The sequence below is a fragment of the Xenorhabdus sp. PB62.4 genome (genome assembly GCF_014467285.1).
Taxonomy (GTDB): Bacteria; Pseudomonadota; Gammaproteobacteria; order Enterobacterales; family Enterobacteriaceae; genus Xenorhabdus.
Genome location: NZ_NKHR01000021.1, coordinates 1 through 57,671 on the forward strand (window position 1 = coordinate 1; position 57,671 = coordinate 57,671).

Consider the following 57,671-nt stretch of genomic DNA (forward strand, 5'->3'; position numbering starts at 1 on the left):
AAGGAGACAACCGTTTGACATTTTTAGTGCTAGATAATGCGCGTATCCACCATGGGATCGCGGAAAAAACCAGACATCGCTGGTTACGAGAGCACAACCTGCTTTTACTTTATCTTCCCGCCTACAGCCCAGAGCTGAATCTGATTGAAATCGTCTGGAAACAAGCCAAATATCACTGGCGACGTTTTATCACCTGGACTCAAGATACCATGGAGTATGAGCTAAATACGTTATTGGAAGGTTATGGTGATCAATTTGCAATTAATTTTTCTTGAGCACTTAACTCAGATTTTATCTGATGAATCCGCTTAAATACCCTTAAAAGCCCGAAAATCTCCATGGAATTTTAAGTTATTATTTTGCAGGTTGGTAATTTCTCCTGAAAATTGGAGTAATCATAGCTTCTCTGCCTATTATTTATAGTTTTTTATCATACTGAAACTTGAAAACCTTCAGCCCTCAATTTTATATTCCATCAAAAATAAACTATAAAGAAAATATGATAGTTTCACTTTTATTCTTTTCTGTATAATCACGGGAGCTTGTCAAACAGTGGGCTGAAAGTGCGGATTTTCATCAAGGCTCATTGAAGCCGAATACATGTTTGCAACTATGCTGTCAGAAAATTTTATTCCCCAGTTTGAATTGTGCCGGTGTCCATCTTATTGACTTAATTAGATGTATTAAATACAGGATAATGATAATCTTGTAAAAATAGCGGTGAATTTTCACCGCTATTTTTTATAGGTATCTAAATTCTATTAGAAACGAATTTCTGCGCCCATAACGTAAGTTCGGCCGCGGGCGGTTTGGGTAGTTGCATCACTAGCTCCCATATGAGCAGAAGAATTCATACGATTTAGTGCGTCAGCATAGTTTCTATTGGTTAAATTTTGCACGGACAATTTAACCAATATATTTTTATTAATTTGGTAATCTGTGTATAAATCGATAACAGTCGGTATCTTATCATCCTTAATCATCTTTATTTGATTTCCATTCTCTGCATCCAGTTCAATTTCAGGATCTTGGTGATAAGATTTGCCTGTATATGTCACAATAGCCCCAAGACGCATTTTTTCATCTAACAAACGAATACCTGTATCTAATGTAAGATATCGTTCCGGTAACTGAGAAGCAGGACTCGCCCCAAAATCAGATGTTGCTCTAGAAGTTGGCTGCTGTGTTTTTTGCTGACTATAAGCTAATGAACTATAAAATACGCCCGCATTATAGTTTGCTGACAATTCATAACCACTCATATTGACCGGAGCTAAGCTATTGGTATAAATAAAAATATTGAAATTTTTCTTATGATAATCTTTTGGTTCTAGGGATCCATCATCCAAACATATTTTCCCTGTCGCACATAATACATAAGAACCACTTTTGATGTAGTTTTTAATCTTAGTATGAAAATATGCTGCTTTTAGATGGAATGCATCCCCGTCTACAAGCAGATTTGGGCGATAACTATTAAAACCAATTTGATAAGTATCCGATTTCTCTCCTTTCAAGAATGGATTCACAGAAGCTCCTGCTTCATTGGAATAGAAAACTTCCTGAGCATTTGGTGCCCTCATTGAGCGCGTATAACTTACGAATGGCTGAAATGCAGGTGTAATTTCTGCCGATAATAAAATATTTGGGTTAAATCCTCGTGACTTTATATTTAATAATGCTTCCCCCTGAGGAAAACAGTCTAACAATTCATCACAAGCTGGTTTTATTCCTTTTAAACTAGATTCCAAATAGCTTAGTCCTAAATCAGCAGTATAAATCCCCCGTTCAATTTTCAACCTGCTATAAATACTGGTAATATTTTGTTTTCCACTTGGTGAAAAGACATTATTTTTTTCCGTAGATTCCTTTTCATCAGCCAGCCCAATACCTGTTTTTTTAGTATACTCAGTACGCATCAATTTACTACCTAAGGTAAATGCAAAATCAATATCGGCATAATCAAATCTGCTTGTATTTTTAATATTAATAGAGTCAGATTTATTACGTGATTCACTTCTACCTAAGCCACTTAAAGCCTTACCCTGAAAATCTTGAATTCCTTTTCCAGTGCTAAGCAAAATTTCCGTATCAATCAATTCACTAAATGGTGTGTAATGATATTTTAGATAATAATCATAGCTATCAATATGACGCATATTAAATTTATTATGATAAAAACGTCCAGATAGCTCTAGATCATGAAAGTCATTTGGTTTAATATTTAATTTCATCAATTGAGAGTTAGGTTTTTGTTTGAATGTATTTCTTGTACCAAATTCCTCACTACTAATACCATCAGCATTTCTATAATGAGCATCAATATTGTGTCCACTAAAAGCGAATAGAGCCCCCAAAGAACCTTCTGAATTGAATGCCTGTGTTTTTCCTGCAACAGCCATCATACCACTTCGGCCGATGCCATTGTTGCCATATGTCCATTTAGTACGGACTCCCAAATTGTTGCCGTCGAATACGACATCATCAACACCAATAGTACGGAAGTTAGCACTTCCCACTAACGCGTTGATTGAATCCTCATCACCAGCCTGCCCACGATTAATATCCGTACGGATAATAAAATTAGGGTCAATCAAAGCGCCAAACTGGTTATAAGGTTGTTGCCCATGTGCAAACTCGCTCGGTGATGTGCCATAAAAAGTCTGGCTGATACCATCCACCATCATATTAACGCGACCAAAACCACTTAAGCCACGGATATTAACGCTCACTGTTCCCTGACTCACATCCATTTGAGTATAAGTTCCCGGCAGACTGCGCAGTACTCTATCCATAGATTCCAGTTTATTATCTTCTCCTACAGAACTGTAAGCACCCGGCTTTTCCATTGCCTCAATCTGGGGAGCATTATTATTATCCTGAGCACCTGAAACTTTCAGGCTGCTGAACCGCATGACTTTTTCTTTTTTATTGTCATTCGTATTTTCAGCATAAGCGATTCCTTGAAGCCCGATTAATACTGCGCTGGCTCCAGCTATTTTTGCCACAATTTTCATTACCATCATCCTAAATAGAAGAACATTTATTGCTGCTTACATTTATTGTTGCTTACATCGGTTCGTAAGTTTGTGTATAAAACACCTCTGGCACTGGTAAAAAATTATCAGCGCCAGAAGTTATAAATATTTTTATTAATTTTTTAATTCTGGAAAATAAGTTTTAGCATCATCTAACATTAATAGAAAACTATAATCAAAGGCAATGTCATTCAGGCGATTAAAACGCCCTGGTTTTCCACCATGTCCGGTATCCATATTAGTCTCTAACAATACCAGACTGTCGCCTTGTTTCATTTCCCTTAATTTCGCAACCCATTTTGCCGGTTCCCAATATTGCACTTGGGAATCATGCAAACCTGTTGTCACTAATAAGTGAGGATAACGCTGATGTTTAATATTGTCATAAGGGCTATAAGATTTAATACGGAAGTAATCCTCTTTATTATTTGGATTACCCCACTCTTCATATTCACCTGTTGTCAATGGAATAGATGAATCAAGCATTGTTGTCAAAGAATCCACAAAAGGCACTTTCGCAATGACTCCCCGGTATAATTCTGGTGCCTGGTTAATAACCGTGCCCATTAATAAACCACCTGCGCTGCCACCTTCTGCATAAACCCGCTTGCTATTTCCGTAGCCATCAGCAATCAGTTTTCTGGTAGCATCAATAAAATCGTGGAAACTGTTCATCTTGTTTTCGAGTTTACCTTGCAGATACCAGTTCTTGCCCAAATCGCCGCCACCACGAACATGCACCAAAGCATAAACAAAGCCACGATCCAGCAAACTCAACAATGCTGAACTGAAATAAGGATCCATGCTGATGCCATAAGAACCATAACCGTAAATCAAGATCGGGTTTTCACCATTCTTGAACAGGGACTTACGATATACCAGAGATACGGGCACCTCCACTCCGTCGCGGGCTTTTACCCAAATACGCTGGCTTTCATAATTTTCCTTGTTGAAACCTTTAACTTCCTGCTGCTTCAATAATTCACGTTCACCTGTTTCCATGTTCCACTGGAACACTGAACTTGGCGTGGTCATGGATGAATAGCTATAGCGCAATAAATGGGTATCTGGCTCTGGGTTATAACTTATCGATGCCATATAGGCCGGATCATCAAATGAAACGCGTTTTTCCTGCTGCGTTTTCCAATCAATCTGACGAATTGATGACAATCCTTTGGTACGCTCCTGTACTACCAGCCAGTTATTGAACAATTCAAAATTTTCCAGATCCGTGTTTTCTTGTGGTGCAATCACCGTTTCCCACGGCTTATCACTAGCTTCTGTACGATATAAGCCAAACAGTGGATTTTCATGGTTGGAACGAATATAAAATTGCCCGCGGAAATGGTCGAGATCGTACTCACGCCCCGCCTGACGGGCAGAGAAAACCTGTGGTTCCGATTGCGGATTATTGGCATCAATCAAGCGATACTCTGAAGTCGAATAACTGACACTCGAGATCAAAATATAGTCGCGCGAAGTACTGTCTGAAATCGACAGATAGAAACGATCATCGTCTTCCTGATAGACCTTTTTATCCTGCCGGGTATCAGTACCATATTGATGGTGGAATAACTGATAAGGCAGCAACGTTTGGGGATCTCTGCGTACATAAAACAATGTCTCGCCATCATTTGCCCACAAAATATTGCCGGACGTGTTGTCGATGACATTGTTCTGCCAGTCAGCACCATCAAGATTTTTAAATGAAACCTGATAGTTACGACGACCTTGGATATCTTCTGCCACAGCAATGCGCTTGTTATCCAGCGTCACCGCAAGTCCACCAATTTGATAAAATTTATGGCCCTTTGCCCGCTCATTGCCATCAACCATGACCTGCCAATCAGTTGAATCATCAACGGGCTTGCGCTGGTAGATTGGGAAATCTTTTCCTGCCTCATAAACGGTACGATAAACATACCCGTTATAGGTATAAGGAACTGACTGATCTTCTTTATTCATTCGATCAGTCATTTCTTTATACAGAGTTTCACGCAGTTCCTGACCTGATTTCAGCATCTGCCCGGTATACTGATTTTCAGCCGTTAAATAATCAATAACATTTTTGTCCTGACGGTTATCATCACGCAGCCAATAATAATTATCGACACGGGCATCCCCGTGATTTTCCATTTTATGCGGCTGTTTTGTGGCCATAGGTGGCAACATACTTTTCTCCATTGCGATAGCGGTAAAACTATGACTCAATAAACTACCACCTAGCAAAAAACCGAGCATTATTCTTTTACTGTGTGCTGTTCTTTTGGTTGGCCTTTTCGTATTCGATGAAAGTACCGTCTTATACTGTGACATGCCATCAATCCTGCGTTTTTATTGAGATAAAGAAAACTCCACTGGCAGTTCAACCGTAACCCTGCCATTGATTAAAATAACATCAGGTGGTGCAGGTAAAGGCTGCGCCCTTTCCAATACCATCCTTGCTTCTCTGTCCAGAGAGTTAGTCCCTGAACGTCGTGTTAACTCACTGTCAATCAGGGCGCCCAACTGATTGACGGTAAATTTCACCATTGGGCGCCCTGTTCGCTTTCTTCTCTGGGCATCTTCTGGATATTTTTTGTAGCGGTTCAAATGCCCGGTCACTTCTGCCTGCCAAACCGCTCTGGCATCGGCAATGGCATTAGAATTACTTTCATAGGATGCTGCTGTACGAACGGTTACATTATTCGCCGTTGCACTACTGGTTGTTGGTGCTACGGTGCTGCGCGACTTTTCACTCTCCTGTTCTTTGGCTTTCACTCGTTTGACAGGCTGTGTTTTTTTCGGTGCATCTTGTTCTTTCTGTTTTTTCTTTTGCTTGTTGACTAAAAGCAAAGCATTTTCGTTTACATCCAGCTTGGGCATGTTTATTTCATCAACCTTGCTTTCCTGCTGCTTACTGGTAACAGATAGCTGCTGTTCAATGCCAATCGGCTGGTTTTGTATTTTATGTATTGCTTCTGTCTGTGTTGATAGTTCCACCATCACCGCAGGCGGAGGCAACAGCTCTTCTATATCAACGTCCTTTGGTTTGTAGACGAGCCAGCCTACCAACAAAGCATGGAGTGTGATCGCGGCGAGAAAGGATTTTGTCACGTGACCAGTGTGAGCATTTTGATAAGCGGTATACGTCAACATTTCTTATAGCACATTATGTCAATAATAAATGGAGATGAATGATAATCAATTCAATATATAAATGAAAACTATTTTTATTTATTAGTTATTCACATCCTTGTGATACTTAACATTATTTGGTTACTTTTTCGCTCACTTTTGGGGTAAACCAGACAAAATCAGCATAATCGTTGTTCAAAGAAACGCCTTGTTCTGCAATCACAAACACAGCCACTTTTTCATTTGGCACTATTTTTTTCATATGCTGAGGAGCACCCATTGCTTTTACTGCGTGATATCCGCCCGCAAATAACAACGCTGGTGATGGTGCCTTGGCCAATTGTTCTGCCATTCGCTGATCACGCATTTGTTGAATTTTGCTCATCGCAGAGAGATGTTGTTCATCGATATTTCCACCATGGGAATTTTTGATGGTTTCTTCAATGCGTTTTTTAACATCATCAGAAACCAGTGAAGTTCTATCTCCGGCCCTGTGATCTTTGTACGCCTGATCGATTTCACTACGAGTCAGATTTGCCGCAAGTAATGGGTAAGGTGCTCTCATTAACTCCATCACCAAATCACCATACCATTTCCATGGCCAGCCTTGATGCCATGCCAATAATGTCTGGACCCGCTCACCCCTGACAATCGGGTTCCCTTGCAACCAACTTTTAACTTTATTGACCTTTTCTTGCTGGCTTGGATCAATCATTTCCAGTAAGACGGAACCGTGAGGACGTTTTTTTCCAAGTTGTTGCACCAGCCATAACTCGATCTGGTGATGGTAGGGATTGTCATGTTTTTCACCAACAACAACACGAGGATAGCTCGCCAATTGTTCAAGCAGGTCATCGGGGGTTATGGCCTTCCCTGTTTTCATATCAAGTACTGCCCCGGAGTACATTAATTCATCAGGAAGAATTTGAAGTGTCGCTTGAGGGGTATTTTGAGCATCATTTGGCGCAATAGCACAACCACCAAGTAATAACGAACAGGCCAGAAAAGTCGATTTTATGCAGGCAGATGTTTTCATATTTATTCATTATCAAAAGAAAAATTGCCCGCATATTATAGATAATGAGAATTATTTACAAATAAAAATACCCTGTTAAGCATAGACTTAACAGGGTCGCTCTCTCTTTTGTTCCGGCCTCATGAATAGGCCGGAACAATAAATGGTTATTTTTTAGAGAGGATTGGTTTGCGCTTCAACCGCCGCCAATGCCACCATATTCACGATACGACGCACGGAAGCAATGGGTGTCAAGATATGGATAGGTTTTGCTACTCCCATCAGGACCGGGCCTACAGTTACCCCATCCGAGCTAGTAACACGCAGTAAGTTATAGCTGATACGGGCAGCTTCCATATTTGGCATGATCAACAAATTCGCAGAACCTTTCAGTGGGCTGTCCGGCATGATATCGCGGCGAATGCTTTCCATCAGTGCAGCATCGCCGTGCATTTCACCATCAATTTCAAGGGATGGCGCCATTTGCTGAACCAATTCCAGTGTCTTACGCATTTTTCGCGCAGAATCACAATCAGCAGAACCAAAACTTGAACGTGACAATAGCGCTACTTTAGGTTCAATACCGAAACGACGAATGGTTTCAGCCGCCATCAATGTAATTTCTGCCAGTTCTTCCGGGCTTGGATCTTCATTGACATAAGTATCAGCAATAAATGTATTCCCTGTTGGCAACATTAGGGCATTCATGGCGCCTGCGGTATGTACTCCCTGACGGAAGCCAAAAACATCTTTCACTACTCGATAATGTTCGCTGTAGCTGCCCACAGTACCGCAAATCAGGCCTTCAGCTTCGCCACGATGCACCATAATTGCACCGATCAAGGTTGGATCACCAATCACTGCACGACGGGCCTGCTCCTGAGACACACCACGACGTTTCATCATCTGGTAATATTCTTGCCAGTATTCTTTGAAACGCGGGTCATTCTCGTTGTTCACGACTTCAAAATCCTTACCGGCTTCGATATGCAGACCTTGTTTTTTAATCCGCATTTCAATAACACTTGGGCGGCCAATCAGGATAGGGAACGCCAACCCAAGAGAAACCAGTTCTTGTGTGGCATGCAATACGCGGATATCTTCCCCTTCTGCCAATACAATGCGTTTTTTCTCTTTTTTAGCTTGAGAGAAGATTGGCTTCATGAATAAGTTGGTTTTATAGACAAACTCATTAAGTTTCTCAATATATGCCCCGAAATCGGTAATAGGCCGTGTTGCAACACCAGATTCCATCGCCGCTTTCGCCACTGCCGGAGCAATTTTTACAATCAGGCGAGGATCAAAGGGTTTTGGAATAATGTAATCAGGGCCAAAGAACAGATCTTGATCACCATAGGCAGAAGCCACTTCCTGGCTTTGTTCCGCCAGTGCCAAATCTGCGATAGCGCGGACACAGGCGAGTTTCATTTCTTCATTGATGGTTGTCGCCCCAACATCCAATGCGCCACGGAAAATAAACGGGAAGCAAAGAACGTTGTTCACCTGATTAGGGAAATCAGAACGACCAGTACAGATAATGGCATCAGGGCGAACAGCTTTTGCCAGTGGTGGCAGAATTTCCGGCTCCGGGTTGGCTAATGCCATAATAAGCGGATCTTTCGCCATGGTTTTTACCATGTCTTGTGTCAATACACCCGGCCCAGAGCAACCGAGGAAAATATCAGCATTAGGGATCACATCTGCCAATGTACGGCTGCCATTATCCTCAATAGCATAATCTGCTTTGGTTTTTTCCATATTCTCTTCGCGACCACGATAGATAACCCCTTTCGAGTCACAAACGACAATATTTTCACGTTTCAATCCCAAAGCCACCAGCAAGTTCATGCAGGCAATCGAGGCAGCGCCAGCACCCGATACCACCATGCGCACATTGCTAATATCTTTGCTAACCACCCGCAATCCATTTAATACCGCTGCGGTACAGATAATTGCAGTTCCGTGTTGATCATCATGGAATACAGGAATGTTCATTCGCTCACGGAGTTTTTGCTCAATATAGAAGCACTCCGGCGCTTTAATATCTTCAAGGTTAATGCCACCGAAGGTCGGTTCCAGAGCCGCAATGATATCAATCAATTTATCAGGGTTGGACTCATCAACTTCGATGTCAAAAACATCAATGCCAGAGAATTTCTTGAACAGAACGCCCTTACCTTCCATAACCGGTTTACCGGCTAATGCACCGATATTACCTAACCCTAAGACAGCACTACCATTGGAGATAACCGCAACAAGATTACCACGAGCAGTATATTTGTAAGCCGCCAAAGGATCTTCTGCTATTTCAAGGCAAGGAGCCGCAACACCCGGCGAGTATGCCAGCGCCAAATCACGTTGAGTTGTCAGTGGCTTAGTCGGAGTAACCGTGATTTTTCCCGGCTGTGGAAACTCGTGAAAATCAAGCGCACTTTGTTTTAGTTTTTCGTCCATCATCAGATCCTTTACGCGTCATGTCGAAGTGAAAATCTGCTCAGTATAATAGTTACGGAAAGTTAAATCATGATGTCAGCAGCATTATTTTATTCTTGTCCCAAAAACCAAAGATCAAAAAGCAGGCTAATAATGATCTTATGTTAACCAGCATTATATAGACATTATCCTAGAGATACCTATAGAGAGGTATTTTATCTTCAATTAACGAACTGATAAATTAATTAAAGAAGTATTTTAAAGTCAGCATTTAAAATAAGTTTACAAAAACAAAAAATAATCTATAAAATATTAGCCCAAATTTATTTGGAAAATTATCAGCAATTAAGGAAACGCATTTCTTATGAAAGTGAATCTTATTTCACCTGAATGGTTAAACCTGTTTGCGATATTTCTATTTTTATATCAGGATATATTTTCAGAATCTCATTAAAGATGATTCAATATACTCCATAAAAATCACACAGCAATTTAACATAAAGCAGGACTCTGTCTTTTATGTTTTATTAAACATAATAATCTGCATTTCTATATGGGAGAAAGAACATGCACAATCATTCGGTCATGATAGTTGATGATCATCCTATCATCCGTCACGGCTTAAAAGGGTTGATTGAATTAGAGCGGGAACTCATCGTAACCGCCGAAACTGACAATGGTGAAGATGCGATTAATATCGCTTGTCAGATAAAACCAGACATTATTTTGATGGATCTGAAAATTCACGGCCTTTCAGGGGTTGATACGATTAAATCCCTTCGCCGCAAAGGCCTTGATTCGTATATTTTGGTACTTTCCGATTCTGATCATCGTGGTGATATTTATGATGCAGTTGATGCCGGTGCAAATGGCTATTTATTAAAAGGCACTGAGCTTGTTCCTCTGTTGAACAACATAAAAAAAGCCGCTGATGGTCATGCTGTGTTCAGTGAAAAAGTTTATCAATATTTATCTACCCGCCATCTTTATATCGACCCATTATCAAAATTAACCAAGCGTGAGTTAGATGTCTTAAAAGAAATTTCAGAAGGAATGACAAATAAAGAAATTGCTGACTTCCTTTTTATTTCAGAAGAGACAGTGAAAGTACATACCCGTAACCTATTGAAAAAACTTAAATCCCGCTCCCGTCTCGAAGCCACTATCATTTATCTAAAACATAGGAAAACAGAGTTCATCTAACATTGGATTCTTTCTCCACTTCTCCATTATAAAACACAATTTCCCTAAGTTTTATCAGCAGGGAAATTGTGAGTTATCAAGAAAAGCAAATTAATTTAAAAGTGAATTAATTTCCAATATAATAAATATGGGTACTATTTATCTGATTTACTATTTCAGCTAAGCCTTATCTCTGTCTGGATAAAATCCCAAATTTCCCGCATTATGTCGGCTACGTTAAACAAAACCAAGGATCTCATCATGTCGGATACCACTTCTCATAAGGCATTCACTCTCTACGGTATCAAAAACTGCGATACCATAAAAAAAGCGCGTCGCTGGCTAGAAGACCAAGAGATCCCCTATCAATTTCATGACTATCGCGTTGAGGGTTTATCTCCTGAGCTACTCCAGGCATTTATTGAACAAGTCGGCTGGGAGCCTTTGCTGAATACTCGTGGTACAACTTGGCGAAAGTTGTCTGATGAGCAAAAAGCTGCCATTAATAATACAGAGGCTGCTCAAGCACTCATGCTGGAACAACCCGCAATCATAAAACGGCCTCTCTTGATCTCAAAAACGGCAGCTTCAGCAATAGAAAAGTGTTTAATCGGTTTCAAGGCCGAACAGTATCAACAATTTTTCTCGCATGACTAGATAAGGATCTCATCATGAGTTGTCCAGTAATTGATCTTGCTCAGCAATTAATTCAGCGCCCTTCCGTCAGTCCTGATGATCAAGGCTGTCAGGAGCTTCTCATTCAGCGTCTGCAAAATATCGGCTTTACGATAGAGCGAATGCCTTTTGGTGATACTTTGAATTTCTGGGCTTATCGTGGAACGGGAGAAACTTTTGCCTTTGCTGGACATACCGATGTTGTTCCTGCTGGCGATACATCACAATGGCAAACACCTCCTTTCGAACCTGCTATCCGCGATGGGATGCTTTATGGCCGTGGTGCCGCAGATATGAAGGGTTCTCTGGCTGCCATGGTTGTGGCTGCTGAACGTTTCGTCGAGGAATATCCTGCCCATAAAGGCCGCCTTGCTTTTTTAATCACCTCTGATGAAGAAGCCAAAGCAATAAATGGTACCGTCAAAGTAGTTGAAACATTAATCTCCCGCCATGAGCGCCTGGATTACTGCCTTATAGGAGAACCTTCCAGCCAGCAACGTCTGGGAGATATGATCAAGAATGGACGGAGAGGCTCGTTAACTGCCAACCTGACTATTTTGGGTACTCAAGGCCATGTCGCCTATCCTCAATTGGCTGATAACCCTATTCATCGTTCACAACCCTTTTTACAAGAACTGGTTAATACAAAGTGGGATAACGGAAATGCGTTTTTCCCTGCCACAAGCATGCAAGTCGCTAATATTCAGGCAGGAACCGGTAGCAATAACGTTATTCCGGGTAAACTGTGGGTTCAATTCAATTTCCGTTTCAGTACCGAATTAACAGATGTTGCAATCCGCCAACAAGTTGAAGATATGCTGAAAAAGCATAATCTGAAATACGAACTTGAATGGTGGTTATCGGGCCAGCCTTTCCTGACCAGTAAAGGTGTCCTCGTTGATGCGGCGGTTGAATCGGTTGCTCATTACTGCGGATATAAACCGGAGCTATCAACAAGTGGCGGTACATCCGATGGGCGTTTTATTGCCAAAATGGGTGCTCAGGTTGTGGAGCTAGGGCCCATTAATGCTACTATTCATAAAACGAATGAATGCGTCAAGGTGACGGATTTACAGGAGTTGAGCCTGATTTATCAACGTATCATGGAGAAATTAATCAAATGATGACACCTGAAATGTTGACTGGATTGTCCACGGATCATTTGGTAACACTTGCTGGCAATCACCGTTTGCAGTTCAATGCCACCAAAGCATTTCTTGCCATGCAGAAAGATGCAGCTAAAGCAGGATTTAAGCTACAACCTGCCAGTTCATTCCGTGATTTTACACGTCAGCAAACTATCTGGAATGAAAAATTCCGCGGTCAACGCCCGGTATTAGATGATCATAGCCAACCTCTTAACATTTCAGAGATGAGCGAAGGTGAGCTTTGTGAAGCCATTCTCCGTTGGTCGGCTTTGCCGGGAGCGAGCCGTCATCATTGGGGCACCGAACTGGATGTGTATGATCCGTTCCTGCTGCCGCAAGGTAAAAAATTACTGCTGGAACCATGGGAATATGAAGATGGGGGCTACTTTGAGCCATTGACTCATTGGCTGACAGAAAACATGTCGCATTATGATTTCTATCGCCCGTACATTCGCCATGATGCTGGCGTAGCTTATGAACCATGGCATATCAGTTATTGGCCTATATCCCATGAGGCTGAACATTTGTTCGATGGGAACGTGCTACTGAACGCTTGGCAAGGTCGTGATATTGCCGGCATCGGCTGGTTAAGAACCAATCTGTCTTATTTATTTGAAAAATATATCAAGATAGCGGATTAGAAAAGGCTCCAAGAGCCTTATGGAGGAGGCTCTTAATATCTTGGGAGGAAATACAATGCATTGGCTGATAGATTATTGGTGGGTTGTTCTGTTAGTGCTCGTTGGCATTATCATTAATGCGGTAAAAGCGCTGAGTCGTGTCGACCAAAAATATTTTTTAGATAACAAGCCAGAATTACCGCCCCATCGGGATTTTAACGATCAATGGGATGACGAGGACGATTGGCCTCAACAGAATCGCAAGAAATAACCCAATCTCGCCACTGATTGGCAAGCATTTCATCTATGCTTGCCAAAGCGTGAGCCGTCTCTTCTCGCCAAAGTTTTAATAACGCCTTGCGCCCACTTAACGATAAATCGTGTGCACACTGTTCAATATCTATCTGCTGCTGAAGATGTTTTCTCAATCCGGGCAAAGCCAAATCACTCGCCAATAATAATCTCTGTAATGCAAAATAAGAAGCGGACAAGGAACGATGAGCAAATGCAAAACCAGCCAACTCCTGCCAGTCACTGGCATTGAGCCGTTCATCGTTATCGTGCTCAATCGGCAGGGCAAAGCCAAGTAACAACTCCAGTCCACTGGCATCACGGGATAATTGTTGCTGTGCCAATTGAGCAAAACGTTTACCTTGCCTGCTCAACGGTAAGATAGCCATTGCAGTATAACAACCACTGCTCGCTTCCCGATGAGTTCCCATCCTGACTAACCGAAAACCACATTTTTGCCAAAGTGCCCAAAGCTCGACGGTATAGCCAAAACTGACAGAAAGAAAATCCAATTTGTGTTTTCTCGCTTCCTGACATTGATGAGTTATCAAATGTTGAGCAATGCCACGGCGACGATATCGTGCTTGCACGGCAATACGGCTAATTCTCTGTGATCGCATAACCGCAGCTTGTGGAAATCCGCTGTGAGCCGCCAAGGATTGAGCGACCAGATTTCCCCTCGGACGACGCCTTCCTGCCCATATCTCATGTGCCAGTATTTGTGATAAACCACCTTCATTCACCAACCACATTGCTCCAACCAATCGGGATTCATTCACTGGTAAACCAGACATGGCAGACAAAAATGTCATCCCATTGCCATCCAACAATCGGCGTAAATCAAGGGGCGATGTGCGATAATGTGCGCTGGTCAATAATCCATAGAATTGACGCAATAATGCGGGTTGTTGTAACCACATGGGTTGTTCAATAGGGTAAAGGCGCAGATCTTTCTCAATATTAAAGTGAGCTGATTGCTCATTAAGCTGTAATTTATCATCAAATAATAGCGCGCTATCCAACCAGGATTCCAAAGGATCATTTTCAGCCCAGCGCATTGGTGTTTTCAATTCACGAACATGGCAGTCAGGTAAGGCAGCGCAGAGTTTCAATAAAAAACCACGCCCGGTTCCCTCATATCCCTGAACCGTTGAAGTTAACAACACTCGAGGAAAGTGGCGGATCAATTCGGCCAATTGTGGTGTTGGGATCGCCGCTGCTTCATCAATCAATAACCAATCAGCGTCATCTTTATTTCCCGGTCCATCCTTTTTCAATCGGCAATACTTCAATAAATTATCTACCGCCCAGAATGGCATCTCTTGCTCTGATATACCGGAGTAACATCGAATAACTTCTGTTGTGATTTTTGCTGGTGCACACAGCCAACACGTACCTTGCCAATGCCGTACCAACATTCCGGCCAGAGCAGACTTTCCTCGTCCGCGTGGAGCAGTGATTACCCAGACTCCGCCTGATGACGGTAACAATTCTTCAAGAAGCATTTGCTGACTAACCGTTGGGTTTCCATCAGGCATCTGCCACAGGCCAGTCTGACACAATGGTTGTAATTGAAGTGGAGTATCTTGTCGCCAGAGTAATACGTCAGGATAGGAGAGGATCTGCTGCTGGATATGCCGGATAAAATTAGGTGTCGGGATGACTCCCGCCGATTCGTTCCAGCGAATACTGTCTGCATCAGGCCATTCTGCCCATTGTGACCAAACGGGTACGCGCATCACCAACCAACTGCCTGCTTTTAACGTGCCAGCCAATATTGCCAATGCTTCAGCGTTAAAACCATTCGTTGCATCAAAAACACCATGCAAAAATTCACGCCCAAGTAAACTAACAGCTTTCGTTGGCTCGATGGCATCAGGCCCACAAGATGAAACCGTTAACCAATCTCCTTGAAATTGTTCTTTTAATTGGCTAACAATCCATTCACTCCATTGAGGGTTACCACTCAATACCACTAAGCGGCGCTGCCCTTGTTGTTGCATCTGTGTCTGCAACATATCCCATGCACTATCCAACATAATTATCATCCAACATAATTATCCTAGCGTAGTCGCTAAGTGATCAGGATTTGCCAATCATGATTGACAGAATACCAGCAGCAATCAACGGCCCGACAGGGACGCCTCTAAACAGAGCAACTCCCAATACGGTACCAACCAATAGCCCTGCGACTGTTGAAGGTTGGCTGGACATTAAAGCAACACCCCGGCTTCCTAACCATGAAACCAAGATACCAACAGCAATCGCCAGCAGTGATTTCCAATTCAAGAAAGAGCTGAAGATTTCCTGTGCAGAGATTTTTCCACTTGCGATAGGCGCCATGACTCCAATAGTCAGAATCAAGACACCTATCGTCAAACCGTGTTTTTCCACCCAAGGAAAAAATTGACTCAATGGTGTAATGCGAACGACTAGCAGAAATAACATGGCAAGTGTCACTGTCATGTTATGACTGATAATACCAAGCCCTGCCAACACGAGCAAAATCAGCAAAGTAGGATCAATATGGCCCATAAATATTTATTTCCCAGAAAACAACATTTGATTGTTTTTAAATCAGAAGATAATGAGTTGATTATATTAAAACCAGAAAATATGTATTCTGGTACCGGCAGGATAATAACTTAAAATTTCTGCGCTTACTTAAAATTATTCATATTCAGTAAAAGGATGTTTATTCATAAGTATATTCACATATATCTGCCTGCTTTCAAGTTGCAGCTAGGTAAACCCCCTTTGTACTGTAACAACTGTACCTAAATTGGGTAAATGGTGTATCGACACGTAGTTTGTTAACATTCTTGCTTAAATAATAACATTAATAAATAATTACCCATCCAAATCAAGGTGAAACTTTGTTTCTTGGTAGCGGAAAAGATTACAACGTGGGCAATTTATTCATAACGTCAGTAACAAGCCGGTCTTATTGTGCTTTACTGATAAACACCAACACTTTTATCAAGGTGAATGCAGAAAGGTTGTAAGGAATGCCTTGCAAACAGGAAGCGTTCGTATAAACGATATGAGAAGACTGACATTCTTCATTTTAATCTGTATTTCCTTAGCGGGTTGTACAACACAATGGGTGCCTGCAACAAGTAGCCCTACTCCTTTTAATGAAGCAACTACAGAATGCAATCAATTGGCATTTAGGCTGTTTCCTGTAAAAAATGAAGTTGCCCAAAGGTCAGAACTCAGGACAGTACGACAGCCCTGTGCGAATGGAAGCCAATGCGGGAAAGACGGTTATTACACTCAGAGTATTCCCATGACTGAAAGCTATGTGATCGATGTTAATCAGAGTTCAAGAAACAACACCTATAATAATTGCATGCAGCAAAAAGGCTGGAAGCAGAAAATCAAATACCTGCTTTAACGTTTACTAAAGGCACAAGAGGATGACAGGATGCCCTTATTAATTTCCAGGGCATCCTTTTATTTTAAGCAATACTCTTTAAGTAATCGTTTGCGTCATTAATCCAAAATAACGCCAATACGGTGTGCAACCTCTTCATACGCTTCAATCAAACCACCAAGACTCTGACGGAAACGGTCTTTGTCCATTTTATCCATTGTTTGTTGATCCCACAGACGGCTGCCATCTGGTGAAAATTCATCACCCAATACGACCTTACCTTTGAACAGACCAAACTCCAATTTGAAATCCACCAGAATCAAGCCGGCATCATCAAACAGCTTACTCAATACTTCATTGGCCTTGTAACTCAGGCGTTTCATCTCAGACAAGTGTTCTTTGCTAACCCACCCAAATGTTTCACAGTAGGATTCATTGACCATCGGATCATGTTTAGCGTCATCTTTCAAGAACAGGTCAAACAGTGGCGGATTAAGTACCATCCCCTCTTCCACCCCAAGACGTTTCACCAGAGAACCCGCAGCCCGGTTACGAATAACACACTCAACAGGCACCATATCCAGCTTTTTCACTAAGGATTCATTATCTGACAGAAGTTGTTCCATTTGCGTCGGAATGCCCGCTGCTTCGAGTTTATTCATAATGAAATGATTGAACTTATTATTCACCATTCCCTTACGATCAAACTGTTCAATGCGTTCACCATCCAATGCTGATGTATCATTACGGAATTCCAGTACAAGCAGATCAGGATTATCAGTGGCGTACACTGTTTTTGCTTTTCCACGATACAACTCAGCTTTTTTCTGCATCTTATACTCCAGAAATGTGACTTCTTTAAACGTAAAAAATTAAACGAAAAATTTTACCCAAAAATTTAAAGGGACCCAAGGCCCCTTTAAATATTACTTAGTTGTGGATTTGCTGAATGCGGCTTCCAGCACAGCCACCAATTGATCATTTTCAGATTGAGTCAGCGGCTTACCTTTTTCGCTGATAAATTGCAGGCTGCTTCGGTTATCCAAATCACCTACCTGTAGCTTGTAATTTCCTTCGCTGATAGAAGGCGCTTCTACACCCAATGCTTTCCAGTTAGAAGAACTGAGGCCGTTGTAAGTTACGGCTATTGCTCCTGTAGAACGAGTACGATCCGTCACTTGCATACCTACACTTTCTAATGTGTACGGCAATCTGTTCCAAACAACATTGTATGGCGCACGAACAATAATTCTTGGCAATCCGGTATTATCGCTACCGCTCTGTACGGATAATGCACCCGAATCTTTGGCATTATTTTGGCTTGATTCTTCCTGCTGCTGACTTAAATCACTCGCCAATTCATTAAGCATCAATACTGTGTAACGTTGAATTTCTACCGGATCGGTGACTTCCTTTTCGCCCAGTTTCAATCCCTCATTGGAAACAGACAGGGCTGTTTGATAATTCTGCTGGGTAACCGAGATACGGTAACGCCCCTGATAAGGAATATTTTCATCTGCCCGAGTCCATGTCACCCAATCAGTTGTCAACGTTTGTGCAGCATCATCTTTCTGACTGATCTGATAACCTTTCTTCGTCAACAGATCGTTTACCTGTGACCACAATTTGCTGTATTCCGGGCTATTTTCAAGCAACAATTTACTGCTTTTTGCGCTATTTTCAATGCGGGACCCCGTCAATAACGCAAGGGCCTGCAATGGCGGGCGAATATCCAAGTTTTTACCCACTGCACTTGTTGAAACCACCTCCGGAACATTATATTCACTGTTTTGCAACGGTAATATCATTCCCGCAGGGATATTCAGTGCTTTCAGCGGGGGAGTTTCAAGATAAGATTCATCCCCGCTTACCTGACGTTTATAGCGCTGATCGCTGGAGCAGGCTGCCAAAAAAACTACCAATGACAGTCCAGCAACCTTCATGACCTTCGATTTTTGCAATAATGTTGCCATTAAAATTCCCTAAAATTTACAGTAATCCAGCCATTTTCAAGGCGTTACCAACTGAAATTTGCCCTTCCTGCGTTAGCGGAATCATTGGCAAACGCAGAGTATCATCAGTAATCAACCCCAATTGACGGCAGGCCCACTTGGCTGGCGTCGGGCTGGGTTCAACAAATAATTGATGATGCAATTCCATTAACTGACTGTTCAAGCCACGAGCCGTCAAAAATTCGCCCTGCTCAGCCAATTCACATATCCGTGCCATTTCTGCCGCTGCAACGTTCGCTGTCACAGAAATAACCCCTCTTCCACCAAGCTGCATGAAATCGACAAAGCTTACATCATCACCACTCAGCAAAATGAAATTTTCATCATTAACCAATTCTTGGATTTGACTGACACGACTTAAGTTCCCCGTCGCTTCCTTAATTGCAACAATATTTTCCAATTTCGCCAAACGGGCAACAGTCGATGGCAGTAAATCACATCCGGTACGAGATGGCACATTATACAGAATTTGTGGTAAGTCGGTATTCTCAGCTATCGCCTTATAATGCAGATATAAGCCTTCCTGTGACGGCCTATTATAATAAGGTGTCACAGACAGGCAACCCGCAACACCTGTGTTTTCGAAACAGTTAGTCAGTGAAATGGCTTCTGCCGTAGCATTTGCGCCTGTTCCGGCAATCACAGGTATACGCCCATCAGCCACTTCTAACGTTGTCAGTACGACTTCAACGTGCTCATCATGGCTAAGTGTTGCACACTCACCCGTTGTTCCAACTGACACAATCGCAGATGTACCACTGGCGATATGATAATCAATTAATTTTTTCAAACTGGCCTTATCAATCTGACCGGTTGAATTCATCGGAGTTATCAATGCAACTATACTGCCTGTAAAATCAGAGTGATTGCTTACCATTGCCATTTCCCCTTAATTAAAACCTTAAACTGCAAAGTGAGAAGTTCATGGTACTTTCTTGTTATACAGAAGAAAACTCCTTACACACCCGATTTCAATGAATTTTGTTAATACCAAGTGTAGCCAATTAAACAGAAATTATAATCGCGTTTCCTCAATAAATACGATTGACCTTCTCTTGATCATTTTTTATGTTTAGACAACAACACAGCAGACACCTATTACAATTAAAAGGAAAATCGCTTTGCCAACATCAGAACAACATTTTTTAGTGATCACAGCTTTGGGTTCGGATCGTCCCGGCATTGTCAATACTATCACCCGTCTTGTCAGTACATGCGGTTGTAATATTGAAGATAGCCGTCTGGCAATGTTTGGCGAAGAATTTACTTTTATCATGTTGCTGTCTGGTAGCTGGAACGCCATTGCCTTGATCGAGTCAACTTTGCCACAGAAAGGCGCAGAGCTTGAATTATTGATTGTGATGAAACGTACCCGATGTGGTGTCCAGACCAAATTTCCTTCCACTATTACTGTCAAAGTGGATATTGATGATTCACCAGGCATTGTTGAACGTTTTACCAGTCTGTTTACCGCTCAAAATCTTAATATCGCTGAACTGGTATCAAAAACCCATCCCGCTGAAGGAAATAACTCTGCCCGCTTGGAAATTCAAATTACAGGTCATCATCCATTGAGTGACAATGGTACGATATTTAAAGAAACTTTTTATCAACTATGTAAAGAATTAAATGCACGAGGCACTGTTAACGTGCAAAATCATTTGAAAGATTAAATAATTGAGGGATCCCCCGTTAAATACATATAGCTTGCGAAAAAAACCTGATTAACTTCCCTTGTATCCTCGCCCACATTGGGCGTAGGTTTACGGGGCACTTGCTAATATGCCAGTCACCGACTTAGCGATTAGCAACACCTCCAATTGAAATGTTCTGCTCACAAAAAACCTGCACATACCCATTATTCACTCTGACCGAAAATAAACGCACAGAATAAGCCGCATCTTCCTGACAAAAGCCATCACTTAACATTCTTTAGCTATCCCTCCCACCGCTATCAGGCTATCCGGCGTGATCTCTTCAACGATCACTCCCCTCAGCGCAGCCCCTTTACGGATACGCTTAACTATCTTAGGATGGCGAAAACTATCCTTATCGGATTTGATCAGCATTTTCTTGGCATTTTTCGTTACTGTGTAGAATATCATTAGGCAAGGAGAAAAACCTTTAAATTCATATAATTAATTAAAACATAACGACAATTAATGTATATACATATTGACACAAGAAGATATAGCAGTATTAGTGTATAAACTTATTTAAATCAAAACGATTAAACGGAGAATGCGTAATGAGTCCATTGAAAGCCGGTGATAAGGCCCCTCAATTCAGCCTTCCTGACCAAGATGGCGAAACCATTAATTTATCTGACTTCAAAGGTCAGCGTGTTTTAGTTTATTTTTATCCCAAAGCAATGACTCCGGGTTGCACCGTTCAAGCATGTGGTTTGCGTGACACGATGGATGAACTGAAAAATATCCATGTTGAAGTGCTAGGGATCAGCACAGATGCACCTGAAAAATTATCTCGCTTTGCAGAAAAAGAGATGCTGAATTTCACGCTACTTTCTGATGTTGATCATCAGGTTGCTGAGCAATTTGGTGTTTGGGGTGAAAAGCAGTTCATGGGAAAAATCTATGATGGCATTCACCGCATCAGTTTCTTGATTGATCCACAAGGCAGTATTGAACACGTTTTTGATAAATTCAAGACCAGTGATCATCATCAAATTGTACTCGATCACCTGAAACAGCATTCATCGTGAATCAGTTATACCCAATGGTATAGATAGTATCATTTCCTCCCGTTGCCAGATTAGGTAACGGGAGGAAATAAATATTAACTCCGACACCGACATTAGTAGATCTATCGGATAATAAGTGCACCAATACTGCCACAACCAATGAAGTCAACATGTAAGGGCAGGAACATAAATACGCTCTAACAAGCGTCCAAGCCAGTACCCTCCTACCGCAATTATCGATAACCAACCCATGACACTAAATATATGGAAATTAATCGCATAAAAATATGACACGCTTTCTGTGACAGATCGGTTAGCAACCCGGAATCGGTACGCAATGATCACAGCAGCAATTGCCCCACCCTTTTCTCCCATTTTCAATATTGGCTATTGATTTTTCTTATCGTTACTCTTGTTCTTCAATTTTTTCTTCCGGCCAGACATTAATGACAGCCTTAATTAGCGTAGCCAGTGGAATAGCAAAGAAAACGCCCCAGAATCCCCATAACCCACCAAAAATAATGACAGAAAGAATAATGACAAGAGGATGTAGATTGACTGCTTCCGAAAATAAAATTGGCACAAGGAGATTTCCATCTAACCCCTGTACAACCAAATAGGCAATAAACAGAGTCCAGAAATCAGTTCCAAGCCCCCATTGAAACAGAGCCACGACAATAACCGGAATAGTCACAATTACCGTACCAATATAAGGAATGAGTACAGACAAACCAACCAGGACTGCAAGCAACAAAGAATAATTCAATCCAAAGAAGGCAAATACTGCGTATGTACAGATGGTTAATATAACCATTTCCGTGACTTTACCACGGATATAGTTAGTAATCTGTTGGTTCATTTCATGCCATACTTTTCCTGCTAAACCGCGATCACGCGGCAGTACTCGCTGTAATGCTACCACCATTTGATTTTTGTCTTTCAACAGGAAAAACACCATTAAGGGGACGAGGATCAGATAAATCGCGAGTGTCAACAAACCAATCAAAGATGCCACTGAAAACTTAAAAACAGATTCACCCGCCAGAGAAAGTTTGCTACGTAAATTATCAGCAATCATTTCAATAATACCTGCATCGACTAATGCCGGATAACGGGAAGGCAAAGTATGGGCATACTCATTGAAACGATTTAACATATTGGGCAAATCAGAAAACAAATTTAATCCCTGTTGCCAGACAGCAGGCGCAATAATCAAGATAACCAATGCGCTGATTCCCATAAAAACAGTTAATACAATGGAAACGGAAAGCGCTCGACCACATCCCAGCTTTTCTAATTTCACCGTTGGCCATTCCAGTAAATAAGCCAAAACAATGGCGGCAAGGACAGGTGCCAGAATTCCATTAAAGAAATAAATAATCCCAAACCCGGCCAGCAAAATAATTGATAACGCCACCACCTGTGGATCAGTGAAGCGGCGGTGATACCATTGCATAATCATTTCCAGCATAAATACGACTCCTTGATAACGACACTCAATAACTATTTTTCATTAAAAATTATTACGATTAACGGATTTTCAGGTACCTTTTGCTATCATACACATATCCATGAAATTGGTAGCTAGTTAGAACGCATGTTTTATGGGAATTGCTTTATGGGAATTGCTTTATGGGAATTGTTTTATAGGAGTTATCTTATGGGAACTGTCTTATGAGAATCGCTTTATGAAAAAAATACCGAAAAAATCCCTGATAGCCATCGTTGCAAGCCTGTTATTATTGGGCAATACCTCTGTATTCTCCGCACCGGCTGAAGATTCACTACCTGACATCGGTACTACCGCAGGAGCAACCCTCAGCATCAATCAAGAATTGGCAATGGGTGATTTATACATACGTTCAATACGAGCTCAGGTTCCTTTGATTTATGATCCGTTGCTGACACAGTACATAAATAGACTAGGCCAAAGATTAGTTCACCACGCAGACTCCGTAAAAACACCTTTCCATTTCTATCTGGTCGAAAATTCCAATATTAATGCTTACGCATTTTTCGGTGGTCATGTTGTTCTTCACTCAGCGTTGTTCCGCCATAGCCGAAATGAGAGTGAGCTGGCCTCTGTCATGGCTCATGAAATCTCCCATATTACACAACGACATCTGGCGCGTCTGATGGAAGATCAACAGCGCAAAGGTCCCCTGGCCTGGGCTGGTATCCTTGGTTCTATTCTGCTGATGATGGCTAATCCAAATGCAGGCATAGCTGCACTCAGCGGTACATTTGCAGGTTTTCAGCAAAATATGATCAGTTTTACCCAGTCAAATGAGCAAGAAGCTGATCGCATTGGAATACGCATTCTCAGCCGTGCAGGATTTGATCAACATGGAATGCCTAACTTTATGCAGATTCTGGTAGATCAATCCCGCTACAGCTCCAAACTGCCTGAAATACTCTATACTCACCCATTACCTGACAGTCGGTTGGCTGACGCTCGTAATAGGGCAAATCAATACCCGACTAAAACCGTTCCTGAATCTCAAGACTTTCTGTTCGCCCGTGTTCGTCTTTTGACAATGTATTCAAACGAAAAGCCTTCTAACATTAATCAATTGTTGAACAAATATAGCCAAGGGGCAGCTAAAGAGCAGCTCGCTGCTGCCTATGGGCGTGCTATTTTGCTTTCTGAAGATAAAAAGTATGCTGCTGCTAAAGCGATCCTGTCTCCACTTCTGGATAAACATCCGGACAATGTTTGGTTCATTGATACAATGACTGACATCGATATCAATCAAAAACACTACGCCAGCGCTATTACCCGATTGCAGGATGCGCTCAAGAAACAGAAAAACAATCCTATACTGCAAATCAATCTCGCAAACACCTACTTTAACGCAGAGCAATACTCACAGGCATCACAACTTCTGTTTCGTTATACCTTCAATAACCCTGACGATCTCAACGGTTGGGATTTATTGAGAAAAACCGCAGGAAAGCAGGGAAAAAATGATGAAGAACTCGCCGCTTATGCGGAATTTATGGCATTACAGGGGAAATTTGACTTGGCTATCGATTATCTGAGCAAAGCCAGTAAGCTAGCAAAATTGGGCAGTTATGCTCAGGCACGGTATGATGCCCGTATTGATCAATTGCGCCAACTGCAACAAAGTTATAGCCAATATACAAAATGAGGGATTTTTCTATGCAACAAGTGACTTTTTATCACAATCCCCGCTGCTCAAAGAGCCGTGAGACACTTAAGCTGGTTGAAGAACTCGGTATTACACCGGCAATCATCCACTATCTCGATACACCACCAACAGCGGAGCAATTGACCGTACTATTGAAGCAACTTGGCTTCAAAGATGCCCGCCAGTTAATGAGAACTAAAGAAGAACGCTATAAGGAACTTAACCTCGGTGATGATTCACTATCGCAAAAAGCGTTGATCCAAGCGATGGCTGAAAACCCAAAACTGATAGAGCGCCCGATTGTTGTTGTCGGCGATAAAGCGCGCTTAGGGCGGCCACCAGAGCAAGTTAAAGAGATTCTGTCCTGATTAATTCTCAGAAACTCCGAACAAAAAAGTGATAGGAACATGTTCACTATCACTTTTAAATTCGGATCACTTTTACATTCTGAACTCGTTTACTTGCCGCTCTGTCAACTCAAAACATCAACTCAAAGCTCAAGAATATCTTTTACAAACGGGATCGTCAGCTTACGTTGTGCCACGATAGAAGCGCGATCAAGCTCATCCAAGGTCTTAAACAGTGTTTGCATTTCCCTGTCGAGCCGTTTCAACACAAAGCGCCCGACATCCTCCGGTAATTCAAAACCCCGTAATTTAGCCCGTAACTGCAATGCCTGAATTTTCTCATCATCAGACAGAGGCTGTAATTTGTAAATTTGGCCCCAATCCAGACGAGATGCCAGATCCGGTAACGTCAGGTTAATCTGCCTTGGAGGACGATCGCCTGTGATCAAAAGGCAAGTCCGGCCAATCTCCACAATTCGATTGTAAAGATTGAAAATAGCCATCTCCCATTCCTGATCACCGGCAATGCACTCAATATTGTCGATGCACACCAATGATAAATGTTCCATACCATCAAGGACTTCAGGAACAAAATAGGCGCGTTTATCCAGTGGTACATATCCTACAGCTTCTTCCTGTTGGGACAATTCGGCACAGGCAGCATGAAGCAAATGACTCTTGCCCCCGCCATCGCGGGACCAAAAATAGATATAGCTGCCATGTGACTGACTAATGGCCAATTTTATTGCAGCTAATAAGGAAGTATTCTCACCTGCAAAGAAACTGGCAAACGTTTCATCATCTGGCAAATATAATGGCAATGAAAGCTGCGACGGTGTATTCAGAAGCACCTCAAACAGAATGGATAACGAACAGCGCTAAGTCTACCACAAAAAGTCCCTATAAATGAAACGAATGCTTTGTTTAAAACAGGGGGTTATTGTCGAGGTTAGTCGAGCGATGAAATGGATAGTTTACAACCAACAGGATGGCAAAAATTTATTTTTTAATATTGGTATTCCGGTAACCAGAAGATTAGTATCAGAACATGCTCCAGAACAAAATCCTTATAACAGGACGCCTATAATAAATCCATTTTTCCGGTTGACCAGAGATACTCTTTACTAACATAAATTTTATTTCATATCTGACAAACAGATATTCTAATGTAAAAATACAATACGGCGAATTTTAACGCACTTATCTTAAATTTTTATTATCCGAGGTTCATATGTTAATGGAAAATATATTACGTGATGTGATACTAAGAACAAAAAATACTTTTATGGGAGGATCTGCCAATAAATTTAATTTTGAAACGAGAAACCTTGATAAGGTAGATAATCAAGGAGATCCTATATCACTTAAACTGCAACATCTTATTTCCAGTCAATTAAATAAACTTAGTAAAACACGTTTTAACGATATCAGAGATTCACGACTTCCTCATCTATATCAATATATTAATGAAAGCAAATTCAAAATGAACTTGGTTGGAAATTGTAGTGAACATTGTACTTATGCCTTTCATTATTTAATGAAATGGCATTCATTTGCAATTTTCAATCTTTACAAGGCCATCGATCCCGATCCAGAAAAGAATATATATATCGTCATATATGAAACTACACTTCCTAAGGATCACTCTTTTATCACGATAAGTCATTTAAAAAGTGATGTTTTTTTAGCTATCAGAAAAGGGCTATTTTCACACATCCTGCCGGATTCATGGATATGTGATCCTTGGGCAGAAATTGTCTGTAAAGGAAAAGATTATCCTCTTCAATGGAAGCGTAAAATGAAACAATGGAAAAATGAAAGTGTTTTCGTAGCAACAGAAAGTTCTAAAAATTACGCCAATGCCGCAACAAATAAATATGATGGATTTTTTTCCCCTACGAGACCAGAAGTTTACAATATGATTTTGCCATATGATAAATTTAAACCAGCATATATAGCTTTTATTGATGGAAAAGGGAATATTAATACACTAAATAAATTAAGGAATGATTTATGTAAGGTCCCATATGACATCAGTGAAATAGAAAAAAAAGAACTTCTTGATATGGGTTTTCCTGATATAGATAAGACACGATAAATATTAATAATGGTAATGGAAATGTAACAGAAAGAGATTACCAAAATAACATTAGAAAAAGATTAAAAAGGGCTTTTTACAAAGCCCTCATTTTATTAATTTATATTATATTATTTATTCTACTGCATCACATTTTCTATCATTTTTAATCGATTTTACAGAAGAATTAATATATTGCTCTTCTGGACGAATAATGCTGATCAGTTTGAAAAGCAGGCTCAGGCCAATACCGACGACAGTTGCAAGCGCCATCCCTTTCAATTCCGCTGTACCTATCTGAATCTTCGCCCCGCTGACACCAATAATCAAAATAATGGAAGTCAGGATCAAATTCTGTGCTTTACTGTAATCAACTTTAGAATCAATCAAAACTCGAATACCTGATGCACCAATGACACCGTATAGCAACAAAGAAACACCGCCCATAACGGGAACAGGGATCATTTGGATCGCCGCGGCTAATTTACCGACGCAAGAAAGCAATATCGCCAACACCGCAGCCCCCCCAATCACCCATGTACTATAAACACGAGTCAATGCCATAACACCGATATTCTCACCATAAGTCGTGTTAGGCGTTGAACCGAAGAAACCCGAAATCATCGTTGAAAAACCATTCGCAAACATTGAGCGATGCAAACCCGGATTTTTCAGCAAATCTTTTTGTACGATATTAGCCGTCACCACCAAATGCCCGACATGTTCCGCGATCACCACCAACGCCGCCGGTAAAATCGTCATGATGGCAAACCATTCAAAACGAGGTGTATAGAAAGTTGGCAATGCAAACCATGGGGCTTCACGTACTGGCGTTAAATCTACAACGCCCATAAAGAATGACAGCCCATAACCCACCAGCACACCAATCAGAATCGGAATAATCGCCATAAAACCACGGAATACGACAGATCCTAAAATGGTTACAGCCAGCGTTACCATAGATATGGTCAAATTGGTCATATTAACTTCCGAACCTGGCGCTGGACGCAAACCCGCCATATCCGCAGCAACACCAGCCAATTCCAGGCCGATTACCGCAACAATAGCGCCCATCGCGGCAGGTGGAAACATCACGTTGATCCAACCTCTTCCTGCTACCTTAACAATCAGGGCAACCAGACAGAACAACAAGCCGCAGACAATAAATCCCCCCAATGCCAATTCATATCCTAAAGGCAGCAGCAACAACACAGGCGAAATAAAGGCAAAACTTGAACCTAAATAAGCGGGAATTCTCCCTTTACAAATCACCAAATAGAGTAATGTTCCAATACCATTGAACAATAAAATCGTGGCGGGATTAACTTTAAACAAAATGGGAACCAAAACGGTTGCCCCAAACATAGCAAACAGATGTTGTAAACTTAATGGGATAGTCTGTGCCAAAGGCGGTCTTTCGTCTACCCCAATAGTCCGACGGGTCATGTTTAATATCCTCTTATCTCACCTTGCTAGAAACCAAAAAAAGCCGACTTTTCAGTCGGCTAAAAATGTTATTTAGTACCAAATATTTTATCGCCTGCATCCCCCAGGCCAGGAACAATGTACCCATGTTCATTGAGGCGTTCATCAATTGAAGCAGTGTAAAGTTCAACATCCGGGTGAGCTTTTTCCAGTGCAGCGACACCTTCTGGAGCAGCTACCAGAACCAATACCTTAATGACAGGGCATCCTGCTTTTTTCAACAGATCAATCGTGGCGATCATGGAACCGCCGGTTGCCAACATTGGATCAACAACCAATGCCATGCGCTCATTAATGTCAGAAACCAATTTCTGGAAGTAAGGCACAGGTTCGAGTGTTTTTTCGTCACGATACACCCCGACAACGCTGATTCGCGCGCTCGGAATATTTTCCAGTACACCATCCATCATGCCCAATCCCGCACGCAGGATAGGTACTACCGTAATCTTCTTCCCTTTAATCTGGTCTATTTCTACCGGACCGCACCATCCATCAATGGTTACTTTCTCAACTTCTAAATCAGCAGTTGCTTCATATGTCAGAAGACTACCCACCTCTGAGGCCAGTTCACGAAAGCGTTTAGTGCTTATATCATGATCTCGCATCAGGCCAAGTTTATGTCTAACCAGTGGGTGTTTAACCTCAACGATCTTCATGGGTTTCTCCTAATATAGCCGGCAGATAAAAAATCGCGGGATTATACCGCCTTTTCAGCAGCACGCCACTATCAATCTATTGATTTTTATCAACCACAACTATTTTTCTTTAATTTTCATTTAGCAGGAATCTTGTATAAAGCTATCGCAAACGTTTGCTTAGGCTGTTAGAATTGCTGCCGTTATGTTTTATTCATAAAAATGCAACCATCTGGGAGCTACGCAGTGACCAACAAAACCTCTCTTAGCTATAAAGATGCCGGTGTCGATATTGATGCTGGCAATGCCTTAGTCAATCGTATCAAAGGTGTCGTAAAACAGACCCGTCGCCCTGAAGTAATGGGGGGATTGGGCGGTTTCGGTGCATTATGTGCCCTGCCTCAGAAATATCGTGAGCCGGTGTTGGTTTCCGGTACAGATGGTGTTGGTACCAAGCTGCGCCTTGCCATGGATCTGAAACGCCATGATACCATCGGGATTGATCTGGTCGCCATGTGTGTCAATGATCTGGTTGTTCAGGGAGCAGAGCCTCTTTTCTTCCTTGATTACTATGCTACAGGTAAATTGGATGTGGATACCGCAGCCAGTGTTATTACAGGCATAGCCGAAGGCTGCAAACAGGCAGGCTGTGCGCTGGTTGGTGGTGAAACAGCAGAAATGCCTGGTATGTATCACGGTGAAGATTATGACGTCGCTGGTTTTTGCGTCGGCGTCGTTGAAAAAGCAGAGATTATTGATGGCAGTCAGGTTCAGGTTGGTGATGCACTGATTGCGCTGGCATCCAGTGGCCCACATTCTAACGGCTATTCTTTAATCCGTAAAATACTCGAAGTCAGTCAGGCAAACCCTGAAATAACTGAGCTTGACGGAAAATCACTCGCAGATCATCTGCTTGCCCCAACGCAAATTTATGTTAAATCAATCCTTGAATTGATTGAAAAAGTTGACGTTCATGCAATTGCACACCTGACAGGGGGTGGTTTTTGGGAGAATATTCCTCGCGTCCTGCCAGAAAATATGCAAGCCAAAATCAATGCCGGCAGTTGGCAGTGGCCATCAATTTTCACGTGGCTACAGCAAGCCGGCAATGTCAGCGAACATGAAATGTACCGCACGTTTAACTGCGGGGTAGGTATGATAATTGCGTTGCCTCAATCTCAGGCAGAACAGGCCATTTCATATCTGAAAGCATCCGGTGAAAATGCCTGGCAAATTGGTACAATTTCCGAACTCAACGCTGATGATCAACCAGTTGTTATCAATAAATAAATTATAAAGAAACAAATATTGTTCCCAATAAATTGCAAGTTGCAGTCAATAAAACTGCAACTTGCAAGATAAAGGGTATATCAGTCAATGAAATCTTCAGCTAAGAGAAACCATGAAAAAAATTGTCGTTTTAGTATCCGGCAATGGTAGCAATCTTCAATCCATCATAGATTCCTGCCAACAAAACCGGATTAATGGGAGTATTTCTGCCGTCTTCAGTAATAATGCTGATGCCTATGGTTTGAAACGGGCTGAACAGGCCAATATTCCAGCCCATTTTATTGACCCAAAAGGATATACTGATCGCACCAGTTATGATGTTGCTCTGCTCAAGGCTATCGATCAATATCAGCCGGATTTAGTTGTTTTGGCAGGTTATATGAGAATTTTATCGCCCGATTTCGTCCGGCATTATTATGGACGCCTGCTCAATATTCACCCTTCCCTATTACCAAAATATCCCGGCCTGCATACTCACCAGAAAGCCATTGCAAATGGTGATAAAGAACATGGCACTTCCATCCATTTTGTTACAGAAGAGCTGGATGGCGGACCAATCATTCTACAAGCTAAAGTACCTATTTTTGATGGAGATAAGGAAGAAGACGTTATCGGACGCGTCCAGACCCAAGAACATAATATTTATCCTCTGGTCATTGGTTGGTTCCTGAATGGTCGTTTAGCTATGGAAAGAAATACAGCGGTAATGGATGGCAAAGTTTTACCGCCACAAGGTTATGCCTCAGAATAATTAGCCCGTGACTTACAGCTCAGTGTTAATACTCACTTTGGTTAATATACTGTAATTAAGATAATACTTTGCTGTAAGTTGCTGTTTCGGATTGGTTTCTATTTCTATGCCTCTATCCCTTTATACTTCTATTATACTTCCATGCCTAAAGAATCTGGTTGTCTATCCAACTAAAAATATTAACCCGACAATAATTATTTATCTTGTAATAATTATTTATTCGAACATTATTAGCTATATTTGTACCCGATAGATTTCACCTTGCAATGCGACGACCGTTTGAAGAAAGTTGAGGGGTATAGAATGAATTTATACAATTCGCAAGGCATACAATCCGCAAGAAGCACTGAGGTATCCAATGTCCAGTGATCCAGAAAGACCATCCGTAAATTTGCGCCCCCTTGAGCGGGAAGACCTCCCTTTTGTTCATCAAATTGATAATAATGCCAGTGTCATGCGCTATTGGTTTGAAGAGCCTTATGAAGCCTTTGTTGAATTATGCGATCTTTATGACAAGCACATTCATGACCAAAGTGAACGCCGTTTTATTATCGAAAGCATGAACTCCAAAGTCGGGTTAGTCGAATTAGTCGAAATTGATTATGTCCACCGTCGCTCAGAATTCCAGATTATCATTGCCCCGGCCTACCAAGGGCAAGGCTATGCTGCCGTTGCTGCCAAACTTGCGATGGAGTACGCTTTTGCTGTCTTGAATCTTTACAAGCTGTACTTAATTGTTGATAAAGAAAATTCGAAGGCAATTCACATATACAATAAATTGGGATTCTACACCGAAGGCGAATTAATCGATGAATTTTTTGTGAATGGCTCTTATCATACAGCCATTAGGATGTGTACATTCCAACACCACTATTTTGCCAATAAAACCTGTGAAGCCCAGACCGATATTTTAGTCGGTTAAACACTTAGCCGGTTGAACGCTGACCATTAGATTAAATGGAAAACCAAATGGAGTAGTAATGTCCCACGATCGTCTCTATACCGAAAAAGAACTGAGCTGGCTCTCTTTCAACGAACGTGTACTTCAGGAAGCGGCAGATAAAAGTAACCCGCTGATCGAAAGAATGAGGTTCTTAGGGATCTACTCCAATAACCTGGATGAGTTTTATAAAGTTCGTTTTGCTGACGTAAAACGGCGAATTCTTATCAGTGAGGAACGGGGTTCAGCCACCAGCGCCCGCCAATTGTTGAAAAAAATTGAGGCCAAAGTCGCCAAAATCGATCAAGAGTTCGATGAACTCTATAACGAGCTGCTACTGGAAATGGCTCGCAACCAGATTTTTTTGATCAATGAACGGCAAATATCGCCGAATCAACAAATCTGGCTACGGCAATATTTTCGGCAACATTTGCGCCCACACATTACGCCCATTGTCATCAATCCCGAAACTAATCTGGTTGAGTTTCTCAAAGATGACTATACCTATTTGGCCGTTGAAATTATCCGTGGTCAAGAAACGCAATATGCCCTGCTGGAAATTCCATCGGATAAAGTCCCTCGTTTCGTTAACCTCCCTCCCGAAATGCCACGCAGACGCAAGTCAATGATATTACTTGATAATATTCTGCGTTACACGCTGGATGAAATTTTCAAAGGGTTCTTCGATTATGATACTTTGAATGTCTATTCCATGAAAATGACTCGTGATTCCGAATATGATTTGGCAACAGAAATGGAATCCAGCCTTCTGGAATTGATGTCCTCCACGCTTAAACAGAGGTTGACGGCAGAGCCGGTACGATTTGTTTATCAACGTGATATGCCAGATGAAATGGTGGACTTGCTGCGCAGTAAACTAGGGCTTTCCAATGATGATTCCGTCATTGCAGGCGGACGCTATCATAATTTTAAAGATTTCATTAAATTTCCCAATGAAGGAAACCGCAGTTTACTAAACAAACCCATGCCACGGCTGCGCCATACCTGGTTCGACCATTTCCGCAACGGATTCGATGCTATTCGCGAAAAAGATGTTCTGCTCTATTATCCTTACCACACGTTTGAACATGTACTGGAATTACTGCGGCAGGCTTCTTTCGATCCCAGCGTGATCTCTATCAAGATTAATATCTACCGTGTTGCAAAAGACTCACGCATTATCGACTCCATGATCCACGCGGCACATAACGGCAAGAAAGTCACTGTCGTAGTGGAGCTACAGGCACGTTTTGATGAAGAAGCCAACATTCATTGGGCAAAACGCCTGACCGAAGCTGGCGTCCATGTTATTTTTTCCGCCCCTGGCCTGAAAATTCACGCCAAGCTATTCATCATTTCGCGCCTTGAGGGAAATGAAATTATCCGTTATGCCCATATTGGTACAGGGAATTTCAATGAAAAAACAGCGCGGTTATATACCGATTACTCTCTATTGACCGCAAAACCCGAAGTCACCAATGAAGTTCGTCGGGTATTTAACTTTATTGAAAACCCTTATCGTCCGGTTACATTTGATAATTTGATGGTATCGCCCCAAAACTCACGGGCAACGCTCAACCGATTAATTACTCAAGAAATCGAAAATGCCAAAGCGGGTGAAGTGGCCGGCATTACCCTGAAAATCAATAACTTAGTTGACAGGGAACTGGTGGATCGCCTGTATGATGCCTCAGAAGCCGGTGTTAAAGTTCGCATTCTGGTACGTGGCATGTGTTCTTTAGTTCCCAACCAGCCGGGTTTCAGTGAAAATATTCAGGTCACCAGTATTGTCGATCGCTTTCTGGAACACGATCGCGTTTATGTTTTTGCCAATAAAGGTGATGAGAAAATATTTCTCTCCTCTGCTGACTGGATGACACGAAATATCGATTATCGCATTGAAGTGGCAGTTTGCCTGCTGGAACCCATGTTAAAACAACAGGTTCTGGATATCCTCGAATTACAGTTCAGTGATACCGTCAAGGCACGTTATATTGATAAAGAGTTGAGCAACCGCTATGTTCCACGAGGAAATAAGCGTAAAATCCGTGCGCAACTTGCTGTTTATGATTATCTGAAACACCTTGAACAACCGGAACCCAGAGCCTGATTTATGCCGTTGAAACACGACACTCCCACACCCAAACCCCAAGAAATTGCGACTATTGATTTAGGCTCCAACAGCTTTCATATGGTAATTGCCCGTATTGTAAACGGTGCATTACAGGTTATTGGACGTTTAAAGAAGCGGGTTTACCTTGCCGATGGTTTAAACAGCAAAAATGAATTAAGCGAAGAAGCTATCCAGCGTGGTTTGAGCTGCCTTTCTCTGTTTGCCGAACGATTGCAGGGTTTTTCCGCAGATAATGTCTGTTTGGTGGGAACGCATAGTTTACGCGAAGCAACTAACGCACAAGAGTTTTTAAAACGGGCAAAAGAAATTATTCCCTACCCGATTGAAATTATTTCTGGTCATGAAGAAGCCCGCCTGATTTTTATGGGCGTTGAACATACTCAGCCAGAAAAAGGCCGAAAATTAGTGATTGATATTGGTGGTGGCTCCACGGAATTGGTTATCGGTGAAGATTTCGAACCACTTCTGATTGAAAGCCGTCGCATGGGCTGCGTCAGTTTTGCCCGTCAATTCTTTCCTGAGGGTGTAATCAACGAGCATAATTTCCGCAAGGCGCGGCTTCAGGCCGCACAAAAACTGGAAAACCTTGTTTGGCAATTCCGCACAAAAGACTGGGATTTTGCCTTGGGAGCATCGGGAACCATTAAAGCTATCCACGAATTATTGGTGGAACTGGGTGAAAAAGATGGTTTGATTACACCAGAACGCCTTAATATGCTGGTAAAACGGGTTCTGAAACACAAAAATTTCGATTCGCTGGATCTGCCGGGGCTTTCTGATGACCGCAAACAAACTTTTGTTCCCGGCCTTTCAATCTTGTGTGGTATTTTCGACGCCCTGCATATTCAGGAATTGCGTCTATCCCAAGGAGCGCTCAGGGAAGGTGTACTTTACGAAATGGAAGATCGTTTCCGCCATCAAGATATTCGTCAAAGAACCGCCAAAAGTCTTGCTGAACACTACAATATTGACCGGGAACAAGCCGATCGGGTCTGGAACACCGCCAAAAACCTTTATGATCAATGGGTAGAGCAAAATCCTAAGCGGGAGCACCCACAACTGGAGTCTATTCTGCTGTGGGCTGCCATGTTGCACGAAGTCGGTTTAAGTATCAATTTGAGTGGGCTGCAACGGCATTCCGCTTATATCCTGCAAAATACCGATCTACCGGGGTTTAACCAAGAACAGCAATCGTTACTGGCAACACTGGTACGTTATCATCGCAAGGCGATTAAAGTACATGAGCATCCCCGTTTCTATCTGTTCAAGAAAAAACAGTATCTTCCTATGTTGAAGATATTGCGGTTAGCAACCCTGTTGAATAATCAGCGCCAATCGACCACGACACCGGAAACCCTGAGGCTGGAAACTGATCATGGTCATTGGACACTCTATCTGCCAGCCAATTATTTAACGCAAAATGCCCTCATGCAGCTTGATTTAGAGAAAGAGCAAGAGTATTGGAGTGATGTGACAGGCTGGAATTTACACATTAAAGAGGAATCGACTTAACGATACACGTTATGAAGAAGAAAAAGAAAACTGTTCAAATTACAAAATTGATACTGCTTATCAGCTTTCTGATTTTATTTGGGCGTTTTATCTATTCATTCGTTGCAGCTCTGGAGCATTACCAGCAAAAGCAAACAAAACAGCAATCGGTGGAATATCTTAGTAGACCAGAAATAAAGTAGTTACTATGCTAACTTAAAGTCAATGCTCCTGATTATGTTATGGTTATGTTATTGTAACTACCCTGTTTTTTGCCCTATTTTCTGTCTTAAAGGTACATCATGTTACAGCCGGCCTTTACACCTGATAATGCAACCGTTGCCAACCAGCATTCCCAAAAACTGGCACATGTTCGTCAACGCTTACTTTCGTTATTCATTAACGACAAGCTATTTGTCGATAAATTATTGGGCCAGGCTGATGAACATTCAGCCATCAGCGACGAACAGCTACTGGAGAAAATAGAGGAAGTCAGTACCCTGCTGGCAGACCTGCATGCTGCCGACATTGCGGATATTCTGGAAGCTTTACCCTATGATGAGCGTCTTGCTTTGTGGCGTTTGATCGACAATAAGCAGCGCGGTGAAGTTCTGGTTGAAGCCTCTGTCCCGATCTGGGACAACTTGATTAAAGATATGTCTGACGTCAAGCTGCTGCGCGCTATTGGTACACTGCATGTGGATGAGCAAGCTTACATTGCGGAGCATCTGCCGCGTGAAACCACACGCCGCTTACTGACTTATCTGGAACCGAGTCAACGCAACCGCATCCGCGAAGTATTGCAGTACCATAAAGACAGCATCGGCCAGATGATGGATTTTGAGTTCGTAACAGTACGGGGAAGCATTACGCTCAGCACAGTTCAACGCTTTTTACGTTCCAGAGGCTCAATTCCCGAAACTACAGATAAGATCTTCGTTATTGACCGTAAAAACCGCCTTCAAGGGGAGCTTCCTCTCACAACCTTACTGACCAAGGCACCGGACAGATTGGTTTCCGAAGTGATGAATACGGATACCGTGACTTTCTCGCCAGAACAAAAAGGTGAAGATGCCGCCAGTGCGTTCGAACGTTATGACTTAATCTCTGCTGCGGTAGTCGATAATAATGGGCGTTTGATGGGCCGTCTGACCGTTGAAGATATTGTTGATACTTTAAGTGAAGAAACGGATACCAACATCCGCCGCATGGGAGGCCTGAGCCGGGAAGAAGACGTTTTTGCTCCTGTTGGGCAAGCTGTCAAAACTCGCTGGACATGGCTCGCGATAAACCTATGTACAGCTTTTGTCGCTTCACGTGTTATCGGGCTATTCGAACATACTATTTCCCAGCTTGTTGCCCTCGCAACTTTAATGCCTATTGTGGCAGGGATTGGGGGTAACACCGGCAACCAAACCATTACGATGATCGTCCGGGCGCTGGCACTCCATCAAATCCAAACCGGTAGTTTTACTTACCTGTTATTGAGGGAACTTGGCGTTGCTTTAATCAACGGTATTATTTGGGGTGGAATAATGGGTGTTGTCACTTACTTACTCTACAGCGATCTGGCTATGGGTGGTGTGATGACAATGGCAATGATACTGAACCTATTGATGGCCGCCCTGATGGGTGTATTGATTCCATTTATCATGATGAAATTGGGAAGAGATCCTGCAATTGGTTCCAGCGTAATGATTACAGCAATTACCGATACTGGTGGGTTCTTTATCTTTTTGGGATTAGCAACGCTGTTTTTGGTTTAAGTGCTTTCATATATTATTTTACCCAACCCATTACAATTGGGCTTATGTAAAAACGCCGATGATTTAATCGGCGTTTATCTCAATGACTAATATATTCTGTCGCCCCAGACACTATATCCAGAAGTTCCCGCCATATGGTGACGGTAAATAATGTCTTTATATTTAATAGAAATAATTTTTTCTGGTTATATTTCCTTATGGTTAACACTGTGAGGATAGTTCGATGATAACTCAAGAATTGTCGCATCTCGACATTCGATAGAATAATATAATTCCTGTGCTCCAGATTGGGCTGTACGATAAAAGTCAAATTTCAGATTTAATGTTTCATTATCGAAATTGCCATCATTAATAATGGTGATGATTTATCTTGTGGTTTTACAATACAATTGGTCTATGGTTAACATTTTATTCTCTGTGAATCAATGATGTAACTTTAATACAAACATTTCATTTTCCTGACCAGCCTGATATTTATTACCAATGTATAAAGTAAAAAATTAACTCTATGAAAAAAATACAGTTTATTAACTTTTATCCGCAATAGTACAGAATACATAAAATTAACAACCTATCCTGCTATAAGTAAGATCCTGAGTGGCAATCAGATTAGCAGAATATCAATATCGCATTCAGTTGGTACTACACCAGCACACTTGATGAACAAAGTTATGTTAATTAATCGCAAAGAGGAACGCTTATCGTTCATAACATAATTCTCTGCCCCTCTTTGGAGGTCCCATCACAAATTCCATGAAAAATCACTATCAAAAACATTATCTTTTTGACATAACCTCCATATTTTCTTCATTATTGACTAATTCTAGCTGGTTACACTAATAATATATTCTGCATCTATTTGGCATTAAGATGCGGCACGATTGATTATCGCCACAACATTGAGAGAATGTCGAGCAAATGAATAACAAAAGTCGTTCCTACTTTTTCCGACTCGCTGCGGCTATAGCCGTGATCGTCGCAGTGGTTTTCTTTGCGTGGAAATACTTTAACACGCCTTCAACACCAGATCAGACTCAGGATCCAGAATCAGAACAAAATGAAATCAAGCAAGTTCGATCGCCTGTGCAAGTAGCAACGGCTGAAATAAAATCTGTCCCCCATTATTTAAGAGGATTAGGGACGGTCCAGGCTGCAAATACCGTGACGGTCACCAGCCAAGTGGAAGGCCAGTTAATAAATCTGCATTTCAATGAAGGCCAATATGTCAAAAAAGGGGACTTGCTGGCTGAAATTGATCCGCGTCCTCTTCAGGTCAAATTAGCAAGAGCCCAAGGACAATATGCCAAAGACCAGGCAACATTAACGAATGCCAAACAAGATCTGATCCGCTTTCAACAATTAGTGAAGAATAAACTTATCCCCCAGCAAGATCTGGATAAGCAAATTTCTTTGGTGCGTCAGAGCGAAGCCAGTCTGAAAGCTGATCAATCAGATATTGACGAAGCTAAACTACAATTGAACTACAGCCGCATTACTGCGCCTATTTCCGGTCGTGTTGGTTTGAAACGTATTGATATCGGTAATTACATATCTGGTGCAGGTGGTACTCCGATTGTTGTCATTACACAAGTCGATCCCATTGATGTGCTGTTTTCTCTGCCTGAAAATGATATCAGCTTCGTATTAAACGCCCAGAAAAATCACGCAAATGTGCCTGTCACTGCATGGGATCGCAATAATCAGCAACAATTGGCACAAGGTAAACTACACAGTATTGATAACCAAATTGATGTCGCTACTGGAACGATTAAGATGAAGGCTCAATTTAATAATCAGGACAACGTGTTGTTTCCTAATCAGTTCGTCAATATTCAGATAAAAGTCGACACACTGAATAATGTCGTTGTGATCCCAACAGCCGGGTTACAAATGGGCAATTCAGGTAACTTCGTCTGGAAAGTGGATAAAGAAAATAAAGTCAGCAAGCATAAAGTCATTACGGGCTTGCAAAACAGCCAACTCGTGGTTATCAACAGCGGTTTGTCCGCAGGCGAACGGGTTGTCACCGATGGTATTGACCAACTGACCGACGGTGCCAAGGTTGAAATTGTCAAACCTTTGACAGTTGAGTCACCTGATACCGATAAAGTTCAAAAAAACTCAGAGCAATCAAACGGTAAAGTGGAGAATTCCTGATGCAACCTGATTCTCCAATTCCAGGTGGGGGACCATCCCGCCTGTTTATCTTGCGTCCTGTTGCCACGACACTGTTTATGATTGCGATATTGCTGGCCGGGTTTATCGGTTATCGGATGCTGCCTGTTTCTGCGTTGCCACAAGTGGATTATCCGACTATTCAAGTGGTAACGCTCTATCCCGGCGCCAATCCTGATGTTATGACATCTGCCGTTACAGCACCGCTGGAACGCCAGTTCGGGCAAATGTCCGGCTTAAAGCAGATGTCTTCCAGAAGTTCCGGGGGAGCCTCTGTTATCACGCTGGTATTCCAGCTTTCACTGCCATTGGATGTAGCAGAGCAAGATGTACAGGCCGCCATTAATTCAGCCAGCAATCTACTGCCGGAAGATTTGCCTTATCCCCCCATTTATAGCAAAGTCAACCCGGCTGATCCCCCTATTCTGACGCTGGCCGTAACGTCTGATGCCCTGCCTATGACACAAGTGCAGGATATGGTGGAAACCCGTGTAGCTCAGCGTATTTCTCAGGTCAGTGGCGTGGGTCTGGTCACCTTGGCTGGCGGGCAACGTCCTGCGGTACGGGTGAAATTGAATGCACAGGCCATCGCCGCACAAGGTTTAGACAGTGATACGATTCGTTCGGCTATCATGAAAGCCAATGTCAATTCTGCGAAAGGCAGTTTTGATGGGCCAACACGTTCGATCACGATTTCCTCCAACGATCAGATGAAATCTGTCGATGATTATCGCAAGCTAATCGTTGCCTATAAAAATGGCTCCCCTATTCGCCTGAGTGATGTTGCGAGCATTGAACAAGGGGCAGAAAATGACAAACTCGGCGCATGGGCTAATGAAAAACCCGCTATTGTCATTAATGTTCAACGCCAACCCGGCGCGAATGTTATCGAGACTACAGATAATATCCGTGTCATGCTGCCGGAGCTGATCAGCAGCCTGCCCAAATCAGTCAATGTGGAAGTCCTGACAGATCGTACTGTTACAATCCGCAATTCGGTCAAGGATGTTCAATTTGAACTGTTGCTGGCTATTGCGCTGGTCGTCATGGTGATTTATCTGTTCTTGCGCAATACCACGGCAACCTTGATTCCCAGTATTGCTGTACCGCTTTCATTGGTGGGAACGTTTGCCGTTATGTATTTCTGCGGCTTTTCCGTCAATAACCTCACCTTGATGGCATTAACCATCGCAACCGGCTTTGTGGTCGATGATGCGATTGTCGTTATAGAAAATATTTCCCGTTATATTGAACGGGGAGAAAAACCTCTGGCGGCAGCATTAAAAGGAGCGGGAGAAATTGGCTTTACTATTATTTCTCTGACCTTTTCGTTAATTGCTGTATTGATCCCATTGCTGTTTATGGGAGATATCGTCGGCCGCCTGTTCCGGGAATTCGCTATTACTCTTGCTGTCGCCATTTTAATTTCTGCGGTTGTGTCATTGACACTAACACCAATGATGTGCGCAAGAATGCTGAAATCCGAAGCAGACATTAAACACAATCGCTTTGAACAAGCTTGCGAACATTTCTTTGAACGCATGATTGCGATATATGCGGTCTTTTTGAAACGGGTGTTAAATCATCCTTGGATCACCCTTAGCGTTGCGTTTGGTACGTTAGCGCTGACTGCCCTGCTCTATATCATGATCCCCAAAGGTTTTTTCCCTTTGCAAGACAACGGGTTGATTCAGGGCACACTAGAAGCTCCACAATCCATTTCATTCAATGCGATGGCAGATAAACAACGGCAAGTGACTACGCTGTTACTGCAAGATCCTGCGGTGGATAATGTCACGACATTTATCGGCGTTGATGGTAATAATTCAACGTTGAATAATGCACGTCTCCAGATTACGTTGAAACCGCTCAGCCAACGTGACGACCGGGTTGACGAGGTAATCCCACGACTACAGAAACGTATTGCCGGAGTACCCGATGTCACGTTGTACCTGCAACCGACACAAGATTTGACAATTGACACCCAAGTATCCCGTACGCAATACCAATTCACATTGCAGGCAACTTCTCTTGATGAACTCGCTGTCTGGGTTCCAAAATTGCAAAGTGCTCTGAAGCAGCGACCAGAGTTGGTAGATATCGGTCACAACTGGCAAGATAAAGGGCTTGTCGCTTATCTCAATGTGAATCGTGATATGGCCAGCCGATTTGGGATCTCCATGGCTGCCGTGGATAATGCGCTGTATAACGCTTTCGGCCAACGCCTGATTTCGACCATTTACACACAGTCAAATCAGTATCGGATTATTCTTGAACAAGATACGAAAAATTCATCAGGTCTGGAAGCGTTCAACGATCTTTATCTGACCGGAAATGATGGAAAAATGGTGCCACTTAATGCCATTGCTACTGTTGAACAACGGCTTGGGAATTTATCTATCAATCACTTGCAACAATTCCCTTCTGTCACTTTTTCGTTCAACACAACGAAAAATGCTTCCCTTGAAGACGCAGTGAATGCCGTCAAGGAGACAGAACGGTCAATTCAAATGCCAAAAGATATTATCACGCAATTTCAAGGGGCAACGCTGGCATTCCAGGATGCCCTCAGCAATACCCTTTGGTTGATTCTAGCTGCTGTCGTCGCTATGTATATCGTGCTCGGTATACTGTATGAAAGTTTTATCCATCCAGTTACCATTTTGTCAACCTTGCCTACTGCGGGTGTTGGCGCATTGCTGGCTTTGATGGTGGGCGGATATGAATTAGATATTATCGCCATCATTGGGATCATTCTCTTAATCGGCATTGTGAAGAAGAATGCCATCATGATGATCGATTTTGCTCTGGCAGCGGAGCGTGAAAAAGGCATGTCCCCCTATGAGGCTATTTATCAAGCCTGTCTGTTACGTTTCAGGCCGATATTGATGACGACAATGGCGGCACTATTGGGCGCATTGCCTCTGATGCTCAGCACCGGTATCGGGGCGGAACTGCGTCGCCCATTGGGTGTCAGCATGGTGGGCGGTTTGATTATGAGCCAGATTCTGACCTTGTTTACAACTCCCGTCATTTATCTACTTTTTGATCAGTTAGCACATTCTTACCGGAAAAATAGTTACCGGAAAAATAAGAACCGGAAGGCTGAAAAAGATAATCAAACCAGGCTTGATAAACCCTCTGTTAATCATCAGGAGCCGCTGTGAAATTTTTCGCCCTATTTATCCAGCGGCCGGTTGCCACGACATTGCTGAGTTTAGCCATCACTCTGTGTGGTGCGCTCAGTTTTATCTTGTTGCCTGTATCGCCGCTGCCAAAAGTGGATTTTCCTGTGATAACAGTCCATGCCTCTATGCCCGGTGCGTCACCAGAAACGATGGCGTCCTCTGTGACGACACCTCTGGAACGCGCGTTAGGCAGGATTGCAGGGGTAAAAGAGATGGGGTCCACCAGCTCGTTGGGAACCTCCTTTATTTATTTGGAGTTCGACCTCAATCGGGATATCAATGGCGCAGCAAGGGACGTTCAATCCGCCATCAATGCTGCGCAAAGCTTATTGCCCTCCGGTATGCCAAACAAACCGGTATATTATAAAGCCAATCTATCAGACGCCCCGATCATGATATTAACCCTCACGTCAGACAGTTATAGTGAAGGGCAGCTCTATGATCTGGCTTCCACCAGATTGGCTCAAAAAATTTCTCAGGTAGAAGGCGTCAGTAAAGTCAGTGTCGGTGGTAGTTCATTACCTGCTATACGTGTTGAATTGAATCCTAACGCCCTTTTCAATCAAGGTGTTTCTCTCAATGATGTCAGCAATGCTATCAGTGATGCCAATGTCCGGCGCCCGACAGGCTATGTTGATTCAGATAAACAAAACTGGCAACTGCATACCAATGATGAATTGAAAACAGCAGACAGCTATCGCTCTATTATTGTGCATTATAATAATGGCGCTCCGGTTCGTTTGCAGGATGTCGCAAATGTTAAAAATTCGGTCGAGGATATCCGGGCAGCGGGGATGTCCGGCAATAAATCTGCAATTGTCATTATTATCCGCCGTGAAGCCGGTGCGAATATTATCGCAACTGTTCAACGCATTCGTGATCAACTTCCTATCCTGCAAGAATCTCTGCCTGCCAGTATTCAATTAAACATCGCACAGGATCGCTCACCCGCTATCCAAGCTTCCCTGCAAGAAGTAGAAAGAGCTCTTGCTATTGCGGTTGCCTTGGTCATTCTGGTGGTGTTCCTGTTTTTACGTTCAGGCCGGGCTACATTGATTCCGGCAATTGCCGTTCCGGTATCACTCATTGGCACTTTTACTGCTATATATTTATGTGGTTTCAGTTTAAACAACCTTTCGCTGATGGCACTAACCATTGCCACCGGATTTGTTGTTGATGATGCGATTGTTGTACTGGAAAATATTTCCCGGCATCTGGATGCCGGGTTGAAACCAATGGAAGCCGCCCTCAAAGGTGTCAGGGAAGTTGGATTCACAGTCCTTGCCATGAGTCTGTCACTCATTGCCGTATTCATTCCTCTCGTGTTGATCGATGAGCTACTCGGCAGGCTTTTCCGGGATTTTGCTGTCACACTGGCAACCGCCATTGGAATTTCGTTGTTAGTTTCACTGACATTGACTCCAATGATGTGCGCGTATTTACTCAAATCATCACCGCTAAAAACACAGAGACAAAAGCAAGGCTTCGGTAAGGTATTGCTGAAAATTCAGCAAAGTTATGGCCGTTCACTGAAATGGATACTCAATCATACTCGTTGGGTACTACTTACATTAGTCGGTATTATCGCTCTGAATATCTGGCTCTATATCAGTATCCCGAAAACATTTTTCCCTCAACAAGATACGGGAAAAATGTTGGGCTTTGTGGTTGCGGATCAAAGTATTTCATTTCAAGCTATGCGTGAAAAAATGAAACGCTTTATGCAGATCATTGATGAAGATCCAACAGTGGATAATGTTGTGGGATCTACCGGTGGTGATAGCATTAACACTGGCGTTATGTTTATTTCCCTGAAACCACTGGAAGAGCGTTCTGAAAGTATCCAACAAGTGATAACGCGTTTAAGAAGTAAGCTCACCAATGAGGCAGGAGCACGTCTTCATTTAGTTCCTGTTCAGGATCTCAGATCCGGGGGACGTGGTTCAAAATCCACTTATCAGTTTAATTTACTGTCCGATGATTTTGGCGAACTGCGCAAATGGAGTCCTATTGTCAAAAAAGCATTGGAAAAACAGCCGCAATTAGTGGATGTCAATTCAGATGAAGACGAAGAGGCTAAAGGGGCAGAAGTAGCGATTATCTATGATCGTGATGTAATGGCGCGTTTAGGCATCAATGTCGCTGATGCCAATAACTTACTCTACAATGCCTTTGGACAACGGCAGGTTTCTACCATTTACCAACCGTTAAATCAGTACAAGGTGGTGATGGAAGTTGCACCACAATACAATCAGGACCCAACGGCGTTGGAGAAAATGTTTGTCATTAATAACAAAGGGGAACGTATCCCGCTTTCCTATTTTGCTCACTGGCGTCCTGCTAACGCCCCGTTAGATGTTTATCACGAAGGGCTTTCTGCCTCTTCGACTATCGGTTTTGATGTTGCGCCGGGTTATACGTTGTCTGACGCAATCATTGTAATAGAAAGAACCATGACAGAACTCGGTGTTCCTTCGTCAGTTCGCAGTTCATTTGCAGGCACTGCACAAGATTTCCAACAGAGTGAACGCTCCCAATTGTTTGTGATCCTTGCCGCGATTGTGACAGTTTATCTGGTTCTGGGCGTCTTGTATGAAAGTTATCTTCATCCATTGACGATTCTGTCTACCCTGCCTTCTGCGGGAATAGGGGCATTATTAGCACTGGAGTTGTTCAATACGCCATTCAGCCTGATTGCGATGATTGGAATCATGCTGCTGGTGGGAATTGTTAAGAAAAACGCCATCATCATGGTGGATTTCGCCCTCGAAGCGCAACGAAACGGTAATGTCAGTCCTCAAGAGGCGATCTTTCAAGCCTGTTTATTGCGGTTCCGGCCGATTATGATGACGACACTTTCTGCTTTGTTCGGTGCTTTACCTTTGGTACTGAGCAACGGAGACGGCGCTGAACTGCGTTTCCCATTGGGTATCACCATTGTCGGTGGACTGGTGATGAGCCAGTTGCTTACGCTATATACCACCCCTGTTGTATATTTGTTCTTTGACCGACTGCGCGAAAAATGGCTGCGACGTCGTACCAAACAGCCCCACGCATCGGCATCCGCAGGAAATTCATGATAAAAACAGGTATCAGCAGTAAGTTATTTTTGGCGATTTTTGCCACTTGTATGTTGGTATTGGTCACTATGCACTGGGGCGTCCGCCTCAGTTTCCAGCACGGCTTTATTGGCTATATCAAACAAAATAGCCAAATGCGGGCAAAGATGCTGGCAGAAGCGTTGACAGAACAATACCAGCAATACGGTGATTGGCGTTTCCTAACCCAAAATGATCGGATGATTTTTCAAATCATCCGTACTATTGAACAAAATAGTGATATCTATAAAAAAACCACTTCCCATGGTTGGCGTCCCCAGTTCTGGGTTGTGGATACTCAAATGAATCGTTTGGTAGGTCATTCCAATGACATTCCGGCAGAAAGTTACCGTGAACCTGTCACTTATCAAAATGACGTTGTCGGTTGGGTCATTGTCAGCACTTCAGACAAAATTACGCGTCAGGCCGATATTAGCTTCGCCCACCAGCAACAATTCACCAGTTGGATTATTGCTGGTTTTTCCACCTTACTGGCACTGATTGCGACTTTTCTTCTCTCCCGTGGCTTTTTAAGGCCAGTCAAACGTTTGGTAGAAGGAACCCACAAACTTGCTGCTGGTGATTTTAGTGTCCGCGTTATTCCATCCAGTCAAGATGAAATCGGTAAGCTGGCGTCAGATTTTAATCAGCTCGCCAGTACACTGGAAAAAAATGAGCAGATGCGACGTGATTATATGGCGGATATTTCCCATGAATTGCGCACCCCACTTTCTGTGCTGCGTGGAGAACTGGAAGCCTTGCAGGATGGTGTGCGGCAACCGACACAAGAGACTATCCATTCTCTACTCACGGAAGTCACGACCTTAACAAAATTGGTCAACGACCTGCATTTATTATCACTTTCCGATCGCGGCTCTCTGACTTATAGAAAAGAAGCCGTTAAGGTCAGCGAATTACTGCAACTCTCTGTGGCAGGTTATCAAGGTCGTTTTGCTGATAAACAAATCACCTTGGCGTTGAGCCTGAAAGAAAATGTAACTTTGTTTGCTGATCCAGATCGACTGATACAGCTATTCCAAAACTTGCTAGAAAACAGCCTGCGCTATACCAATGAGCACGGAAAAACAATTATTCAAGCTTATTCAAATCAACACAGATGGGTATTGGATTTACAAGACAGTGCTCCCGGACTGACTGCCGGGCAATGCCAACATGTTTTTGAGCGTTTTTATCGTTGTGAATCTTCCCGCAATCGTGCAAGCGGTGGCTCAGGGTTAGGGCTGGCAATTTGTTATAATATCGTCGAAGCGCACGATGGAACGATTCATGCGGAAAGATCACCTTTAGGTGGTATAAAAATTCACGTAGAATTACCATTGATGACATTCCCTGAACATGAAACACTCTGAACCTAATACGCAATGAGTATATATTCTACACAATATACCGTTCTCATCGTTGAAGATGAACCGAAATTGGGACAGTTGCTGGTTGATTATTTGCAATCGGCAGATTATCAGACTGAATGGCTGAAACGCGGTGATGAAGTCATTGATCATGTTCAAAGATACCAGCCCCATATTATCTTACTTGATCTGATGCTACCCGGTCTTGATGGGTTATCGGTCTGTCGGGAAATTCGTAAGTTTTCTGATATCCCGATTGTAATAATGACAGCGAAAACGGAAGAAATTGATCGGCTTCTCGGATTGGAAATTGGGGCTGATGATTATATCTGCAAACCGTATAGCCCACGGGAAATGGTAGCCAGAGTAAAAACAATCCTCCGCCGTTGTTATCGCCCGCAAGATATCGTCAGCGAACAAGGTGCGCTGACCATAGATGAAAATCATTTTCAGGCACGTCATCTTGAACGGGCGCTTGAACTGACCCCCGTTGAATTTCGATTGCTTAAGATTATGTCCAGCCAACCGGGGCGGGTTTTTTCCCGTGATCAGCTATTGAATAATCTTTATGATGATCATCGCATCGTGAATGATCGTACCATTGATAGCCATATTAAGAACTTGCGTAGAAAGCTAGAACAATTGGATGAAGATAAATCTTTTATTCGTTCAATTTATGGCCTTGGCTATCGTTGGGAAGCTGAGATCTGTCGTTTGATGTGACAATATTCACAGCAATTCGGTTTTGTCTCAATCATTCACGCGATTTTTCTTAAATGTCGTTACGATTCAGGAAGTAAACCAGCGACAATAAACTCCGTTGTAGCGATCCCAAATCAACTCCAAAGCCGCTCTATGTGCGTTTTAATGAACTAACGTCAAGTTATTACTACACGACAAATAAATTTTTTGCCAAACCTCTTTACTGTACAAAATTCAAGCTAAACTTAAGCTAATAATTACCCAATCAGGAGAGTTTCTTATGGCTACTGGGCATTATGATCTTAAGAAAGCAAAGAACGGGCAATTTTACTTCAATCTGGTGGCAGCAAACGGTGATATTATTTTGAACAGTGAAATGTATACCACTAAGGCTGCTGCCAACAAAGGTATTAACTCTGTGCGGGTCAATTCTCCCAATAAAACCCGCCATGAAGTGAGAAAAAATAAGTCAGGTAAGTCTTATTTTGTCCTGAAAGCCCGCAATCATCAGATTATTGGTGTCAGTGAACCTTATGCTAATGAAGCCAGCATGAAGAAATGTATACAATCGGTCATGAAAGCCGGGCCGACAGAAAGTATTCGTGATTTGACCAAACCCGATTTGGTCAAACACAATTAATGGCTCGCGCCGTATCAGCGGCGCGTTTTTCTTTAACCATATCCGGCAATTCAATTTATAACCAATGCAGGCTAACTTGTTCTGGTGACTAAAGTAATCTCAGAAGAAATCATCTCTAGTCCCCTTCCGGGACGATAATATATTTGTGCTAATGACGGAATAAGCGCTAAAATCCCCCTCCCTTTAACCTTACCCTTAGTAATGATAAAGATGATAGGGTAAGGGCTGACTTGAACTCAGACTGAGAATGCTAAGAATATGTTTACTCCAGAATTACTTTCTCCTGCCGGCTCTTTGAAAAATATGCGTTATGCGTTTGCCTATGGTGCAGATGCTATCTATGCTGGTCAACCCCGCTATAGCCTGCGTGTCCGCAATAATGAATTTAACCATGAAACGTTGGCTCAAGGCATTAAAGAAGCCCACGAATTAGGTAAACGTTTTTATGTTGTCGTCAATATTGCACCACATAATGCAAAGCTGAAAACATTTATTCGTGATTTGAAACCTGTTGTGGAAATGGGGCCTGATGCGCTGATTATGTCCGATCCGGGTTTAATCATGATGGTGCGCGAAGCATTTCCTGAAATAGACATTCATCTTTCAGTTCAGGCAAACGCGGTTAACTGGGCTACCGTCAAATTCTGGAAACAAATGGGATTAACGCGTGTCATTCTTTCCCGTGAACTTTCACTGGAAGAAATTGCTGAAATCCGTCAGCAAGTACCAGAAATGGAACTTGAAGTTTTTGTCCATGGCGCACTCTGCATGGCTTATTCTGGTCGTTGTCTGTTATCGGGCTATATCAATAAACGCGATCCTAATCAGGGAACATGCACTAACGCCTGCCGCTGGGAATATAATGTTCAGGAAGGTAAAGAAGATATTGTCGGTAATATTGTTCATATGCACGAGCCTATTCCTGTCAAGAATGTTGAACCCACATTGGGCCAGGGTGCTCCAACAGACAAAGTATTCATGATCGAAGAAGCCAAACGCCCGGGCGAATACATGTCAGCATTTGAAGATGAACATGGCACTTATATCATGAACTCTAAAGACTTACGTGCGATTGAGCATGTGGAGAGATTAACCGACATGGGTGTTCACTCATTAAAAATCGAAGGACGTACAAAATCTTTCTATTATTGTGCCCGCACAGCTCAGGTATATCGCCGTGCCATTGATGATGCCGTTGCCGGAAAACCTTTCGACCCTACTCTCATGACGACTCTGGAAGGCCTGGCACACCGTGGTTATACAGAAGGTTTCCTGCGTCGTCATACCCATGATGCCTACCAGACTTATGAATGCGGCTATTCGATATCAGACACCCAACAATTTGTTGGTGAGCTTACTGGCAACCGAATCAACGGGTTGGCCGAAGTCGCCGTGAAGAATAAGTTTCTTGTTGGAGATCAACTGGAGCTCATGACACCATCAGGCAACATTAACTTTACGTTAGAATCCATGACAAATAAGAAAGGTCAGTCAGTAGAAGTCGCACCCGGTGATGGGCATATCGTTTATCTCCCAATTCCTGAAGAAATTAATCTGAATTATGCCTTACTTGTCCGACATTTAAAGAGCGGCAATACCAGAGCGCCTCATTCACAAGAATTTCCAGTGAAATAATTCGAAATGAAGTTTTAAAGAAATTGTTCTGTTTTTTTAGAAACAGATCACATCAATACCATTTTATTTCTCGTATTATCAGCTCTGAAAAACGAAGAACTAAAAAAGTTTTACTGTAAGACTAGGAACCACCTCCTTGGCTAGCTCAATCTCCCTTGGGCTGGCCTTTTCTTTTATACAAAAAATAAAAAATAGCAATAAATTCAATTGATTATAAAAAGCCCCTTCACTGCAAAAATATAAATTAGCTTAATGTTTTTCAATTTCCCATTGGTTACATATTAATCAGGGATTGGCAACATTATTTATTATGAGCAGTAAAACCATATAACAATAAATATCATCTGGTTTCCTTCAGTTTAATGAAGGAAACTTTAAGAAAACACCGCTCAATTTATTCAATTACAGAATAGACTAATGGTTATTTATCATCATGCAAAATAAGTATTATTTTACTTTACTGTCATGCAGAATGATTAAATTTTAACAACATTTGTATTAACTGAAGCGATCCACTACGGTTTCCCTCTCTGCTTACCTTGTGATCAATATAAATATCAACAACAATCAGCAGCGCCTTTTGCAAACTGGAGTTAATCATGACTGATATCGCTAAGTTGTTAGGAAAAGACGCTGAAAGTTTATTACAACATCAATGCAATACCATTCCACGTGAAAACCTCTATCTCCCCGGTACCGATTTTGTCGATAGAGTGATGATCGAAAATAATCGACCCAATACTGTTTTACGTTCCATGCAGACCTTAATGAATCACGGTCGTCTGGCAGGCACTGGTTATCTCTCAATTTTGCCGGTAGATCAGGGCGTTGAACATTCTGCGAGTGCTTCTTTTGCCACCAACCCGCTCTATTTTGACCCTAAAAATATCGTTGAATTGGCGATCGAAGCGGGTTGTAACTGTGTTGCTTCAACTTATGGTGTGCTGGCATCAGTTTCTCGCCGTTATGCCCATAAAATTCCGTTCTTGGTAAAACTAAATCATAATGAGACGTTAACCTATCCAGCCCAATATGACCAAACCTTGTATGCCAGTGTCGAACAGGCATTTAACATGGGTGCAGTTGCGGTCGGTGCAACAATCTATTACGGCTCTCCTGAATCACGTCGCCAAATCGAAGAAATCTCTGCCGCATTCGAACGCGCTCATGAACTAGGCATGGTTACTGTGTTATGGGCTTATCTGCGTAATTCGGCATTCAAAAAAGATGGAGTTGATTACCATACCAGCGCCGACTTAACGGGCCAGGCGAATCATCTGGCAGCAACAATCGGTGCTGATATCGTTAAGCAGAAAATGGCTGAAACTAATGGTGGCTATACGGCTATTGGGTTTGGGCATACTGATAAACGTGTTTATAACAATTTGACTACTGAACACCCGATTGATCTCGTTCGCTATCAGCTTGCTAACTGTTACATGGGGCGCGCTGGATTAATCAATTCGGGTGGGGCTTCCGGCGATAACGACTTGAGTGATTCAGTCCGTACCGCTGTCATCAACAAACGTGCCGGAGGCATGGGGTTGATCCTCGGTCGCAAAGCGTTCAAGAAATCAATGAAAGAAGGCGTTGAGCTAATTCACTCCGTTCAGGATGTTTATCTCGACAAAAAGATCACAATCGCGTAATCCAGCTTTTTTCACTTCCCATACTCAAGATGGGGATACAAATATCCCCATTATTTAATACAAGTACTTCATTTAATGACAAGCGGGCACCCACATTATTCACCACCACTGGTGAAAATGGTGGACTGGCCCTATTCCCTGACCAACTTCGAGGGTATCAGCCTGCGCAAGCGCATTCTGCAAATACATTTTTGCAACAGGCAACGTGCTTTGCCAATCAGGATAACGGGGACGTAATGCAGTAAGTGCGGCAGACAAAGTACAACCTGTACCATGAGTATTCCGTGTATTCACCCGGGTTGAAGTAAAACGCCATTCACCTTCAGGAGTAAACAGCCAATCGGGGCTTTCCTCATTGATCAAATGACCTCCTTTCAATAAAACTGCCTGACATCCTATTGAAAGCAATTCACGCCCCTGTTGCAACATATCAGCTTCTGTTTTGGCAAGAGCGCATTTCAGTATAGCAGCAGCTTCCGGTAAGTTTGGTGTGACCAAAGAAACAATTGGCAGTAACTGTTCTACCATTGCTGTAACGGCTTCTGGTAATAATAGTGGATCACCACTTTTTGCCAGCATAACAGTATCCAATACGATGTAAGGAATAGGATAACGGCGCAATGTTTCAGCCACTATAGCGACATTAGCAGCATTCGATAACATGCCAATTTTGGCGCTATCTATTCTGATATCTGAAAGTACAGATTCGAGTTGGGAAGCAACAAAGAGGGGATCGATATCATAAATTGATTGTACGCCCATTGTATTTTGGGCAACCAGTGCAGTTATCACAGCCGTGCCATAAGCACTAAGCGCGGAAAAAGTCTTTAAATCGGCCTGAATGCCGGCACCACCGCTAGGATCTGTCCCTGCGATAGTCAGTGAGTTAATTCTCATTATGGTGATTCCTATCACCAGCCAAAGAAAAGCAGATATCAAAATAGGAGATACCATGACTTCCCTACGCTGGCATTATCCAGATCAGGTAATACGGGTACTTCTCAGCTCAATAAAGAACGCCCCGAGTCAAAATAAAAATCACTCTATTAGTATCCCAATAGAGTGATATTTGCAATGGTTTATTATCAGACAATAAAACCAGACTGACAATAATACATTTAGCCAGTAATTAAATACTAACCAAAATAAATTTATTACTATAAAGCTGAGACGTTTGCAGCAGCAGGGCCTTTAGGACCATCCTGAATTTCAAACTCAACTTGTTGGCCTTCAGACAATGTTTTAAACCCATCTTTCATAATTGCAGAAAAATGTACAAATACATCTTTGCTACCATCAGCTGGAGTAATAAAACCAAAACCTTTAGACTCGTTGAACCACTTCACGGTACCAGTGATTTTTGCCATTTCAAAAATTTCCTTTGAATCACTTTATTAGCCGACAGGCATAAAAATAAACAAACCAGTATTGGTTGCTGTTATTTATTAACAAAACAGAACTTCGTTTACCCATGTGTTTTATCACATACTCTTTATATAATCGCAAGCCATTTTTTTCAGGTGCTGGAGCTAACGCACACATTTAAAATACTTAACATCCATACCGATTTGAAATTACACAATAATTTTTAAGTTATATAACTTCATGAATAAATACAAAAAGAAAATTTTAACCCAAGAAACAACTTTAATTAATCTAATATATAATGCTGTTTTTTACGCCTGTTATAGAGTAGATCAGAGAGTTATAGTTATCCCGAAGTTGCATTTCGGATAACTATAAAATAATGGTTAATTTCGCACCTATTCATTGAAGCATACAATATAGTTATTCTACATATAACCAGATTACTTTTTGTTTATCATTTATTAAATATTGTTCAATTATAATATTAATTGCTAAAAATCGACTATTAATGACATTTATTTACCCGTAATCACATAGCATAACCGTTTTACCTATGGACTCACATAATCGTCTTGAGACGATTTAGACTCTCTTTTCAATCAACCTATATTCCCGGTATATACAATAATGGTAATGTGCTGTTTAGCTGGTTACGTTGGCAATGGTAAATATCTAATATATCGAAATTCATTGGGTATATAACAAAAACTCTCTTAATCAATTGGTTTTCATATATCACTATGTTTGTCATATTGGTGTTTGTCATATTAGTACTGACAATAATAATCAGCCGGATATCGATATCATACCCGGCTGAAAAACATGCTGAATGGATTAATAGCTAGTTTACTCGTTTGTCTGCTTTTTTGATCTAGCCACCAAGTAACCCACCCACAATACACCAATCCAGAATGGCATCAGAATAACTGAAATACGAATTGCTGGCATCATCAGAATAATGACGAGAATGAACGCCAAGAATGCCAGACACAGGTAGTTCCCGAATGGATACCATAATGCCCGAAATTGTGTCTTAACACCTTCTTTGTTCTTAGCCGCGCGGAATTTCAGGTGAGCAAAACAAATCATAATCCAGTTAATGACCAACGTTGTCACCACTAAAGACATCAACAGTTCAAATGCCTTACCGGGCATAATATAGTTAATCAATACACCAATCGATGTTGCTAAGGCCGATAAACCAATGGACAAGACAGGTACACTACGTTTATTAACTTTTGTCAGGATGCGGGGGGCATTACCTTGTTTAGCCAAACCATATAACATTCGGCTATTACAATACACTCCACTGTTATAAACAGATAATGCAGCCGTAAGTACCACCACATTTAGGACGTTCGCTACCCAAAAGCTATCCAGATCATGGAAGATTAAAACGAATGGGCTACCACCTTCTACTACGTTCTGCCAAGGATAAAGTGCAAGCAAAATAGCCAGTGAACCGATATAAAACAGCAAAATTCGATAAACAACCTGATTGGTTGCTTTTGGTATATTTTTCTCAGGATGTTCCGCTTCCGCCGCAGTAATTCCCACTGTTTCCAGCCCACCAAATGAAAACATGATTACTGCCATCGCCATAATCAAGCCAGTCACCCCATTTGGCATAAAACCGCCCTGCTGCCATAAATTGGTTATGCTTGCCTGTGGGCCGCCATTACCACTAATCAGTAAGTAGCTTCCAAAGATAATCATGCCGATAATTGCAGTAACTTTGATGATAGAAAACCAAAATTCGGTTTCACCGTATAACCGAACATTAATCAGATTAACAAGATTAATCAGTACAAAGAATATTGCAGCAGAAACCCATGTCGGAACCTCTGGCCACCAATATTGGATATATATACCAACGGCGGTTAATTCTGCCATGCCGACCAGAATGAACATTGCCCAGTAATTCCAGCCCGATAAAAAACCAGCAAAGTTTCCCCAGTATTTATAAGCAAAATGGCTAAATGACCCCGCAACAGGCTCCTCAACGACCATTTCCCCTAGCTGGCGCATAATCAAAAATGCAATAAATCCAGCAATCGCATATCCGAGAAGTACCGAAGGGCCAGCCATTTTTATCGTTTGGGCAATGCCTAGAAATAATCCTGTTCCTACTGCACCACCGAGGGCAATAAGCTGAATATGCCTGTTTTTTAAACCACGCTTAAGCGTCGTTTGTTGTTCTTGTTGTCCTGCCATCTAGTCCTCTTTTTGCGATGCTTGGAACCTGTCTCATTAAAAGCCATTTTAATTGTTGCTCTTAGACCTGAGTAGCGTAAAAAAATCCACCAGCCTCCCAATTCTCACAAAATTTGTCGAATCTAAATTACTTCAATTATTGTAATAATTGGGCTATTCCCTGACTTAACGCGATATTTAGTCTGTTAATTAGAATCAGGTGGATATTAAAACATCATTTACAAAGAATGAATACCACGAATGTATGTTAACACACATGCAAGCAGGAAAATGATTAGGATGCTCATCAAAAAGGTAAATATCGAGTGATAGAACAAATACCTAATTCGAATTGTCCATGACCATGTCCTTGATCACCGTGTACGGTGCCTTGCTCACAATGTACGTCCAGTGCCAGTAAATACAAAAATAGACACACTAATATCAAGCACAAAATTAATACTATTACTTTCATATTCAATTAGGTCACCTTAGAATGATTTCATTGTAGTTAATGTTATAATCAAATATTATAGGGGGTTTTATATGATATAACATTCAAATTTTAGTTCAGTCATTACTGAGCCTCGCAATGATCGATTTTGTCATCTTGAAAAGAAGTTGTGTATACTTCCCCAACCTTTAACCAATTTAAAATTGTAATGCCACAAGATAACCACTTAGCACTTGTATGCGCACTGAGTAAATGGATAGAAAACCATCTTGGCCGTGTCATTCATCTTGAAGAGCTTGCTGCTTACTCTGGCTATTCACTTTGGCACATGCAGAAAATATTCAAAGAAGTCACAGGAATATCGCTTGGCAAATACATTCGTCAGAGACGATTGGCTGGCGCGGTTTCCCTACTGAGAAACAGTTCATTGCCAATTTTTGATATTGCCCTGGACTTCGGCTTCGGTTCTCAATCTCACTTCACATATATGTTCCGTAAAGAATATGGCATTACACCTTATGATTTTCGCCAAAGTATAGATATTGAACTTGAAGTTAAACTTCCATTGCATCTGACTTACAACTGCGAATCATAAAGCTTGATATCGTCAGCGGCCATTCAATGGCCGCTCCTGCATGATCCTTCACTATTCCTTTTGCTAAATAACACTATGTTATTTTGTTATTTTTCTTTTCCGATACATTAAGCATATACGATTATCGATATTTTTCGACCAGTGCCAAAGCAATGGCTTCTGTTTCTGCATCAGGATTGCCACTGATATCTGACGGGCGAAAATGCATCTGAAATGCTTGGATAGTTTTGTGGGTTACATCATCCAGTAAACCCGTTTGAGGGATGCTATAACCATAATAAGATAAGGCTTTCTGTATTGACAGAACGGATGCGGGCACATCAGGAGCCCTACCGGCCAAATGTTTATTGACCGTCACATAATCAGGCCAAGCACCGATTCCTTGTTCATAAAGTAATTGCCACGGGAAAGCAGGCCCAGGATCTTCTTTTCTAAGTGGTGCTATATCACTATGACCAACAACATTCACCGCCTTGATTTGATAACGCTGAATAATATCTTTTGCCAATCGAATCACTGCATCAATTTGTGATGGGTGATATAAGCACCACTCTTTTTTGATAAAGTGTTGCTTAAATCCACAATTAACAATTTCAATACCAATAGAATAGCGGTTTAGACTTTGGTATCCATCCCATTCACTTTTTCCCGCATGCCATGCCCTTTCCTTTTCTGAAACCAATTGAAAAATAATTGGTTCTTCCTTCTCATACTTTGGTTGAGAGGGAATAAGATAATGCGCGCTGACCTTTCCTCCCGTTAATACCTGTAGAGAGCGTCTGTCATCCAAAGCCGTATAATGTAAAACAAGGAAATCAACTGAATCAATATGTTGCTTAGTTGAATAAGGATAGGAATGTTCAACAATATAACTATTTCTGTCTTCACGCTCAGGAGAATAAGCGCAGCCAATCAACAGAGTGATAAGCAC

General features: G+C 42.1%; 49 protein-coding genes and 1 riboswitch (1 of these 50 running past the window's edge). Of the genes, 29 read left to right on the forward strand and 20 right to left on the reverse strand.

Features of this window, described 5'->3' with window-relative positions; all coding sequences use genetic code 11:
- Positions 1-275 (forward strand): transposase (locus Xenpb_RS15220; protein WP_187655101.1); only part of this gene is annotated, 275 nt, incomplete at its 5' end.
- Positions 276-761: 486 nt separating this feature from the next.
- On the opposite strand, the gene Xenpb_RS15225 is transcribed toward Xenpb_RS15220, so the two are convergent.
- From Xenpb_RS15225 to maeB, 5 genes are all read right to left on the reverse strand, one after another.
- Positions 762-3,017 carry a TonB-dependent receptor gene (locus Xenpb_RS15225; RefSeq protein ID WP_187655102.1) on the reverse strand — a complete coding sequence of 752 codons (2,256 nt, stop codon included), beginning with the start codon at positions 3,015-3,017 and terminating at the stop codon, positions 762-764.
- Positions 3,018-3,152: 135 nt separating this feature from the next.
- Entirely contained in the window at positions 3,153-5,210 is a 2,058-nt protein-coding gene (locus tag Xenpb_RS15230; protein ID WP_255523158.1) for a S9 family peptidase, read from the reverse strand.
- Between the two features lie 162 nt (positions 5,211-5,372).
- Positions 5,373-6,176, reverse strand: coding sequence for an energy transducer TonB (locus tag Xenpb_RS15235; RefSeq protein ID WP_187655104.1), 804 nt, complete (start codon positions 6,174-6,176; stop codon positions 5,373-5,375).
- A 112-nt stretch (positions 6,177-6,288) separates the two neighbouring features.
- A complete protein-coding gene (locus Xenpb_RS15240; RefSeq protein WP_187655105.1) occupies positions 6,289-7,191 on the reverse strand; it encodes a ChaN family lipoprotein in 903 nt (300 codons plus the stop codon).
- A 153-nt stretch (positions 7,192-7,344) separates the two neighbouring features.
- The gene (gene maeB, locus Xenpb_RS15245; protein ID WP_187655147.1) at positions 7,345-9,624 is read right to left on the reverse strand and encodes an NADP-dependent oxaloacetate-decarboxylating malate dehydrogenase; all 2,280 of its coding nucleotides are present in this window, start codon (positions 9,622-9,624) and stop codon (positions 7,345-7,347) included.
- Positions 9,625-10,170: 546 nt separating this feature from the next.
- Here maeB and Xenpb_RS15250 point away from each other — a divergent pair.
- The 5 genes from Xenpb_RS15250 to Xenpb_RS15270 all read left to right on the forward strand — a co-directional run bounded on the left by Xenpb_RS15250 (position 10,171) and on the right by Xenpb_RS15270 (position 13,499).
- Entirely contained in the window at positions 10,171-10,806 is a 636-nt protein-coding gene (locus Xenpb_RS15250; RefSeq protein WP_187655106.1) for a response regulator, read from the forward strand.
- A gap of 240 nt (positions 10,807-11,046) precedes the next feature.
- Positions 11,047-11,442, forward strand: coding sequence for an ArsC family reductase (locus tag Xenpb_RS15255; RefSeq protein WP_187655107.1), 396 nt, complete (start codon positions 11,047-11,049; stop codon positions 11,440-11,442).
- Between the two features lie 14 nt (positions 11,443-11,456).
- Complete coding sequence (gene dapE, locus Xenpb_RS15260; RefSeq protein WP_187655108.1) at positions 11,457-12,584, forward strand: succinyl-diaminopimelate desuccinylase; 1,128 nt, start codon at positions 11,457-11,459, stop codon at positions 12,582-12,584.
- Positions 12,581-13,249 carry a M15 family metallopeptidase gene (locus tag Xenpb_RS15265; protein WP_187655109.1) on the forward strand — a complete coding sequence of 223 codons (669 nt, stop codon included), beginning with the start codon at positions 12,581-12,583 and terminating at the stop codon, positions 13,247-13,249. Before dapE ends, Xenpb_RS15265 begins: the two co-directional genes overlap by 4 nt.
- Before the next feature lie 55 nt (positions 13,250-13,304).
- Entirely contained in the window at positions 13,305-13,499 is a 195-nt protein-coding gene (locus tag Xenpb_RS15270; RefSeq protein ID WP_187655110.1) for a YpfN family protein, read from the forward strand.
- Here Xenpb_RS15270 and Xenpb_RS15275 read toward each other — a convergent pair.
- Both Xenpb_RS15275 and Xenpb_RS15280 read right to left on the reverse strand, forming a co-directional pair.
- Positions 13,444-15,558, reverse strand: coding sequence for a tRNA(Met) cytidine acetyltransferase TmcA (locus Xenpb_RS15275; protein ID WP_187655111.1), 2,115 nt, complete (start codon positions 15,556-15,558; stop codon positions 13,444-13,446). The genes Xenpb_RS15270 and Xenpb_RS15275 overlap by 56 nt on opposite strands.
- Before the next feature lie 43 nt (positions 15,559-15,601).
- Positions 15,602-16,054, reverse strand: a complete 453-nt coding sequence (locus Xenpb_RS15280; protein ID WP_187655112.1) for a DUF441 domain-containing protein — start codon at positions 16,052-16,054, stop codon at positions 15,602-15,604.
- 478 nt (positions 16,055-16,532) lie between these two features.
- Between Xenpb_RS15280 and Xenpb_RS15285 the strand changes: the two genes are divergently transcribed.
- Complete coding sequence (locus Xenpb_RS15285) at positions 16,533-16,916, forward strand: hypothetical protein (protein WP_187655113.1); 384 nt, start codon at positions 16,533-16,535, stop codon at positions 16,914-16,916.
- Between the two features lie 98 nt (positions 16,917-17,014).
- On the opposite strand, the gene purC is transcribed toward Xenpb_RS15285, so the two are convergent.
- From purC to dapA, 3 genes are all read right to left on the reverse strand, one after another.
- A complete protein-coding gene (purC, locus tag Xenpb_RS15290) occupies positions 17,015-17,728 on the reverse strand; it encodes a phosphoribosylaminoimidazolesuccinocarboxamide synthase (RefSeq protein ID WP_047963730.1) in 714 nt (237 codons plus the stop codon).
- Between the two features lie 93 nt (positions 17,729-17,821).
- On the reverse strand, positions 17,822-18,868 hold the full coding sequence (bamC, locus tag Xenpb_RS15295; RefSeq protein WP_187655114.1) for an outer membrane protein assembly factor BamC: 1,047 nt from the start codon (positions 18,866-18,868) through the stop codon (positions 17,822-17,824).
- A 16-nt stretch (positions 18,869-18,884) separates the two neighbouring features.
- On the reverse strand, positions 18,885-19,784 hold the full coding sequence (gene dapA / locus Xenpb_RS15300; RefSeq protein WP_187655115.1) for a 4-hydroxy-tetrahydrodipicolinate synthase: 900 nt from the start codon (positions 19,782-19,784) through the stop codon (positions 18,885-18,887).
- A gap of 244 nt (positions 19,785-20,028) precedes the next feature.
- On the opposite strand from dapA, the gene Xenpb_RS15305 reads away from it, so the two are divergent.
- Entirely contained in the window at positions 20,029-20,580 is a 552-nt protein-coding gene (locus Xenpb_RS15305; protein WP_187655116.1) for a glycine cleavage system transcriptional repressor, read from the forward strand.
- Between the two features lie 249 nt (positions 20,581-20,829).
- Here Xenpb_RS15305 and Xenpb_RS15310 read toward each other — a convergent pair whose 3' ends face one another.
- Positions 20,830-21,012 (reverse strand): hypothetical protein, encoded by a 183-nt coding sequence (locus Xenpb_RS15310; RefSeq protein ID WP_222943004.1) that lies wholly within the window; start codon positions 21,010-21,012, stop codon positions 20,830-20,832.
- Positions 21,013-21,155: 143 nt separating this feature from the next.
- Here Xenpb_RS15310 and bcp point away from each other — a divergent pair, with 143 nt between their 5' ends.
- Complete coding sequence (gene bcp, locus Xenpb_RS15315) at positions 21,156-21,629, forward strand: thioredoxin-dependent thiol peroxidase (protein WP_187655118.1); 474 nt, start codon at positions 21,156-21,158, stop codon at positions 21,627-21,629.
- A gap of 385 nt (positions 21,630-22,014) precedes the next feature.
- Here bcp and Xenpb_RS15320 read toward each other — a convergent pair whose 3' ends face one another.
- Positions 22,015-23,079: an AI-2E family transporter gene (locus tag Xenpb_RS15320; protein ID WP_187655119.1), complete on the reverse strand. Its 1,065-nt coding sequence runs from the start codon at positions 23,077-23,079 to the stop codon at positions 22,015-22,017.
- Between the two features lie 217 nt (positions 23,080-23,296).
- Between Xenpb_RS15320 and Xenpb_RS15325 the strand changes: the two genes are divergently transcribed.
- Complete coding sequence (locus Xenpb_RS15325; protein ID WP_187655120.1) at positions 23,297-24,760, forward strand: M48 family metallopeptidase; 1,464 nt, start codon at positions 23,297-23,299, stop codon at positions 24,758-24,760.
- Positions 24,761-24,771: 11 nt separating this feature from the next.
- Positions 24,772-25,128, forward strand: a complete 357-nt coding sequence (arsC, locus tag Xenpb_RS15330; RefSeq protein WP_187655121.1) for an arsenate reductase (glutaredoxin) — start codon at positions 24,772-24,774, stop codon at positions 25,126-25,128.
- A 122-nt stretch (positions 25,129-25,250) separates the two neighbouring features.
- Here the strand turns inward: arsC and hda are convergent, their stop codons facing one another.
- Complete coding sequence (hda, locus tag Xenpb_RS15335) at positions 25,251-25,958, reverse strand: DnaA inactivator Hda (RefSeq protein WP_047963722.1); 708 nt, start codon at positions 25,956-25,958, stop codon at positions 25,251-25,253.
- 386 nt (positions 25,959-26,344) lie between these two features.
- Between hda and Xenpb_RS15340 the strand changes: the two genes are divergently transcribed.
- Positions 26,345-27,205, forward strand: coding sequence for a hypothetical protein (locus tag Xenpb_RS15340; protein WP_187655122.1), 861 nt, complete (start codon positions 26,345-26,347; stop codon positions 27,203-27,205).
- A gap of 114 nt (positions 27,206-27,319) precedes the next feature.
- Here the strand turns inward: Xenpb_RS15340 and uraA are convergent, their stop codons facing one another.
- Positions 27,320-28,630 carry a uracil permease gene (gene uraA, locus Xenpb_RS15345; RefSeq protein WP_187655123.1) on the reverse strand — a complete coding sequence of 437 codons (1,311 nt, stop codon included), beginning with the start codon at positions 28,628-28,630 and terminating at the stop codon, positions 27,320-27,322.
- Between the two features lie 68 nt (positions 28,631-28,698).
- Positions 28,699-29,325, reverse strand: coding sequence for a uracil phosphoribosyltransferase (upp, locus tag Xenpb_RS15350; RefSeq protein ID WP_187655124.1), 627 nt, complete (start codon positions 29,323-29,325; stop codon positions 28,699-28,701).
- A gap of 225 nt (positions 29,326-29,550) precedes the next feature.
- On the opposite strand from upp, the gene purM reads away from it, so the two are divergent.
- The 15 genes from purM (at position 29,551) to fbaB (ending at position 52,130) form a co-directional block, all read left to right on the forward strand.
- On the forward strand, positions 29,551-30,594 hold the full coding sequence (gene purM / locus Xenpb_RS15355; RefSeq protein ID WP_187655125.1) for a phosphoribosylformylglycinamidine cyclo-ligase: 1,044 nt from the start codon (positions 29,551-29,553) through the stop codon (positions 30,592-30,594).
- Between the two features lie 112 nt (positions 30,595-30,706).
- Positions 30,707-31,345 carry a phosphoribosylglycinamide formyltransferase gene (purN, locus tag Xenpb_RS15360; RefSeq protein WP_187655126.1) on the forward strand — a complete coding sequence of 213 codons (639 nt, stop codon included), beginning with the start codon at positions 30,707-30,709 and terminating at the stop codon, positions 31,343-31,345.
- A gap of 358 nt (positions 31,346-31,703) precedes the next feature.
- On the forward strand, positions 31,704-32,267 hold the full coding sequence (speG, locus tag Xenpb_RS15365) for a spermidine N1-acetyltransferase (RefSeq protein WP_187655127.1): 564 nt from the start codon (positions 31,704-31,706) through the stop codon (positions 32,265-32,267).
- A gap of 58 nt (positions 32,268-32,325) precedes the next feature.
- On the forward strand, positions 32,326-34,395 hold the full coding sequence (gene ppk1 / locus Xenpb_RS15370) for a polyphosphate kinase 1 (protein ID WP_187655128.1): 2,070 nt from the start codon (positions 32,326-32,328) through the stop codon (positions 34,393-34,395).
- A 3-nt stretch (positions 34,396-34,398) separates the two neighbouring features.
- Complete coding sequence (ppx, locus tag Xenpb_RS15375; RefSeq protein ID WP_187655129.1) at positions 34,399-35,931, forward strand: exopolyphosphatase; 1,533 nt, start codon at positions 34,399-34,401, stop codon at positions 35,929-35,931.
- An 11-nt stretch (positions 35,932-35,942) separates the two neighbouring features.
- Positions 35,943-36,113 carry a YfgG family protein gene (locus Xenpb_RS20080; protein WP_072061385.1) on the forward strand — a complete coding sequence of 57 codons (171 nt, stop codon included), beginning with the start codon at positions 35,943-35,945 and terminating at the stop codon, positions 36,111-36,113.
- A gap of 99 nt (positions 36,114-36,212) precedes the next feature.
- Complete coding sequence (gene mgtE / locus Xenpb_RS15380) at positions 36,213-37,676, forward strand: magnesium transporter (protein ID WP_187655130.1); 1,464 nt, start codon at positions 36,213-36,215, stop codon at positions 37,674-37,676.
- Between the two features lie 918 nt (positions 37,677-38,594).
- The gene (locus Xenpb_RS15385; protein WP_187655131.1) at positions 38,595-39,833 is read left to right on the forward strand and encodes an MdtA/MuxA family multidrug efflux RND transporter periplasmic adaptor subunit; all 1,239 of its coding nucleotides are present in this window, start codon (positions 38,595-38,597) and stop codon (positions 39,831-39,833) included.
- Positions 39,833-43,018 carry an MdtB/MuxB family multidrug efflux RND transporter permease subunit gene (locus Xenpb_RS15390; RefSeq protein WP_187655132.1) on the forward strand — a complete coding sequence of 1,062 codons (3,186 nt, stop codon included), beginning with the start codon at positions 39,833-39,835 and terminating at the stop codon, positions 43,016-43,018. The genes Xenpb_RS15385 and Xenpb_RS15390 overlap by 1 nt, the downstream gene beginning before the upstream one ends.
- Positions 43,015-46,119, forward strand: coding sequence for a multidrug efflux RND transporter permease subunit MdtC (mdtC, locus tag Xenpb_RS15395; protein WP_187655133.1), 3,105 nt, complete (start codon positions 43,015-43,017; stop codon positions 46,117-46,119). Before Xenpb_RS15390 ends, mdtC begins: the two co-directional genes overlap by 4 nt.
- Positions 46,119-47,507, forward strand: a complete 1,389-nt coding sequence (gene baeS, locus Xenpb_RS15400; protein ID WP_187655148.1) for a two-component system sensor histidine kinase BaeS — start codon at positions 46,119-46,121, stop codon at positions 47,505-47,507. The genes mdtC and baeS overlap by 1 nt, the downstream gene beginning before the upstream one ends.
- 12 nt (positions 47,508-47,519) lie before the next feature.
- On the forward strand, positions 47,520-48,227 hold the full coding sequence (baeR, locus tag Xenpb_RS15405; RefSeq protein ID WP_187655134.1) for a two-component system response regulator BaeR: 708 nt from the start codon (positions 47,520-47,522) through the stop codon (positions 48,225-48,227).
- A 259-nt stretch (positions 48,228-48,486) separates the two neighbouring features.
- Positions 48,487-48,846 carry a YegP family protein gene (locus tag Xenpb_RS15410; protein WP_187655135.1) on the forward strand — a complete coding sequence of 120 codons (360 nt, stop codon included), beginning with the start codon at positions 48,487-48,489 and terminating at the stop codon, positions 48,844-48,846.
- Positions 48,847-49,104: 258 nt separating this feature from the next.
- Positions 49,105-50,481, forward strand: coding sequence for a tRNA 5-hydroxyuridine modification protein YegQ (gene yegQ / locus Xenpb_RS15415; protein ID WP_187655136.1), 1,377 nt, complete (start codon positions 49,105-49,107; stop codon positions 50,479-50,481).
- A gap of 599 nt (positions 50,482-51,080) precedes the next feature.
- Positions 51,081-52,130, forward strand: a complete 1,050-nt coding sequence (gene fbaB / locus Xenpb_RS15420; RefSeq protein ID WP_187655137.1) for a class I fructose-bisphosphate aldolase — start codon at positions 51,081-51,083, stop codon at positions 52,128-52,130.
- 99 nt (positions 52,131-52,229) lie between these two features.
- Here the strand turns inward: fbaB and thiD are convergent, their stop codons facing one another.
- The gene (gene thiD, locus Xenpb_RS15425) at positions 52,230-53,030 is read right to left on the reverse strand and encodes a bifunctional hydroxymethylpyrimidine kinase/phosphomethylpyrimidine kinase (RefSeq protein ID WP_187655149.1); all 801 of its coding nucleotides are present in this window, start codon (positions 53,028-53,030) and stop codon (positions 52,230-52,232) included.
- A 41-nt stretch (positions 53,031-53,071) separates the two neighbouring features.
- Positions 53,072-53,164: riboswitch (TPP riboswitch) on the reverse strand.
- A 123-nt stretch (positions 53,165-53,287) separates the two neighbouring features.
- The gene (cspC, locus tag Xenpb_RS15430) at positions 53,288-53,497 is read right to left on the reverse strand and encodes a cold shock-like protein CspC (RefSeq protein ID WP_047962061.1); all 210 of its coding nucleotides are present in this window, start codon (positions 53,495-53,497) and stop codon (positions 53,288-53,290) included.
- Positions 53,498-54,061: 564 nt separating this feature from the next.
- On the opposite strand from cspC, the gene Xenpb_RS15435 reads away from it, so the two are divergent.
- Positions 54,062-54,166, forward strand: a complete 105-nt coding sequence (locus Xenpb_RS15435) for a hypothetical protein (RefSeq protein WP_368666832.1) — start codon at positions 54,062-54,064, stop codon at positions 54,164-54,166.
- Positions 54,167-54,344: 178 nt separating this feature from the next.
- On the opposite strand, the gene Xenpb_RS15440 is transcribed toward Xenpb_RS15435, so the two are convergent.
- Positions 54,345-55,712: an amino acid permease gene (locus Xenpb_RS15440; RefSeq protein ID WP_187655138.1), complete on the reverse strand. Its 1,368-nt coding sequence runs from the start codon at positions 55,710-55,712 to the stop codon at positions 54,345-54,347.
- A 286-nt stretch (positions 55,713-55,998) separates the two neighbouring features.
- Positions 55,999-56,166 (reverse strand): PhoP/PhoQ regulator MgrB, encoded by a 168-nt coding sequence (locus Xenpb_RS15445; RefSeq protein ID WP_099113258.1) that lies wholly within the window; start codon positions 56,164-56,166, stop codon positions 55,999-56,001.
- A 187-nt stretch (positions 56,167-56,353) separates the two neighbouring features.
- On the opposite strand from Xenpb_RS15445, the gene Xenpb_RS15450 reads away from it, so the two are divergent.
- Positions 56,354-56,740 (forward strand): helix-turn-helix domain-containing protein, encoded by a 387-nt coding sequence (locus Xenpb_RS15450; protein WP_047962082.1) that lies wholly within the window; start codon positions 56,354-56,356, stop codon positions 56,738-56,740.
- 121 nt (positions 56,741-56,861) lie between these two features.
- Here Xenpb_RS15450 and Xenpb_RS15455 read toward each other — a convergent pair whose 3' ends face one another.
- Positions 56,862-57,671, reverse strand: the 3' portion of a protein-coding gene (locus Xenpb_RS15455; RefSeq protein ID WP_187655150.1) for an N-acetylmuramoyl-L-alanine amidase. 21 nt of this gene lie beyond the right edge of the window; 810 of the gene's 831 nt are visible here — the last part of the coding sequence; its start codon lies beyond the right edge, outside the window; the stop codon is at positions 56,862-56,864.

What these genes read in the sequence shown, in the direction of transcription:
- Xenpb_RS15340 (WP_187655122.1), top strand. Translation starts at nt 26,345, where the DNA reads ATGGAAAATATATTACGTGATGTGATACTAAGAACAAAAAATACTTTT.
- Xenpb_RS20080 (WP_072061385.1), top strand. Translation starts at nt 35,943, where the DNA reads ATGAAGAAGAAAAAGAAAACTGTTCAAATTACAAAATTGATACTGCTT.
- Xenpb_RS15230 (WP_255523158.1), bottom strand. Translation starts at nt 5,210, where the DNA reads ATGTTGCCACCTATGGCCACAAAACAGCCGCATAAAATGGAAAATCAC.
- Xenpb_RS15265 (WP_187655109.1), top strand. Translation starts at nt 12,581, where the DNA reads ATGATGACACCTGAAATGTTGACTGGATTGTCCACGGATCATTTGGTA.
- Xenpb_RS15280 (WP_187655112.1), bottom strand. Translation starts at nt 16,054, where the DNA reads ATGGGCCATATTGATCCTACTTTGCTGATTTTGCTCGTGTTGGCAGGG.
- Xenpb_RS15275 (WP_187655111.1), bottom strand. Translation starts at nt 15,558, where the DNA reads ATGTTGGATAGTGCATGGGATATGTTGCAGACACAGATGCAACAACAA.
- fbaB (WP_187655137.1), top strand. Translation starts at nt 51,081, where the DNA reads ATGACTGATATCGCTAAGTTGTTAGGAAAAGACGCTGAAAGTTTATTA.
- Xenpb_RS15240 (WP_187655105.1), bottom strand. Translation starts at nt 7,191, where the DNA reads ATGAAAACATCTGCCTGCATAAAATCGACTTTTCTGGCCTGTTCGTTA.
- Xenpb_RS15235 (WP_187655104.1), bottom strand. Translation starts at nt 6,176, where the DNA reads ATGTTGACGTATACCGCTTATCAAAATGCTCACACTGGTCACGTGACA.
- bcp (WP_187655118.1), top strand. Translation starts at nt 21,156, where the DNA reads ATGAGTCCATTGAAAGCCGGTGATAAGGCCCCTCAATTCAGCCTTCCT.
- Xenpb_RS15385 (WP_187655131.1), top strand. Translation starts at nt 38,595, where the DNA reads ATGAATAACAAAAGTCGTTCCTACTTTTTCCGACTCGCTGCGGCTATA.
- purC (WP_047963730.1), bottom strand. Translation starts at nt 17,728, where the DNA reads ATGCAGAAAAAAGCTGAGTTGTATCGTGGAAAAGCAAAAACAGTGTAC.
- Xenpb_RS15225 (WP_187655102.1), bottom strand. Translation starts at nt 3,017, where the DNA reads ATGAAAATTGTGGCAAAAATAGCTGGAGCCAGCGCAGTATTAATCGGG.
- Xenpb_RS15445 (WP_099113258.1), bottom strand. Translation starts at nt 56,166, where the DNA reads ATGAAAGTAATAGTATTAATTTTGTGCTTGATATTAGTGTGTCTATTT.
- yegQ (WP_187655136.1), top strand. Translation starts at nt 49,105, where the DNA reads ATGTTTACTCCAGAATTACTTTCTCCTGCCGGCTCTTTGAAAAATATG.
- dapE (WP_187655108.1), top strand. Translation starts at nt 11,457, where the DNA reads ATGAGTTGTCCAGTAATTGATCTTGCTCAGCAATTAATTCAGCGCCCT.
- purN (WP_187655126.1), top strand. Translation starts at nt 30,707, where the DNA reads ATGAAAAAAATTGTCGTTTTAGTATCCGGCAATGGTAGCAATCTTCAA.
- upp (WP_187655124.1), bottom strand. Translation starts at nt 29,325, where the DNA reads ATGAAGATCGTTGAGGTTAAACACCCACTGGTTAGACATAAACTTGGC.
- bamC (WP_187655114.1), bottom strand. Translation starts at nt 18,868, where the DNA reads ATGGCAACATTATTGCAAAAATCGAAGGTCATGAAGGTTGCTGGACTG.
- uraA (WP_187655123.1), bottom strand. Translation starts at nt 28,630, where the DNA reads ATGACCCGTCGGACTATTGGGGTAGACGAAAGACCGCCTTTGGCACAG.
- ppk1 (WP_187655128.1), top strand. Translation starts at nt 32,326, where the DNA reads ATGTCCCACGATCGTCTCTATACCGAAAAAGAACTGAGCTGGCTCTCT.
- Xenpb_RS15250 (WP_187655106.1), top strand. Translation starts at nt 10,171, where the DNA reads ATGCACAATCATTCGGTCATGATAGTTGATGATCATCCTATCATCCGT.
- Xenpb_RS15390 (WP_187655132.1), top strand. Translation starts at nt 39,833, where the DNA reads ATGCAACCTGATTCTCCAATTCCAGGTGGGGGACCATCCCGCCTGTTT.
- Xenpb_RS15320 (WP_187655119.1), bottom strand. Translation starts at nt 23,079, where the DNA reads ATGCTGGAAATGATTATGCAATGGTATCACCGCCGCTTCACTGATCCA.
- cspC (WP_047962061.1), bottom strand. Translation starts at nt 53,497, where the DNA reads ATGGCAAAAATCACTGGTACCGTGAAGTGGTTCAACGAGTCTAAAGGT.
- arsC (WP_187655121.1), top strand. Translation starts at nt 24,772, where the DNA reads ATGCAACAAGTGACTTTTTATCACAATCCCCGCTGCTCAAAGAGCCGT.
- dapA (WP_187655115.1), bottom strand. Translation starts at nt 19,784, where the DNA reads ATGGTAAGCAATCACTCTGATTTTACAGGCAGTATAGTTGCATTGATA.
- Xenpb_RS15325 (WP_187655120.1), top strand. Translation starts at nt 23,297, where the DNA reads ATGAAAAAAATACCGAAAAAATCCCTGATAGCCATCGTTGCAAGCCTG.
- Xenpb_RS15310 (WP_222943004.1), bottom strand. Translation starts at nt 21,012, where the DNA reads ATGATATTCTACACAGTAACGAAAAATGCCAAGAAAATGCTGATCAAA.
- mgtE (WP_187655130.1), top strand. Translation starts at nt 36,213, where the DNA reads ATGTTACAGCCGGCCTTTACACCTGATAATGCAACCGTTGCCAACCAG.
- Xenpb_RS15255 (WP_187655107.1), top strand. Translation starts at nt 11,047, where the DNA reads ATGTCGGATACCACTTCTCATAAGGCATTCACTCTCTACGGTATCAAA.
- speG (WP_187655127.1), top strand. Translation starts at nt 31,704, where the DNA reads ATGTCCAGTGATCCAGAAAGACCATCCGTAAATTTGCGCCCCCTTGAG.
- baeR (WP_187655134.1), top strand. Translation starts at nt 47,520, where the DNA reads ATGAGTATATATTCTACACAATATACCGTTCTCATCGTTGAAGATGAA.
- Xenpb_RS15270 (WP_187655110.1), top strand. Translation starts at nt 13,305, where the DNA reads ATGCATTGGCTGATAGATTATTGGTGGGTTGTTCTGTTAGTGCTCGTT.
- ppx (WP_187655129.1), top strand. Translation starts at nt 34,399, where the DNA reads ATGCCGTTGAAACACGACACTCCCACACCCAAACCCCAAGAAATTGCG.
- Xenpb_RS15410 (WP_187655135.1), top strand. Translation starts at nt 48,487, where the DNA reads ATGGCTACTGGGCATTATGATCTTAAGAAAGCAAAGAACGGGCAATTT.
- maeB (WP_187655147.1), bottom strand. Translation starts at nt 9,624, where the DNA reads ATGGACGAAAAACTAAAACAAAGTGCGCTTGATTTTCACGAGTTTCCA.
- Xenpb_RS15450 (WP_047962082.1), top strand. Translation starts at nt 56,354, where the DNA reads ATGCCACAAGATAACCACTTAGCACTTGTATGCGCACTGAGTAAATGG.
- Xenpb_RS15440 (WP_187655138.1), bottom strand. Translation starts at nt 55,712, where the DNA reads ATGGCAGGACAACAAGAACAACAAACGACGCTTAAGCGTGGTTTAAAA.